Origin of the sequence: Fibrobacter sp. UWR2 (assembly GCF_002210285.1) — a bacterium.
Classification (GTDB): domain Bacteria; phylum Fibrobacterota; class Fibrobacteria; order Fibrobacterales; family Fibrobacteraceae; genus Fibrobacter.
In genome coordinates this window covers 57,672-115,342 of sequence record NZ_MWQE01000003.1, presented here as the reverse complement: position 1 = coordinate 115,342, position 57,671 = coordinate 57,672, and the positions used below count along the sequence as shown (strand labels likewise).

General features: G+C 53.5%; 51 protein-coding genes and 1 tRNA gene (1 of these 52 only partly in view). 8 read left to right on the top strand and 44 right to left on the bottom strand.

Annotation, left to right across the window (positions count from 1 at the left end; translation table 11 throughout):
• Positions 1 to 43: 43 nt before the first annotated feature.
• From rodA to tyrS, 19 genes are all read right to left on the bottom strand, one after another.
• Positions 44 to 1,297: a rod shape-determining protein RodA gene (rodA, locus tag B7994_RS06415; RefSeq protein WP_088637644.1), complete on the bottom strand. Its 1,254-nt coding sequence runs from the start codon at positions 1,295 to 1,297 to the stop codon at positions 44 to 46.
• Positions 1,294 to 3,141 carry a penicillin-binding protein 2 gene (mrdA, locus tag B7994_RS06410; RefSeq protein WP_088637643.1) on the bottom strand — a complete coding sequence of 616 codons (1,848 nt, stop codon included), beginning with the start codon at positions 3,139 to 3,141 and terminating at the stop codon, positions 1,294 to 1,296. The genes rodA and mrdA overlap by 4 nt, the downstream gene beginning before the upstream one ends.
• The gene (mreD, locus tag B7994_RS06405; RefSeq protein WP_088637642.1) at positions 3,134 to 3,625 is read right to left on the bottom strand and encodes a rod shape-determining protein MreD; all 492 of its coding nucleotides are present in this window, start codon (positions 3,623 to 3,625) and stop codon (positions 3,134 to 3,136) included. The genes mrdA and mreD overlap by 8 nt, the downstream gene beginning before the upstream one ends.
• Positions 3,615 to 4,445: a rod shape-determining protein MreC gene (gene mreC, locus B7994_RS06400; RefSeq protein ID WP_088637641.1), complete on the bottom strand. Its 831-nt coding sequence runs from the start codon at positions 4,443 to 4,445 to the stop codon at positions 3,615 to 3,617. The genes mreD and mreC overlap by 11 nt, the downstream gene beginning before the upstream one ends.
• Before the next feature lie 19 nt (positions 4,446 to 4,464).
• Complete coding sequence (locus B7994_RS06395) at positions 4,465 to 5,487, bottom strand: rod shape-determining protein (protein ID WP_088637640.1); 1,023 nt, start codon at positions 5,485 to 5,487, stop codon at positions 4,465 to 4,467.
• Positions 5,488 to 5,538: 51 nt separating this feature from the next.
• The gene (locus B7994_RS06390; protein WP_088637800.1) at positions 5,539 to 5,919 is read right to left on the bottom strand and encodes a hypothetical protein; all 381 of its coding nucleotides are present in this window, start codon (positions 5,917 to 5,919) and stop codon (positions 5,539 to 5,541) included.
• A gap of 85 nt (positions 5,920 to 6,004) precedes the next feature.
• Positions 6,005 to 7,297 carry a hypothetical protein gene (locus tag B7994_RS06385; protein WP_088637639.1) on the bottom strand — a complete coding sequence of 431 codons (1,293 nt, stop codon included), beginning with the start codon at positions 7,295 to 7,297 and terminating at the stop codon, positions 6,005 to 6,007.
• A gap of 122 nt (positions 7,298 to 7,419) precedes the next feature.
• The gene (locus B7994_RS06380; protein WP_088637638.1) at positions 7,420 to 8,355 is read right to left on the bottom strand and encodes an AgmX/PglI C-terminal domain-containing protein; all 936 of its coding nucleotides are present in this window, start codon (positions 8,353 to 8,355) and stop codon (positions 7,420 to 7,422) included.
• Positions 8,356 to 8,358: 3 nt separating this feature from the next.
• Positions 8,359 to 8,907 (bottom strand): biopolymer transporter ExbD, encoded by a 549-nt coding sequence (locus tag B7994_RS06375; protein ID WP_088637637.1) that lies wholly within the window; start codon positions 8,905 to 8,907, stop codon positions 8,359 to 8,361.
• A gap of 2 nt (positions 8,908 to 8,909) precedes the next feature.
• On the bottom strand, positions 8,910 to 9,803 hold the full coding sequence (locus tag B7994_RS06370) for a biopolymer transporter ExbD (RefSeq protein ID WP_088637636.1): 894 nt from the start codon (positions 9,801 to 9,803) through the stop codon (positions 8,910 to 8,912).
• Between the two features lie 39 nt (positions 9,804 to 9,842).
• Positions 9,843 to 10,463: a MotA/TolQ/ExbB proton channel family protein gene (locus B7994_RS06365; protein WP_088637635.1), complete on the bottom strand. Its 621-nt coding sequence runs from the start codon at positions 10,461 to 10,463 to the stop codon at positions 9,843 to 9,845.
• A 188-nt stretch (positions 10,464 to 10,651) separates the two neighbouring features.
• The gene (locus B7994_RS06360) at positions 10,652 to 14,494 is read right to left on the bottom strand and encodes a tetratricopeptide repeat protein (protein ID WP_088637634.1); all 3,843 of its coding nucleotides are present in this window, start codon (positions 14,492 to 14,494) and stop codon (positions 10,652 to 10,654) included.
• Between the two features lie 77 nt (positions 14,495 to 14,571).
• The gene (locus B7994_RS06355) at positions 14,572 to 16,809 is read right to left on the bottom strand and encodes a tetratricopeptide repeat protein (RefSeq protein ID WP_088637633.1); all 2,238 of its coding nucleotides are present in this window, start codon (positions 16,807 to 16,809) and stop codon (positions 14,572 to 14,574) included.
• An 11-nt stretch (positions 16,810 to 16,820) separates the two neighbouring features.
• Positions 16,821 to 18,278, bottom strand: a complete 1,458-nt coding sequence (locus tag B7994_RS06350) for an OmpA family protein (protein ID WP_233143085.1) — start codon at positions 18,276 to 18,278, stop codon at positions 16,821 to 16,823.
• A 243-nt stretch (positions 18,279 to 18,521) separates the two neighbouring features.
• Complete coding sequence (locus tag B7994_RS06345) at positions 18,522 to 18,722, bottom strand: hypothetical protein (RefSeq protein ID WP_088637631.1); 201 nt, start codon at positions 18,720 to 18,722, stop codon at positions 18,522 to 18,524.
• Positions 18,723 to 18,848: 126 nt separating this feature from the next.
• Positions 18,849 to 19,640 (bottom strand): 1,4-dihydroxy-6-naphthoate synthase, encoded by a 792-nt coding sequence (locus B7994_RS06340; protein ID WP_088637630.1) that lies wholly within the window; start codon positions 19,638 to 19,640, stop codon positions 18,849 to 18,851.
• Positions 19,641 to 19,741: 101 nt separating this feature from the next.
• A complete protein-coding gene (mqnB, locus tag B7994_RS06335) occupies positions 19,742 to 20,389 on the bottom strand; it encodes a futalosine hydrolase (protein ID WP_088637629.1) in 648 nt (215 codons plus the stop codon).
• Between the two features lie 12 nt (positions 20,390 to 20,401).
• A complete protein-coding gene (locus B7994_RS06330; RefSeq protein WP_088637628.1) occupies positions 20,402 to 21,358 on the bottom strand; it encodes a 1-phosphofructokinase family hexose kinase in 957 nt (318 codons plus the stop codon).
• Positions 21,359 to 21,366: 8 nt separating this feature from the next.
• Complete coding sequence (tyrS, locus tag B7994_RS06325; protein ID WP_088637799.1) at positions 21,367 to 22,584, bottom strand: tyrosine--tRNA ligase; 1,218 nt, start codon at positions 22,582 to 22,584, stop codon at positions 21,367 to 21,369.
• Between the two features lie 124 nt (positions 22,585 to 22,708).
• On the opposite strand from tyrS, the gene B7994_RS06320 reads away from it, so the two are divergent.
• The 3 genes from B7994_RS06320 to B7994_RS06310 are packed head-to-tail and all read left to right on the top strand — an operon-like array spanning position 22,709 to position 25,075.
• A complete protein-coding gene (locus B7994_RS06320; protein WP_088637627.1) occupies positions 22,709 to 23,413 on the top strand; it encodes a hypothetical protein in 705 nt (234 codons plus the stop codon).
• Between the two features lie 11 nt (positions 23,414 to 23,424).
• On the top strand, positions 23,425 to 24,501 hold the full coding sequence (locus B7994_RS06315; protein WP_088637626.1) for a TIGR04133 family radical SAM/SPASM protein: 1,077 nt from the start codon (positions 23,425 to 23,427) through the stop codon (positions 24,499 to 24,501).
• 1 nt (position 24,502) lies between these two features.
• Complete coding sequence (locus B7994_RS06310; RefSeq protein WP_088637625.1) at positions 24,503 to 25,075, top strand: hypothetical protein; 573 nt, start codon at positions 24,503 to 24,505, stop codon at positions 25,073 to 25,075.
• Between the two features lie 4 nt (positions 25,076 to 25,079).
• On the opposite strand, the gene B7994_RS06305 is transcribed toward B7994_RS06310, so the two are convergent.
• The 4 genes from B7994_RS06305 to rpsU form a co-directional block, all read right to left on the bottom strand.
• Positions 25,080 to 26,609, bottom strand: a complete 1,530-nt coding sequence (locus B7994_RS06305) for a sigma-54-dependent Fis family transcriptional regulator (protein ID WP_088637624.1) — start codon at positions 26,607 to 26,609, stop codon at positions 25,080 to 25,082.
• 47 nt (positions 26,610 to 26,656) lie between these two features.
• Positions 26,657 to 27,397, bottom strand: coding sequence for a hypothetical protein (locus tag B7994_RS06300; RefSeq protein ID WP_088637623.1), 741 nt, complete (start codon positions 27,395 to 27,397; stop codon positions 26,657 to 26,659).
• Positions 27,398 to 27,513: 116 nt separating this feature from the next.
• On the bottom strand, positions 27,514 to 27,984 hold the full coding sequence (locus B7994_RS06295; protein WP_088637622.1) for a GatB/YqeY domain-containing protein: 471 nt from the start codon (positions 27,982 to 27,984) through the stop codon (positions 27,514 to 27,516).
• Positions 27,985 to 28,132: 148 nt separating this feature from the next.
• The gene (gene rpsU, locus B7994_RS06290; protein WP_014546541.1) at positions 28,133 to 28,342 is read right to left on the bottom strand and encodes a 30S ribosomal protein S21; all 210 of its coding nucleotides are present in this window, start codon (positions 28,340 to 28,342) and stop codon (positions 28,133 to 28,135) included.
• Between the two features lie 217 nt (positions 28,343 to 28,559).
• Between rpsU and B7994_RS14165 the strand changes: the two genes are divergently transcribed.
• Complete coding sequence (locus B7994_RS14165) at positions 28,560 to 29,393, top strand: SPOR domain-containing protein (protein ID WP_198957831.1); 834 nt, start codon at positions 28,560 to 28,562, stop codon at positions 29,391 to 29,393.
• Between the two features lie 65 nt (positions 29,394 to 29,458).
• On the opposite strand, the gene B7994_RS06275 is transcribed toward B7994_RS14165, so the two are convergent.
• Positions 29,459 to 29,893, bottom strand: a complete 435-nt coding sequence (locus tag B7994_RS06275; protein ID WP_144063777.1) for a hypothetical protein — start codon at positions 29,891 to 29,893, stop codon at positions 29,459 to 29,461.
• A gap of 74 nt (positions 29,894 to 29,967) precedes the next feature.
• Here B7994_RS06275 and rimO point away from each other — a divergent pair, with 74 nt between their 5' ends.
• Together rimO and B7994_RS06265 are read left to right on the top strand one after the other, a co-directional pair.
• Positions 29,968 to 31,281, top strand: coding sequence for a 30S ribosomal protein S12 methylthiotransferase RimO (gene rimO / locus B7994_RS06270; protein WP_088637620.1), 1,314 nt, complete (start codon positions 29,968 to 29,970; stop codon positions 31,279 to 31,281).
• A gap of 123 nt (positions 31,282 to 31,404) precedes the next feature.
• Positions 31,405 to 31,476: transfer RNA gene (locus tag B7994_RS06265), tRNA-Arg, on the top strand.
• A 67-nt stretch (positions 31,477 to 31,543) separates the two neighbouring features.
• On the opposite strand, the gene B7994_RS06260 is transcribed toward B7994_RS06265, so the two are convergent.
• The 4 genes from B7994_RS06260 to B7994_RS06245 form a co-directional block, all read right to left on the bottom strand.
• Positions 31,544 to 31,864 carry an AzlD domain-containing protein gene (locus tag B7994_RS06260; RefSeq protein ID WP_088637619.1) on the bottom strand — a complete coding sequence of 107 codons (321 nt, stop codon included), beginning with the start codon at positions 31,862 to 31,864 and terminating at the stop codon, positions 31,544 to 31,546.
• A complete protein-coding gene (locus tag B7994_RS06255) occupies positions 31,861 to 32,565 on the bottom strand; it encodes an AzlC family ABC transporter permease (protein ID WP_088637798.1) in 705 nt (234 codons plus the stop codon). Before B7994_RS06255 ends, B7994_RS06260 begins: the two co-directional genes overlap by 4 nt.
• Positions 32,566 to 32,695: 130 nt before the next feature.
• Positions 32,696 to 35,227, bottom strand: a complete 2,532-nt coding sequence (locus B7994_RS06250; RefSeq protein ID WP_158213094.1) for a T9SS type A sorting domain-containing protein — start codon at positions 35,225 to 35,227, stop codon at positions 32,696 to 32,698.
• An 85-nt stretch (positions 35,228 to 35,312) separates the two neighbouring features.
• Positions 35,313 to 35,750, bottom strand: coding sequence for a hypothetical protein (locus tag B7994_RS06245; RefSeq protein WP_088637617.1), 438 nt, complete (start codon positions 35,748 to 35,750; stop codon positions 35,313 to 35,315).
• A 97-nt stretch (positions 35,751 to 35,847) separates the two neighbouring features.
• On the opposite strand from B7994_RS06245, the gene mltG reads away from it, so the two are divergent.
• The gene (gene mltG, locus B7994_RS06240) at positions 35,848 to 36,858 is read left to right on the top strand and encodes an endolytic transglycosylase MltG (protein ID WP_233143084.1); all 1,011 of its coding nucleotides are present in this window, start codon (positions 35,848 to 35,850) and stop codon (positions 36,856 to 36,858) included.
• A 2-nt stretch (positions 36,859 to 36,860) separates the two neighbouring features.
• Here the strand turns inward: mltG and B7994_RS06235 are convergent, their stop codons facing one another.
• From B7994_RS06235 to B7994_RS06160, 16 genes are all read right to left on the bottom strand, one after another.
• A complete protein-coding gene (locus tag B7994_RS06235) occupies positions 36,861 to 39,194 on the bottom strand; it encodes a patatin-like phospholipase family protein (protein WP_158213093.1) in 2,334 nt (777 codons plus the stop codon).
• On the bottom strand, positions 39,166 to 40,173 hold the full coding sequence (locus B7994_RS06230; RefSeq protein WP_088637614.1) for an ATPase, T2SS/T4P/T4SS family: 1,008 nt from the start codon (positions 40,171 to 40,173) through the stop codon (positions 39,166 to 39,168). The genes B7994_RS06235 and B7994_RS06230 overlap by 29 nt, the downstream gene beginning before the upstream one ends.
• Before the next feature lie 12 nt (positions 40,174 to 40,185).
• Positions 40,186 to 41,781: a type IV pilus twitching motility protein PilT gene (locus tag B7994_RS06225; RefSeq protein WP_144063775.1), complete on the bottom strand. Its 1,596-nt coding sequence runs from the start codon at positions 41,779 to 41,781 to the stop codon at positions 40,186 to 40,188.
• Positions 41,778 to 42,581 carry an ABC transporter permease gene (locus B7994_RS06220; RefSeq protein ID WP_088637797.1) on the bottom strand — a complete coding sequence of 268 codons (804 nt, stop codon included), beginning with the start codon at positions 42,579 to 42,581 and terminating at the stop codon, positions 41,778 to 41,780. Before B7994_RS06220 ends, B7994_RS06225 begins: the two co-directional genes overlap by 4 nt.
• Positions 42,568 to 43,479: an ABC transporter ATP-binding protein gene (locus tag B7994_RS06215; RefSeq protein WP_088637796.1), complete on the bottom strand. Its 912-nt coding sequence runs from the start codon at positions 43,477 to 43,479 to the stop codon at positions 42,568 to 42,570. Before B7994_RS06215 ends, B7994_RS06220 begins: the two co-directional genes overlap by 14 nt.
• A 19-nt stretch (positions 43,480 to 43,498) precedes the next feature.
• Complete coding sequence (locus B7994_RS06210) at positions 43,499 to 43,789, bottom strand: hypothetical protein (protein WP_088637612.1); 291 nt, start codon at positions 43,787 to 43,789, stop codon at positions 43,499 to 43,501.
• A gap of 112 nt (positions 43,790 to 43,901) precedes the next feature.
• Positions 43,902 to 44,423, bottom strand: coding sequence for a phospholipase D-like domain-containing protein (locus B7994_RS06205; RefSeq protein ID WP_088637611.1), 522 nt, complete (start codon positions 44,421 to 44,423; stop codon positions 43,902 to 43,904).
• A 10-nt stretch (positions 44,424 to 44,433) separates the two neighbouring features.
• Entirely contained in the window at positions 44,434 to 46,659 is a 2,226-nt protein-coding gene (locus B7994_RS06200; protein ID WP_088637610.1) for an FISUMP domain-containing protein, read from the bottom strand.
• 17 nt (positions 46,660 to 46,676) lie between these two features.
• Positions 46,677 to 47,126, bottom strand: coding sequence for a hypothetical protein (locus tag B7994_RS13905; protein WP_144063774.1), 450 nt, complete (start codon positions 47,124 to 47,126; stop codon positions 46,677 to 46,679).
• Positions 47,127 to 47,204: 78 nt separating this feature from the next.
• Positions 47,205 to 47,960, bottom strand: coding sequence for a geranylgeranylglyceryl/heptaprenylglyceryl phosphate synthase (locus B7994_RS06190; RefSeq protein WP_088637608.1), 756 nt, complete (start codon positions 47,958 to 47,960; stop codon positions 47,205 to 47,207).
• Between the two features lie 214 nt (positions 47,961 to 48,174).
• Positions 48,175 to 50,133: an FISUMP domain-containing protein gene (locus B7994_RS14160; protein WP_088637607.1), complete on the bottom strand. Its 1,959-nt coding sequence runs from the start codon at positions 50,131 to 50,133 to the stop codon at positions 48,175 to 48,177.
• Between the two features lie 9 nt (positions 50,134 to 50,142).
• Entirely contained in the window at positions 50,143 to 50,976 is an 834-nt protein-coding gene (locus B7994_RS06180; RefSeq protein WP_088637606.1) for a TIGR02147 family protein, read from the bottom strand.
• A gap of 288 nt (positions 50,977 to 51,264) precedes the next feature.
• A complete protein-coding gene (locus B7994_RS06175; RefSeq protein WP_088637605.1) occupies positions 51,265 to 53,145 on the bottom strand; it encodes an FISUMP domain-containing protein in 1,881 nt (626 codons plus the stop codon).
• A 9-nt stretch (positions 53,146 to 53,154) separates the two neighbouring features.
• Positions 53,155 to 53,985 carry a TIGR02147 family protein gene (locus B7994_RS06170; RefSeq protein WP_088637604.1) on the bottom strand — a complete coding sequence of 277 codons (831 nt, stop codon included), beginning with the start codon at positions 53,983 to 53,985 and terminating at the stop codon, positions 53,155 to 53,157.
• Positions 53,986 to 54,265: 280 nt separating this feature from the next.
• Positions 54,266 to 56,023 carry an FISUMP domain-containing protein gene (locus B7994_RS06165; RefSeq protein ID WP_088637603.1) on the bottom strand — a complete coding sequence of 586 codons (1,758 nt, stop codon included), beginning with the start codon at positions 56,021 to 56,023 and terminating at the stop codon, positions 54,266 to 54,268.
• A gap of 9 nt (positions 56,024 to 56,032) precedes the next feature.
• The gene (locus B7994_RS06160) at positions 56,033 to 56,866 is read right to left on the bottom strand and encodes a TIGR02147 family protein (RefSeq protein ID WP_088637602.1); all 834 of its coding nucleotides are present in this window, start codon (positions 56,864 to 56,866) and stop codon (positions 56,033 to 56,035) included.
• A 208-nt stretch (positions 56,867 to 57,074) separates the two neighbouring features.
• Here B7994_RS06160 and B7994_RS06155 point away from each other — a divergent pair, with 208 nt between their 5' ends.
• Positions 57,075 to 57,671 carry the 5' portion of a GSCFA domain-containing protein gene (locus B7994_RS06155; RefSeq protein ID WP_088637601.1) on the top strand. 393 nt of this gene lie beyond the right edge of the window, so the window shows 597 of its 990 coding nt (coding positions 1-597); the start codon lies at positions 57,075 to 57,077; its stop codon lies beyond the right edge, outside the window.

Below are 57,671 nucleotides of genomic sequence, written 5' to 3'. Positions count from 1 at the left end.
AAATACGGTTTCGCGCAGGATTTAAGCCAAATTGATACTTTTTTTATTGACGGCGGCCCTGGTAGCGCATGCAGAGAAGCCCGCCCACGAGAACCATGCAGGTAAGCGCGAACGAACCGCCATACGAAAGGAACGGGAGCGGAAGCCCGGTCACGGGCATGAGCCCGACCGTCATCGCGATATTCACGATAATGTGGAACAGGAATATCGTGCAGGCGCCCATGGTAATGAGCGTTATGAACGGGTCGGCAAAAAGCTTGCAGGTCGAGCTGGCACGCCACAGGAATAGCGCGTAGAGCACGAGGATAAAGAAGCACCCGACAAATCCGAACTGCTCGCCCAGCACGCTGAAAATGAAGTCCGTGTGTTCCTCGGGCAGGAACGCGAGATTCGTCTGCGAGCCCTGACCGAAACCCTTTCCGGTAAGGCCACCCGAGCCAATCGCAGTAAGCGACTGCAGCACCTGATAGCCATCGCCCAGCGGGTCACTCATCGGGTCAAGGAACGTATTCACGCGCTTCTGCTGGTGCGGTTCCAGCATGTTCCATACCATCGAGCTTGCGTAACCGGCAAGGATGTTCATCGCAAGGAAAAGGATGGTCAGCACCTTTGGCAGTCTGCGGCGCATCAGCGCCACCACCACCGCACAGATCAGGAGCCCCCACAGCACCTGGAATATCAGCGCCTGCGAATGCGAGAACAGGACCGAAAGCACCGGGCTTGCAAGCAAGAACATGTCGGTAAGCGTAAGGCCCGCAAAGAAGAACCCCACAAGCGTCACCGCGATGAACACGAGCGCCGTACTCAGGTCGGGCTGTTTCAGCACGAGCGCAAAAGGCACGATGAACAGGAGGAACGGCACGACAAATGTCTTCACCTTGTAAAGACTCACCGGATGGTTCGAAAGCCAGTACGATATCGTGAGCAGGTAGGCAATTTTTGCGAACTCTGACGGCTGCAACTTGAATATGCCGAGGTCAATCCACCGGCCGGCACCCTTCGTCACGTCACCCACAGAAGAAAGCACCACACAGAGAAGCACGAGCGACAAAATATACAGCGGGGCAGAGATGCGCTTGAGCCAGTCAATCTTCAGGAACACGATACCCACGGCAATCAGGCAGCCGCTCGCGAAATAGACAATCTGCTTGAACCAGAAGGACTCGTAGAAAACGCTTTCCGAGTTCGCCGTGGCCGAATACACAAGGCTCACGCCACAGACCATGAGCGCAAGCGTCACGGCCAAAAAGAGCCAGTCCACCTTCAGGGTCTTATCGAGGAATCTACCGGAAATCATTTCTTTTCCTCCTCTTCGAGCCCGAAATAAGCCATCAGGACCTTGCGCGCGATGGGGGCGGCTTTCGCACCACCGCCGCCCGCGGCCTCGAGAATCACGGCTACAGCAATTTCAGGTTCATAGAGGGGCGCCACAGCCGCATACCACGCATGCGTCTTCTCGCCCTTCTTCCATTCACCGGAACCCGTCTTCGCGCCCACACGTATCCCGGGCAATGCGCCGCGCTTCCCGGTTCCGCCCGGGTGGTTCACCACGGAATCCATCGCCGCAAGGAGCACCCTATGCGTCGAGGGTTTCATCGTTCCCTGGCGGACAATCTCCGGCTCATACCGGCGGACAACATTCCCCTGCTTGTCACGCAGTTCCTTCATAAAGTGCGGCCTGTAGACGCCCTTGTTTGTCGCAAGCGACCCGACAAATACCGCCTGCTGGAGCGGCGTCACCAGCTGGCCCTGACCGATGGAGAGGTTCAGGATAAGGCCTCTCGCCCAGCGCCACCCCAGGCGCTTGTTCCTCTGGTTGAACGACACGGAATCCGGAAGCCAGCCGCCCTTCTCGCCGGGAATGTCCACGCCGAGCGGCTGCTCGCCATAACCGAACCTGCGGGCAAACTCGTTAATGCGATTCATGTCGATCTCGAGGCCCGCCTGATAGAAGAAAACGTCACACGAAAGGCGAAGTGCATGCACCACGTTCAGGTTGCCGTGCACACCCCAGCATTTCTGGTAGCGCGCACCGTACTGGTAGCCACCCGTGCAGGGTTTGGGGTAATACTTCGTTTCCGAGAGGATTCCGCTTTCAAGCCCAGCGCCCGCAGTCGCAAGCTTGAATACCGAAGCAGGCGTGTACGTTCCGGAAATAGCACGGTTCGTAAGCGGGCGCATGGAGTCAAGCGCCACCTGCGCCCATCCCTTGTTACGCTCGCGCTTCTTGAGCGAGAAAATGTTCGGGTCGAGTCTCGGAGAACTCACCATCGCAAGGATCTCGCCGTTCCTCGGGTCAATCGCCACAAGCGCACCCTTCACGCTATCCGCAATCGCCTCCTCGGCGACCTTCTGCAACTTGAGGTCAATTGTCGATATCAAGTGGAGTCCCGGCTCGGGCGACATGCTCTCCACGCCCTTCACCTGCCCCACTTCGCGGCCCGACGCATTCACTTCCACGAGCTTCATGCCATTCTTGCCACGGAACTCGGTATCGTACCCTTGCTCGAGTCCCTTCTGGCCAATGCGGTCGCCCTGCGTATACGCAGCGAACTCGGGCTTCTTCAACTGCTCTTCCGAAATCTCGCTCGTATAGCCAAGCACATGCGACGCAAGCGTACCGTAAGGGTACTCGCGCCTAGACTCAATCAAGGTGACAACACCAGGTAGTTCCGAAGAATGCTCTTCGATAATCGAGACCTGTTCCGGCGATGCGTCTTCTAGAATGCGGATGGGGCGGTTCTTTATCCAACGCGTACGCTGGAACGCCGTATCGAGCGACAGGGAATCGAAAAGGCGACTGCCATCCTTGTCCTTGATGTTCAGGAGCCTGTCGAAAACAATCTTGCGCACGGAATCCTTGCGCGGCAGGTGCATCGCCTGCAGGGCAATCTGGTACGAGGGACGGTTGCGCACAAGGACTTCGCCATTGCGGTCATAGATAAAGCCACGTTCCGCCATCACCACCACACGGCGCAGGCGGTTGTTTTCCGAGCGCTGGAGGTTCTCGTCGTAATGCGTATACTGCAGGGAATAGAGGCGCACCAGGAGTATCGTGAAAAAGATAATCACGGCCGCCATGAAAACCAGCACATGCCAGTTTCTCGTCTGGACGCCTTCGTTATCGAAAACTTTAAACATGCTTCCTTTTCTTCCCGATGGACAAGTGGAATACGACAGCACCCACGACCATGGTATACGCACATTCCGGAAGCGTCTTGGAGAAGAACAGATTCGTCACCACATCCTTCTCGAGACCCGTGAGGAAGAAATAAAGCATATCGCAGAGGAAGAACCCAAATCCGAGAACGCCAACCTTCGCGGGCATGTTCAGCGTGAGGAATCTTTCTTCGAGCTGGCCCACAAGGAACCCGAGAACCGTATACGAAATCATGTTGGCGCCAAGCCATTCCACAGGGGCATAGATATCCTGCGTAAAGCCCGCAAGGAATCCCCACAGCACACCGGCCGCAGGCCCATACGTGATAGCGATGGAGACAATCATGATTACAACAAAATCAGGACCGGCACCAAAAATGGAAAGCCACTGCGCGACAGTCGTCTGCATCGCAAAGCAGAGGAGGAACAGCAACAGCATGCGAACCCATTTCCAATTATTGCTCATCGAGTAACTCCTGGATTATCCATTCGGGTTCTTTCTCCATCACGAACACTTCTTCGAGCGCCGTAAATTCCTGGAACGGGACAACGTCCATCTGGCGCATCACATCGAGATCCGACTTGCGCACCGCCTTCACCGTGCCTACCGGGATTCCCTTGGGGAATATGCCACCCAGGCCCGAAGTGATGAGTGTGTCACCCACTTCTACACCGGCATGCGAAGGAATCATCGCCGTAAGCAAATGGCCATCTACAGATTCAAGGAAGCCCACCACACGCGACTTACGTTCGAGCACAGACAACTTAAGATTCGGGTCGACTAGAAGTTGCACACGCGAATGCGTGCTTGTCGCCTTCGTGATCTTACCGACAAGCCCATTCATCGAGAACACGGGCATGTTCTCCTTCACACCCTGCATGGTACCGCGGTTGATAACCAGAGTCGTGAGGAACCTTCCAGGATTGTGACCCACCACGCGTGCTGTCACAATCGGGTAATCCCACTTGTCGTCAAACCGGACCAACGTGTGCAGTCGAGTCAGTTCCTGCAAGCCCTCGCTCGCGTAATACGTCTCCTGACGCAGGCGCGCATTCTCTTCCTTGAGGTGTTCGTTCTCAGCCGCCACAGAACGGAACGAGCTTACAGAAGCCACAACCAACTGTGCCGGATAGAACACCGTACCGAGCGCCGTAGAGACGATGCTATCGTGCACGGTCTGCGGTGCCTGGCGGATAAGAATGCCGAGCAACAGAAAGAAGACAAAGGCAACAATGCCATGTCTCTGGGTAAACAGGTCTACAATGAAACGGAAAGCCCTGAGCATCGGACCCTGTACGCACTCCTTAGTTAGAAGAAGCGATCAATACGGGGCGATACTTGTCCAAGTCTTCGAGAATGCGGGCAGCGCCCTTGCAAACGCACACCAGGGCCTCGTCGATGACGTTCACGGAAAGTCCCGTTTCCTTGCGGATACGTTCGTCGAACCCGCGCAGCTGGGAACCGCCGCCCGTCATGATAATGCCCTTGTCGTAGATGTCCGCAGAAAGTTCAGCAGGCGTGATGCTCAAGGCCTGCTTTACGGCCTCGATAATGGCGGTAACAGGCTCGTTCAGGGCCTCGCGGATTTCCGTGCTCGAAATCGTCATCGTGCGCGGCATGCCGGCGATAAAGTCGTGGCCCTTCACTTCCATCGAAAGTTCTTCTTCGAGCGGGCTTGCGGAACCAATCTGGATCTTGATTTGTTCGGCAGTGCTTTCGCCCACATGGAGGTTGTACATCGTGCGCAGGTAACGCACAATGGCTTCGTCCATCTCGTCGCCGCCCACGCGCACAGAGGCGTTACAGACGGTGCCGTTCAGGGCGATAACCGCGATATCCGACGTACCGCCGCCGATATCCACAATCATGTTACCCACAGGGTCTTCGACCGGGATGCCCATACCGACTGCAGCAGCCATCGGTTCATGCACCAGGTGCACTTCCTTGGCGCCAGCCTGGCGGGCAGCATCGATAACAGCACGCTTTTCCACTTCAGTAATGCCGCTCGGCACGCCCACGACCACGCGGGGCTTCACAATCCACAGCGGGTACTTCTGCACGCGCTTGATAAATGTCTGGAGCAGGGTTTCCACCAGTTCAAAATCAGCAATCACGCCATCGCGCATCGGGCGCACGGCACGGGTCTCGCCCGGAGTCCTACCGAGCATCTTCTTCGCTTCGAATCCGATTGCCGACACCCGGTTGTTCTTGCTGTCCACGGCGATCACCGTGGGTTCGTTAATGACAATGCCCTGGCCTGCCACGTGAACGAGCGTGTTCGCCGTACCCAGGTCGATACCGATATCACAGGAGAAAAGTCCGAACAAAATATTTCCTTTGAAAAGGTGAAATCTAACAGTGGAAAATATAAAACATTTTTATTTCGCTGTCGCTGTCCGCTCTAGCGAATCCTGCCCGTATTTCAGCGCCTTGTAGTAGCGGTCCCACTGGCGTGCATGAGCGTTGTAGCGGTACTTGCGCTTCTCGTGCATCTGGATGTCCTGGTAAATGAAGAAGTCCACCTCGGCGTATGCCGAATAGACGGCGGCCGTGTCACCCGCGAAAAGTCTGAAATCCTTTACCCGGTAGTAAGGGGTATCGAGGATTCCACTCCTGTCGCCGGAGGCATGTATCGTCTGGGCGACAATGAACTTAAGGTCTTCCTGGACATATGCATTTAGTTTATTCTCTATCCGTTCCGTTCTTTCAGAACAACCTAACAAAAAAAGAGCCAAGGTCAAAAGGATTGTGTATCTCATGCGGATAAAGATAGTTATCGCCACAACAAAAAAAAGAATGCCCTCCGGTTGGAGAGCATTCCTCAAGAGTCTTGTTCTAGCAGAACTAGAAGGAATAAGTCGCAGAGATTCTGGAGAACATGCGGCCTTCGCCCTGGAACGGGTTCCTGAAGAGGAGGTCTTCGGCAACCGTCACGTCGATCTTCAGCTTTTCTTCGATGTTGATGCCGAAGCCAAAGCCCACGTGGTCGTCGGCCGTGCCATCAGCAAGCGGGTTCGTGCTGAAGAAGTTGCCGTCGTCCGTGCAAATGCCGAACTTGCCCTTGTTCTTGTCGTTCTGATTACAATCGGTGTAGAGGATGGACTTCTGGCCACCCACGCGGATCACGAACCAGTCCCACCAGATATTGCGTTCGATACCGAAGCTGATCATGCCGCCGATGTCGCGACGCTTGTCCCATGCCGGATCGTCGTTATCCTGGGAGTTGTAGATGGTTTCGCCGGTCTTGTAGTTGACCGTCCAGTCGTGAGCCTTCGTCTGGTCCCAGATGAAGTCTGCGCCCAACCAGAAGAAGCCGCGGTCAAGGGCGACGTTGATGCCGACACCGACCTGGGCGTGCTTGTTATCGATGCCCGGGGCCTCGATGAACTTAGCGGACACCGCGGGTACCAGTTCGCCGTCGATGGCTTCGAGAGTGAAGAAGGCGCGGGACTTCGCGATGAAGCTGAAGTCGCCATCATCGAAGAAGTTCTTGTGGTCCGGGCCAAACTGGATACGGGCGAGGGCGAAAGAGAATTCGAAGTCGATGTTGCTGCCGAACTGCATGTTCAAGCCTGCATCAGCCTGCACGATAGAGGCGTAGGCGTTCTCGTCAACTTGGTACGTGCCACTCGGAGTCTCGTAGCCACCATCCTGGTGAGCGATGTAGATATGCAAGCCCCAGGCGTCACCGTTAGAAAGCGTACCACCGAGGAAGCCGTCGAAGTTCGTCACGGTCTCGGGAACCAGGGATGTGTCGCGGACGTTTTCGCCAACAACGCGGGTCGGCAGGAAGCGAGCGAGATCGGTATTGATACGGCCGAAGAGGCCACCGATGGAGAGACGCGGATCCGGATTATTTTCGTCGCCGAGCGAGATGGAGAAGATGCCGCCGAAGTTCGGGTGCATCGGATCCTGGTTCTCGCCAGTCTTAACATTCTGCGTGTAAGGTCCGAATTCACCGATGAGGTAGTTCGGATAGAGGTTGATGTTTGCGGCGTTGTCAAAAATGCTCACATCATCCATGATGTACGTGGTATTTTTGCCCATGGATTCGATACGGGCGAAGGTAGCAAATGCAGAACCTACCCCGAGAATGCCAAAAGCAGTGCCAACGGCAATTGCTGATCTCAACTTCATTTGAGGACTCCTATTAAAAATTCTGTTATAAAGTTAGATTAAAAAAAGCAAAAACGCAACAGAAAAATGAAAAAAAGGCCATGCTTTTGTAAGCATGACCTTTTTCAACAACAGAGCTACGATTATTCAGAGAAGGTGAACGGAATCGTAACGGTCGTGTTACCGGATTTCACCTTGCTGAACGTCCAGTTACCGACGGCGCTCTTGATCTGAGCATCAAACTCGCCGTAGCCGGTCGTGGAAGAAGCAATGGAAATACTGATAACTTCACCGCCCGGAGCGATCGTGAACTTCAGGGTAACCTTACCCTGGAATCCCGGTTTCTTCTTCAAGAACTTGTTGTAGATGTGACGGAGACCCGGAGTACGCTGACGGACAACCTTCATGATGTCCGCTGCGGAACGGGAACCACCACCTGCGCCCATGTCGATATCACGGGCAGACGGGGTCTTGATGTTACCCTTGGCCTTGGTAGAGATACCGCCACCGCCGCCACCGAAGAGGCCTGCGAGGCCGTCACCGATACCACCGGCACCGCCTTCGGCGTAACCTTCGTTGAAGCCACCATCAGCCTTACCGCGACGGCCACCGAGAACAGTCTTACCCGTCGTCTGGAGACCAGCCACGTCCTTGAGCACCTTATCGATGTCCTTGGTGAACTTCTGGTTCTTCATGAGGTCGTAAGCAGCAGCACTAGCAGTCTTGGTCTGTGCAGTGAGGAGCTTCAACACACCACGAGTCTGCGGAGCGTTGGGCTGCCCCTTACCGCGCGGCTTACCGCCACCACCAGCCTTCTTACGAGGCTTCTTGGGCTCTTCCTTCTTCTTCTCTTCTTTCTTTTCTTCCTTCTTCTCGTCCATAGACATCTGGGCGGTAAGGTCCGGGCCTTCAGAAGAATCGAAGATCACTTCGTCCACCACCATTTCGTAGGTGGAAGCCCAGAAGGAAAGAGCGAGAGCGACAAGGACGGATGCACCAGCGATGGTGGCCATCTTCTTGTCGGATTCAGGCATAAGAGCCGCAACTAACGGATCTACAGGAGTATTTTTCTTAGCCATAGATTATTCCTCCCCTCCGTTCTTTTCGAGAACGGCAAAGGAAACGTTAGTATAACCGCTCATCTTCTCGTAGCCAGTTTCGCCTTCGGAAGAAGTGCAGGACGGCACACCGGCGATACCGCAGGTAGCCATCACCTTATACATGGCGTCGTAAGGGATGCTCTTGTCGATCTGGACAACAACGCTACCGGCTTCGTCGGCAGGCTGGCCCTGGCGCAAGTGCTGGTCCACTTCGGCCTTACGTTTCCCATAAAGGGTAGTGAGAACAGGCTGAACACAGAGATCTTCCTGAGCAAGCACGTCCGGAGTCGGCACGACTTTCTCATTGTCGACCACCACGTATTCCTTATCGATCACGACCGTCAGAGAAACTTCTGTCGGCTGGACCTTGGACGTGGAGACCGGAAGAATCAGGTTTTCGGCCTGGGTCAAGAGCTGACCTTCAGCGTCCATGTTCTTGATCATGAACACCAGGATGATGGTCATCATGTCCATCATGGAGGTGATTGAGAACGGGACGTCGTCAGCGTATTTACGAGTTCTTCTAGCCATGATTAACCTCCCAACTTTGCAAGGTTGATCTTGCTGAAGCCCGCTTCCTTAGAACGGTCCATGAGCTGGATGATCTTGTCGAACTGGGTATCATCGTTAGCAACGATGATGATGTTGTCGACGTCTTCCAGGTCGATGAACTGCGTATGGATAGCGATCAAATCCTTTGCGATCAGATCGTATGCAGAAAGCGGGTAAATAAGGTTCTTCGCTGCCACGTCCGGTTTGAGCGTGCGAGCGGAGTTCGGGGTAAGGGTAGCGAGAGCCGTACCTGCAGCAGGCTTCTTGAGAGCCGGCGGCGGAGTGAGGCCCATGGCGCCTTCACCCGGGAGAGCGAGGAAGTTGTTGTTGCCGTCAACATAGGCACTGTCGGCGACAGGTTCTTCCGGGGTGCCCCCGTTCGAGTAGAGAGCCCAGATCACGCGACCCGGATCTTCTTCAGACTCTTTCTGGATAGCCCAGAGTTCGATAGCCTCGATTTCATAGAGATACTTCTCTTTATCCATCTCGGTACCGTCCTTGCACTTCGGGCCATGTCCACTTTCAACTGTAGCCTTGACATCCTCAACGGCATGAGTGATAAGCTTGGCATCGGACTTGCAGCGGAACGTCCACATTTCCTTGAAATAGACGTTCGGCTGGAAACCGCCACGCGCACCGATCACGAGGTATTCGCTAGTGATGGCGAGTGACAGGTTCAATGCCTGCTCATCCGGCGGAGGAGTTTCATCGTTCGGGTTGATCATACTGCGCTCGGGCAGGTTCACCTGAACAATTGCCAGCTTGGAGAAAGCAGCCATGGAGAGAAGCATAGGAATCAGAATAGTGAACAAGCCCATCGCCGGCAACAGGTCCGGTTCTTCAGGCTTTGCTGGTTTCTTGATTTCTTTTGCCATTTTTTAAAACTCCATTTAAAGACTAAACTCTCTGAGTTATTAGACGAGGGAGTTGATAATCTTGAGGCCCTTTTCTTCCATTTCCTGGATGAGGCGTTCGGAGTTCATGTTGAGGAAGCCCACAATGACCAGGAGAGGCACTGCGGAGAGAAGTCCTTCAAGCGTCGTACCCATAGCGATAGCGATACCGTCGGAAAGAGCCTTAGCACGTTCAGAAGCGGGTTTGTTAGCCACGGCGTCGAAGGTGTAGATCAGACCGTAAATCGTACCCATAAGTCCGAGCAACGTAGAGATGGAGGCCATCACGGAAATGAGGGAGATGTAACGAGTCAGACGCGGAGCTTCAGTCAGGAACACAGCATCGCAAGCCGCCTGCATGCCTTCGCGGCCACCGGCACGGTTGGAAACGATAGCAGACATCACGCGAGCAACCGGGAGGTTGGTAGCGTTGGCGAGGCTCAGAGCCTGGTCAAACTGCTGAGAAGAGATGAGCTTGCCGAAATCAGCGAGGAACTTGGCGCGGCCCTTGGAGCTCTTCACCAGGATGTAAATGATACGTTCGATAGAGATGCCCAGGCCGATGATGAACACGGCCAAGATGATCCACATGAACTGCCAACCATCGGATTCAGGGCTGAAGGATTGAAGCATTTTAGACATTAGAGTACTCCTTTAGAGTGTTGTTTTTGTGTTTGTTTTTGAAATCTTTGTTCATATTTATCTTTTTTTCGGCGTTTTTGGAGGGTTCTAGGGGTAAAACTTTATTTACTGCCACTAAAACCCGTCTAAAACCCCGAATAATAGAGGGGAACCCATGAACGAGGTTCCCCGTAAAATAGTTTTTACCGCTATTTCTTCTTACCTTTCTTCTTGCCAGCCTTCTTCTTGGCCGGGGCAGCCGGAGCGGCTTCCGGTTCAGGTTCGGACTCGGACATAGAAGGTTCGGGCTCGGAGGCTGCAGACACACCGGAAGCGAGCTGCTTCTGGAGGTCAGCAAGTTCGGCACGGAGCTTTTCAGCTTCAGCCTTAGCATCCTTGATGATTTCGCGGAACGTATTGATGCGTTCTTCCGGAGTCATGACTTCAGACTTCGAAATCTGTTCGATACGAGCCTTGGTCTTGAAGTAGGTCGGGTCAGAGAACAGCGTAGACGGGTCAAACTTTTCGATCTTCGTGGCGAGAGCTTCGTTGGCTTCGTCAAGAGACTTCAAGGTTTCGAACAGCTTCGTTGTCCACTGGTTGTCGATGCCGTAGTGAGCAGAGGCCTTGATACCGGTTGCACACTGCGGAACAGCGAGTTCCTTAGCAGCATTCGACTTGTTCTGGAGCTCTTCACGGTAGGCCTCGAGGTCTTCGTGAGCGGCTTCGACAGCGTCAGCCTTCACCATCTCTTCGTAGATGTATTCCTGGACGATGGCGGCAGAGTCCGGAAGCGGAGCATTCGCGAATGCGTCAGCCACTTCGACGAACACGGCGCAGCCCTGGTAGAACATTTCGATGTAGCCTTCTTCAGCCTCGATCACGTCCTTGTTGTAGAAACCCTGGTCGCGAGCAAGGTCGATGTTCTTCTGGAAGATCGGACGAGCCTGTTCGTAGTACGTCGGCAGCTGCTGCACGATGGTAATACGTTCGGCAAACTTCTCTTCTTCCTTCTTGGCGTTCATTTCCTGTTCACGGATCTTGGCAGCCATGGTCACGAAGAGCATACCCATCTTGTTGGTAGCACGGAAGGTCCACTTTTCAGATGCGTAGGCAGCAGACTTGGAGTAGTGACCCATAGCCTTCTGGAGGATGTCCACCAACTGCTTAACAATCTTGGCCTTGTCCTTTTCCTTACCCTTCAAGATAATCGGGTCCATCTTGTGGAATTCGTGTTCACCGATATAGAAGGCGGCTTCAGCCGGGATACCCGGGTCGGCGTTCTTAATCTGGAGACCGAACTTGTCGTAGTTCTTGAGGGTTGCTTCGTAATCAGCAATAGCCTTGTCTTCTTCCTTGAGTTCCATGTAGGCACGGGCTGCACCGATGTAGGCGGCAATCAGCTTTTCCTTGTCTTCCTGGTACATCTTGATGAAGTTGTGGTATTCGGAAGCGGCGAGATCCCACTTCTTGGCGTTTGCGTAGGCCATCGGGATGGAGAACGCAGCGTCGAGAGCGTAGGTGCTCTTCGGGTAGTCGCGGACGAGGTCCTTGGAGCAGCGGATAGCTTCGTCGGTCATCTTGGCTTCGTCGTAGCTCAAGCAGGCGCTGTACAGGAAGCTCGGGGTCTTCTCGTTCTTCGGGTAGCGCTTGTAGGCGAGTTCGTAAGTGACAGCGGCGTTCTTCTTATCCGGAATGGAGTCGTAAACGGAGGCAGCGAAGCCGATAGCCTGGAAGGCCATGGAATCCTGCGGGAAGTTGTTCGTGATGAAGAGGAACGTAGTAGCAGCGAGTTGCGGCTTGTTATCCTTCTTGTAGGCGGAAGCGGCACGGAGCACGCCCTTCACGGTAAGCGGAGAGCTAGCATACTGCTTCGGGAGGATCATGAACGTTTCGGCAGCCTTGGTGTACTGGTTAGCACTTTCGAAGGCGGCAGCGGCTTCGAAGATAGCCTTGTCGGCAATCTCGACCTTCGGGTAACGCTTCACGAGAGCGAGGTAGGCGGCGGCGCCCTTCTCGTACTGGCCATCCTTAACAGCCTTTTCAGCCATCTGGTAGAGCACGAATGCGATAGCCTTTTCGGTTTCCTTGGCCATCGAGTCGTTCTTGGTGGCCTTCACCTGCGTGTACTGCTTCAACAGCCATTCGAATTCGGCAAGGGCCTCATCGAGCTGGTTGGATTCGAGCAAGGACTTAGCAAGCATCTGGCTGATGAGCAAGATGTACTGGTGGTTCGGGTACTTCTGGCGGAGTTCGCGAAGAACCGTAACCGCAGTCTTGAACTGCTTGGCATTGTAATGCACGAGGGCAGCGTTGTAAGAAAGTTCGGCAGCTTCCTTGTTCTGGCCAAACTTCTGCATGTACTTGTCCACCTGGGCGAAGTATGCCTTCGTTTCGGGGAGGCTGTAGGCCTTGATCGTGTCGCCGTTGGCCTTGGTCTTCAAGGCGGCTTCGCGAGCCTGGTCCATCATGAGCACGGCGTTGTACGCAGCTTCTTCCTTCTTCAGGAGGGCAGCGGAACCGAGAGCACGGCGGCCATAGCGGGTCGTATCGGTATCGACGATCCAGTTGAACATCTTGGCGGCGTTCGCGTGCTGGCCCATTTCCTGGTAGGCGGCAGCGAGGTCGATATGAACGGTGTATTCATCCCAAGTCGGTTCGTTCTTGTAACGGTTAAGGAATGCCTCGTAAGCCTTGATAGCTTCGGCATAGCGCTTCTTACCGCCTTCGATATCACCTTCCTTAGTGATCTTGGCAGCCTGCTGGTGATGGTAGTGCGGAATTTCGAGCATAGCGCCGCGGATGGCCTTGTCGGCGTTCGCGACGGATTCCTTATACTTGGTGTTTTTCTTGCGCCAAGAGGAGTTCTTGTCGTAGCGCTTCACCACAACGTAGCGGTACTGCTGGGCTTCATCGAACTTCTGCTGAACGAGCAAGATTTCAATCATGGCAATGTCAGCAAGCGGAGCGTCGATGTAGTCCGGGTTGATCTGCATCAAGCGCTTGAAGGACTGGACAGCTTCTTCGTTACGGTCGTGGTCCTTGTTCTTCATACCGATGCGGTAGTACACGGAATCCTTGAACGGAACCTTCTTATCCTTCAAGAAGGCTTCAGCTTCGGCGACACCACCACCTTCCAAGTCAGAGAAGGAGGCCGCCATGAAGTCCATAGCTTCTGCGCGCAAGTCGTTAGGATATTTACCCTTGTCGGCGCCGATGATATATTCGTAGTACTTATAAGCTGCAGTTTCGTATTCAGCGATGTTGTAGTAGGATTCAGCCAAGTGGTACATGGCGAGAGCCGCTTCCTTACCGGTAAGGTTCTCGAAGCCAGTCACCTTCTTGTAGGCGTTGATAGCGTCGCGGAACTTACGGTTCATGAAGTGGTATTCGGCTATACGGAGCCAAGCCTTCGGAACGAGACCGTCGTTCGGGAAGTTCTTGACCAAGCGGTCACGGAGCTTGAACGCCTTCTCGTCTTCGCCACTAGCTTCCTGCACGGCAGCAGCCTGGTAGAGCACCGCCGGAATCTTCGGAGCCTTCGGATACTTGTCGATGTACTCGAGGAAGTAGCCCAGGGACTTCTGGTGGTCGGCCTTCGGGTACTGGCCGATGTTGGCGCACTTGGCCGGCTTGTTGTCGCGGTCGGCACACCATGCCACGTCTTCTTCGTACTGTCCCTGAATATCCAAGAAGCGCTTCTCTTCGAGCATGAACTGGTAGTGACCCAGCTGCTGGAGAGCACCGGCACAACGGTCGGACTTCTTGCCCTTACAGGTTTCGCCCTTGGCGAGTTTTTCCCACTGTTCGATGGCCTTCACCATGCCGTCTTCGTTGAGGCCGCCAGAGCGGCATGCCTGTTCGGCCTGGTTCTTGAGGACCTTCGCCTGACCCATGCACTGCTTCCTCTGTTCGGAATCCTTCGGCATGGATTTGCACTTTGTGGCCAGTTTCTTGACTTCTGCCGTCTTATCCTTACAAGGGTCAGAGGCAGCAAAGGAAGCTCCAACAAGAGAGCAAACAACTGCACCAATAAGCCAGAAATTTTTCATTTTTCTCTTTTCCACCTGTTTTTTTAATCGACAAAGACCCAAAATCCTTGGATTTCGGGTCTCATCCTATTTTTTCCTTATTCATCCAATTCCAAATCGTCCAAAGCGTCGAGTTCCTTCGCTGCTTCGGCGTTTCCGGCAGAGCCCTGACCCATCTTGGTCTTGACGGTTGCCAAAGTAAAGCCGGCGTCTTCGAGGATGCGCTTACGGTTGGATTCGAAGCGGTCGCTCTGGATAGCTCTCTGGGTGAATGCTGCGTAATCTTCAATAGCCTGGTTCGCCTTGTCGAAGGTCGGGCGCAGAGCCTCACGCTTGCTTTCCACACGCGGGGTGGGGAGCTGACGGGCAAGGTCAAGAGCCTTGACCTGAACAGAGTCGAATTCGTCCTGCATGGCGTCGAAGGCCTGACGGGCGCTATCGCGGGCGGCGACAGACACAGCCGGCTGTTCGGTCTTCTTTTCGGCCTGTTCCAAGGAAGCAGCTGCGTTCTTGTAATCCTTCTTCATGAAGTAGCAGTAACCCTGAACGAGGTAGGCTTCAGACACGAGGAAGGATTCCGGAAGGTTAGAAATGATCCACTTTGCAGGCTTCATGGCGTCGTCCGGCTTGTTCACCTTGAGGAACGACCATGCAATACCGAGCATAGCTTCGTCGTACACCGGAGAACCGGCCTGCACCTGGCCATACATCTGGGCGGCGGCGGCAATGTCAGCCTTCTCGCCGGAGAAGTAGATGTGACCGAGCTTCACGCGGGCGGCATCCTGGAGGTCCTGTTCGGACTGGTTGGAGTACTGCTGTTCGGTAATGTCGCGGAAGCAGTTTTCAGCTTCTTCGAACTTGCCGAGACGGCTGTAGGCGATACCCATGGTGTAACGGGCGTAGAAGTAGTTCGCGTTACCCGGAAGGATGGCGGCGAGCAGGTCGACAGATTCCTGGTAGAGGCCCTGTTCGAACTTGATCTGGCCGGCAACGTAGTCAGCGTCAGCCTTCACGTCGCTTTCACCGAACTTCTGGGCAATGTTCTGGTACTTGCTCATGGCTTCGGTGTACTTGCCTTCCTTATAGTCGATGTTCATCAACTGGAAGTGGTACTTGGCCTTCTGGTCACTCTGCGGATAGCGCTTGATAGCGTCTTCGTACACGGCCTTGGCAGCCTTGTGCATACGGAGGTTTTCGAAGGACTTTGCCTTATAGAAGGCGGCCTGGTCCACAAGGTGGAATGCGGGGTACTTGGTCTGGACCTTACCGAAGGCATAGGCGGCTTCGAGGAACTGACGGTTCAAGTACAGACGCATAGCGGCGCGGTAGTCGTTTTCAGGTTCGATCTTCAAACGACGGTAACGTTCTTCGCCGATCTTCTCTTCACGGGTGTCACCGAAGCGAGAAGTAATCTTCACGGCCCAGATGAATCCGCGGTTCTTCTTGGCGTAGAGGTCGTCGTGCGACATTTCGAGGTCAAGAGAGAGGTAACGGAAGATGCTCACGTCCTTGACGTTCACAGTCGCACCAGCAACGAAGTAACCTTCCTTGGTGAAGCGGCCACGCACACCCAAGTGCGGAGACAGGTAGTAAGTCAAGGTGAAGCTCGTTTCGAGGTTGAAACCTTCACCACCTTCGTCTTCATCGTGCATGATGTCGATGAGGGAGGCTTCGATCTTAGCTTCGAGGCTTCTGTTAAGACCACGGTAGAACAAGGAGATGTTCAGGTTGGTCGGAATCTTGTAAGCTTCGTCTTCAGTGAAGAGCACGAACATCGGGGCATCGTCGCCCGTAGCAACGGCCGGCGGGAGGATGTTCTGCAAGGCAACACCGACGAGGAGGTAGCCGAGCTTCGAAGAAGCGAGCGGGTTCCAGCTCAAGCCGATATCGGAGCCAACGGTCAGCTGGGTGACTTCATCGAACTGGTTGATGTAGAGCACCGAGATGTCCACACCGAGAGAAAGCAGCTGGAACAGGTTGTACGCATAACCGAACATGAATGCGTATTCACCGTAGGACTTGCCGCCGTCGATGGAAGCGCCGTTCTCGAAGAACGAGAAGCCGAGCGTGTGCTTGTAGTCCATCGGGAAAGTCAAGCTCAAGTATTCCTGGCTAGCTTCGCCGCTGATGGAACTGAAGAATGCAGCGCTGAATTCGAGCTGTTCCGTTTCGGAAATGCTCGCCGGGTTCACGTACATGGCGGTGTTGCCACCGAATTCGGCGAACCAGTCATTCTGCTGATATTTATGCGGAGCGTAGGTGGCTTCTGCAAAAAGAGAGCTCGCAGCCACAGTAAGTCCGAGGACTGACGTCTTGATGAAACTAGTATGCATCATCACCTACTCCTTTACTTGATATCCGTGCGGGTGAACTCGATACGACGGTTCTGCGCACGCCCTTCAGGGGTTTTGTTAGAGGCTACCGGCTTGGAGTCGCCCATACCGGAAGTCGTCATACGGCTTTCGTCAATGCCATTTTCAACAAGGAAGTTCTTCACGGCAGCAGCGCGGTCAGCGGAGAGCTGTTTGTTCTTGTCCTTAGAACCAACGTTGTCTGTATGGCCAACAATTTCGAACGTAGCTTCCTTGAAGGTTTCCATAATATCGACAACCTTCATGAGGGAGATGTAGGAATCCTGAGTAATCGTAGCCTTACCGGATTCGAAGTTCACACCCTCAAGCACGAACACCTTCTTAGGCGGCTGCGGGACTTCGTCCGGGCAACCATCGTCGTCCTTGTACCCGTTCTGGCTTTCGGCCTGTTCGGGGCAGCGGTCGACACCCTGGCACACGTGGGCAAAATTGGAGAGCATACCCTTAGCTTCAACCCACGGATCGCAGAGACCGTCACGGTCGTTGTCCGCATCCGGGCAGCCGTCGTCGTCCTGGTAGCCGTCGAAGTCTTCGGCTTCTTCGGGGCAGTTATCGATACCCGTGCAGACGCTTGCGTACTTGTCGGAAACGCCTTCTTCAGAGACCCACGGATCGCAGAGGCCATCGGCATCGCTATCGGGGTTGCGGGTTTCTTCGACAGCTTCCTCTTCCTTCACGACCTCGACAGTCGTAAGGCCGATATCGAGCTTGCCCTTACCACGCTTGAGCATCGGCGAGGTGGACTGGCAGTAGAAGTTCGGCTTCGAAAGGGAGTGGTTCATGAACTTCGGATCGAGGGAAACGTTGGTGCGGTTCACCTTGATGAAGTGGTTGAACGGGTAGTAGTTCTTGTAGATGTTGTTGTACTCCACCTTCGTCTGGCCGGCGGCCGGGTCGGCGAACACACCGTAGTAGTGGTTCTCCATGAAGATGTTGTTACGGGCGACCACGTTGGTCGGTCCCTTCAGCGCAAGGCCAGAGTAGCCGTTGCGGAGCACAACGTTGTGTTCGATGTAGGCGTCGAGGGACTTGGCACCCCAGGCAAGGATACCGGACCAGCGGTTGCCGTACACCACGTTGTTACGCAGATGCGGGAGCGAGATGAACGCACCAATACCCGTAGCATGGTTGTCCATCACGTAGCAGTGGTGGATGTAGGGCGCTGCGTTTTCGCAAAGGATACCTTCGAGACCGTTCCTCACAGTGAAGTGCGACATTTCGGCGCCCGAAGTACCCATGACGGTCGGGCCATTACGGCCACCGTCGATAATCGTTGTCAGCGGATCTTCACCTTTCAGGATCACGCCCATCACCAAGGTGATGTTCTCGTTATAGGTACCGCGCGCCACCTTGATAGTATCGCCGGCGTCGGCATTACCGAGAGCGTCGCCAATCTTCTGGAATTCGCCAGGCACGTTGATAATCCTTGCCATGGCGTTTCCTGAAAGAAGCAGAGCTCCGGCCGTTATTAAGACCAGTTTCTTTAGGGTCATACTGCTACGTTTCTCCAATCATAGAACACATATTCGTTAAACTTTTTCGTTTGCCAAATCGACAAATAAAAACCCACATGGGAATATACCTTCATAACGGGCATTAGTCAAACGTTTTTTTGCGTATTTAACCAAAAAAACGCAAAAAAATCGGCTAATCGTCCGATTAAAGGCACAAACTTGTCAATTAGCGGGGGGAAGGCTAGACTTTTCCTCCTCCTTCTTCGCCCCCTGGATCGACACGCGGATCTCCTGGCAGGTCTTCTTGATATCCTGTAGAACCTTGCGAGCACGCGTTCCGGCGGACTTGTTGCCGCGTTCGAACTTTTCGTACTCACGCTTGAAGTTTTCAACTTCGGTATCGAGGTCGTTGACTAAGCTCATAGGTAAACTCCCTAAAAAGATGCTTTTTGGAAAATAAATAAAGTTTTTCGCAAAAATTCGCTATTTTGTAAAAACAATTTTACGTTTACGGATTATTACACGATTTTTGGGAATATCAACAGGTTATCAACAGTCCAAAACGTCCCAAAGGCACTTTAGGGCCCGTTCACCCGCATCGCCCACGTTCTCCGAGAAATCGTTCACAAACATCCGGATATGCTTTTCGATGACCTCGTCGGTATCGATTTGGGCCTTTTCGCGAATGAACGGAGTCACGAGAGACGCGCGCGAACGTGCAAGCACAAGGCTACGCCGGATCTCGCTCTCGACCTGCGCGATCGCGGCAAAGCCGAGGCCACGCTTCGCAACGGCGATACCTAGCGGGATGGGCGAGCCGGTATGCTGTTCCCAGTAGGCGCCGAGGTCCTGCAGCAGGTGGAGACCGTCACGCTTCCAGGTGAATCGATGCTCGTGAATAGTGACTCCCTGCGCAAAGCGTTGTTCGAGGAGTCCTGAATAGACCTCGTTGAAGAGGGCATAGCGCACCTGCGGGGCCTTGCCGAACTCACGCCCGTACCAGAAGCGGAACAGGAGGGCGGCCGTAGTGTTTTCGCCTGGAAGGACGGTCTCCTGCGCAGGGTCGAAGGCGCCAGAACGCGAAGAAAGCAGCAGAGGACCGCAGCCGTACCCGATGGCGCCACCGCAGCCAAGGCACACGTAGTTCTCACGGAGTTTCGGATAGACGCGCGCACTCACCTTCGCCACGTCGAGTTCTCCGCGCAACACCATCTCGTTGAGCGTCTGCACGTCGGCAAAGTGAACGTCCCACTCGAAGAGGGATTTCTCGAGGCCGGCAACAAGCGCCTCGTAGATGTAGGTATCGTTAGGACAGGTGGAAATGCCGAGAGAAAGACGCATAACAAATGTGAGATGTGGGATGTGAGATGAGAGATGCTAAATGTGGGGTGTGTAATGTGAATTTCTTCATTTCACATTACACATTCCACATTGCACATTGTTTACAGATTGTCCAGCACCTCGCTTTTGAGTGCGGCCATGGCTTCGGGTATCTTCCACGTGGAGGTGTCGCGGTCGGTCGCGATGTTGCTCACGGCACGGAACTGGTAGGCGGGAACTCCGAATCGGGCACACACGGCAAAGCAGGCGGCGCCTTCCATAGTCTCGACATCGGCATCGAACAGGACGCTGCGACGGTTCGCGAGGTACGACGTCCCCGTACAGCAGTTTACCGAGACGCCCGTGGCAGAGCGCACCGATGCAAGCGACAGCGCAAGGAACCGCGGGGATGCCCCCCTGTAGAAGCAGTCCTTACCGGCAAGATCCTTCCAGGCGACGAAATGGCCCTCACGGGTCTGCACGCCCATATCGCCGACGATGTCGGTATCGACGCGCACCACGTCGCCTATCTCGAGCCCGCGATTCGGGTATGCTCCGCAAATCCCGACCTGGATTACGCGCTCGTAGCGGTTTTCGGCCAGGAACTTCGCCAGATTCACGGAGAACTCAAGCTGGCCTACCCCACACACGGCAATGTCGAAGCGGGTTCCGACCGGCTGGGGCATGGAAGAAGCCACTACGGCAGACACGCGCGGGTAGAGCGCGTTGAATTCCTGCTTGGAGGCAAAAGCAACCAGCGTCCCGTTCATGAGCGGAAGCTCCTATTCCTGCTTCTCGAGACCCGAGCGAATAGTCTCTTCCAGCTCGGCAACACGTTCCAGGCTTAACATCCAGGGTTTCTCGACTTCGCAGCGCGCAACAGCTACCGCGGTAGCCTTCACGAGGCATTCCTCGAAACTGAGACCCATGCTGTCGGCGTAGAGCCAGGCGGCAAAGAAGGAATCGCCCGCCCCCACGTTGTTCTGCACTTCGACTGCAGGCGGCTCGGCGGTAACGCTCTGGAACTTCTTCTCGACCAGACGGAACGCACGTACCGGCGATTCCTCGTCGGTCACCACGAGGTTCTTGATAGGAAGGCGCTCGAGCACAGCCGTGGCCGTCATCTTCCAGAACTGCGGGCTGGACTTGACCTGCGGGATTCCGAGGCGATCGAGCAGCTGGCTGTATTCCGGCATGTTGATCTTGAGGAGTTCCACGCCCTTCTCGAGCCAGGAGTCGATGTTCGATATGGCATCGACAAAAATTTTCTTGCCCGTAAAGTCGAGGTCCTCGATATTCTTCACGTTGAAGTTACCGGGGAACGACCCGCACAGGGCAACGCTCTGCGCCGAGTTCCAGTGTTCGTTCAAGGTCTGCACAAAATCGTCGTTCTCGAAATCGGTAATAACGGGCGACGGTTCGATAAGTTCGGTAGATTCGCCCTCGCTCACGATAGTCGTACAGATGCGGGTCTGTTCCTTGATCCACACCGGTGCCTGCTGGATACCGCACGCCGAGACCTCGTCGAATATGCGGGAGCCGTGGTCTGCCCCAAGGAAATGCATGAGAAGCGGGGTTCCGCCCAGGTTCTGCAGCACGCGGCAGCAGTTGATGCCCTTGCCCGAGGCATACTCCTCCACCTTCGAGATACGGTGGACCTCGCCAGGCGTAAACTTGTCCACGAAGAACAGGCGCTGCCAGGCGGGATTGAGACCGAGGATCAACGTTTCCTGAGGCATGGGACCTCCTAGAAATTCACCTTGTAGAACTTGCGCTTGCCCACCTGGATAACCAGCTGGTCGCCACCCTTGATTTCGATTTGGGACTGCGGGTCGGCAAGCTTTTCGCCGGCAATCTTGACGCCGCCGTTCTGGACCATGCGGCGGGCTTCGCCCTTGCTTGCAAACGCCTTGATTTCAACGAGCAGGTCCAGGGCACCGTAGGTGCCGGCCGCCACGCTGCACTCGGCAGCATCGCTCGGGATGGCGTTACCGCTGTGGATTTCGCGTTCCTTGGCAGCGGCGGCCTCGGCGGCTTCTGCGCCGTAGTACTGCGTCACGATGTCGATAGCGAGGCGGTGCTTGGCATCGTTCGGGTTCATCTTGCCCGCGGTGATGTCGGCCATCATCTGCTTGATTTCTGCAAGCGGTATGTTGGTTAAAAGTTCGAACCAGTTCTCGACGATGCTGTCGGCGAGGCTGTAAATCTTGTGGTACATCACGTCGGCCGGTTCGTTCAGGCCCACGTAGTTGCCGATGGACTTGGACATCTTGACCTTGCCGTCAGTACCGAGCAAAATCGGCATGAAGAGACCGATCTGCGGTTCCATGCCTTCGAAAAGCTGCAAGTCGCGGCCACGGAGCACGTTGAACTTCTGGTCGGTGCCGCCCAGTTCTACGTCGCTCCTGATGGCGACGGAATCGTAGCCCTGCATCATCGGGTACATGAACTCGTGCAGGCTGATGGGTGTGTTGGCCGTGTAGCGGTTGTGGAAGTCCTCGCGTTCGAGCATCTGGGCCACGGTGAACTGGCCCATGAGTTCGGTCACCTTGCTGAACGGGAGCTTGGAGAACCATTCGCCGTTGTAGTGGATTTCCACCTGGTCGCGGCGGACAACCTTGAAGAACTGTTCCTGGTATTCCTTCGCGTTCTCGAGCACCTGCTCGTGGCTAAGGCGCGGGCGCGCCTTGTTGCGGCCACTCGGGTCACCGATCTGTGCGGTGTAGTCACCCACAATGAGCACAACAGTGTGGCCGAGGTCCTGGAACTGGCGGAGCTTGCGCATCACGACCGTGTGGCCGAAGTGCACGTCCGGGGCAGTCGGGTCGACACCCATCTTGATACGGAGCGGGACTCCGGTATCGTAGGACTTCTGGAGTTTCTTTTCGAGTTCTTCCTGCGGCACGACATCGATAACGCCGCGCATCAAAATATCAAGCTGTTCCTTAACGGGACGAAATTGCATAATGAATCCTTGTTTCTTCGGAAGAAATATAGAATTATTTGCCATTCGGGCAGAGCGCATTTGTTGCATTTCCGATTTCTTTTATATATATTACCCGTATACAGCATTCCCCGAGGGACCCCAAATGTTATACAAGCACTGGAAAAAAATCTTGCTGGCTCTCACCGGTTTCTTCTGGGCCAGTTGTGACAGCGACCCGTCTTCGGCATCCGAAGACTCCCCATCCAGTTCCTCCATCGAGAAACCCTCCTCCAGTTCCGCAACGGGCGGGCAGGAATCCAGTTCCGCAACAGAGGAGGAAGGCAGTTCTTCCGGCGACAGCCCGAATGTCGCAAGTTCCAGTTCAAAAGCCAAGAGTTCCAGCAGTGAAATGATTGCGCCCAAGTACGGCGTACCAATGTCCAGCGGTACAATAATTGCCCCCAAGTACGGCGTGACAATGAGTTCCAGCAGCGAAATGATTGCCGCAAAGTATGGCGTCATCGCCCCCAGTTCCAGCAGCGAGTCGATTGCGCCCAAGTACGGAGTGATGTACACCTGCGAACGGAAGGGCAAAAAAATCACCTGCGAAGACGGTCTCAACTGTACGGAAGAGGTTACCGAAACCGCACAAACCCCGGAATGCACCGGCGACCAAGTTTGTGCCAAGTACGGAGTCGTCTACATCAAGGAGACAACCTACAAGTGCGATGACGGCAAGGTCTACAACTACGCAGAATTCCAGTCCAAGTACAACATCCTGGACGGAGCCGTGGACCTGTACGGGTGCCCGAGCGATATCTGCGGGCCGGTTGACACTGATGATGGCGCCACAAAGGACGAAACCTAGTACGGCGTCTGATGCATCTTGGACTCAAGAAAAGACTCGCGCTCGAAGCGCACCGCCTGTATCGCCATAACGAGATAAAGGCGCACCCGCTAACGTATTTCTTTTGGGAATGCACGTTGCGCTGCAACCTGCATTGCCAGCACTGCGGAAGCGACTGCGTCGCCGACGCTATCCCGGACATGCCCCGCGAAGACTTCATGAAGGTACTCGACGGGCTCGCTCCGCACATCGACCCCAGGAACTTTGCCGTGGTGATTACCGGCGGCGAACCCCTGATGCGCGCCGACCTCGAGGAATGCGGCAGGGAAATCAAGATGCGCGGCTACCCGTGGGGCATGGTCACTAACGGACTCGCGCTCACACCCGAGCGATTCACCAACCTGATGAATGCTGGGCTCCGCTCGCTTACCATCAGCCTTGACGGGCTGGAAGAGAACCATAACCTTTTCCGCGGAAACGCACACAGTTTCGAACGCGCCGTGCGCGCTATCCACATGGCGGCAAGTGTCGACGAACTCACCTTCGACGTGATGACGTGCGTAAACAAGAAGAACCTGGGCGAACTCCCCCGCATCCACAACCTGCTCGTTAACCTCGGAGTGAAGCGCTGGAGAGTCTCGAACGTGTTCCCGAAGGGCCGCGCGAAAGATAACCCGCTGTTCATGCTCACGAACGACGAATTCCGCCAGACATTCGAGTTCATTCGCGAAGCCAAGAAGCAGGGCATGATCAACGTGAACTACGACTGCGAAGGATTCCTCGGCAACTACGAGAAGATCGTGCGTGACCAGCCGTTCTTCTGCTGGGCGGGCGTGAACATCGCCTCCGTGCTCTGCGACGGCAGCATCTCGGCATGCCCGAGCCTGCGCGGCGACTACATACAGGGCAACATCTACAAGGACGACCTGTGGGACGTGTGGCAGAACCGCTACCAGGTGATGCGTGACCGCAGCTGGGCCCGGATTGGCGAATGCCGGAAATGCAAGTACTGGCGTTACTGCGAAGGTTCGAGCCTGCATTTGCGCGATGAGAAAACCAAGGAACTCGCCTACTGCCACGTGAAACGCCTTGAAAATGCCGGCGTCTAAAATGAAGAAATTCATTACAGCATTGTCCGCATTAACAGCACTAGCGGCAGCCGAGCCGCACACCCACGACGGGTTCTTTATGAACTATGCCGTTGGAGCCGGCTACCAGGATTATAAAATCAGGAGCGGCAACAGGGAAATGGAAATTGACGGAGTCGCTTCGGAATTTGACATGAAAATTGGGGCCGCGTTCAGCCCCGACATGATTGTTCATTTCACAGTTCTCAGCATCGAAAACGAAAATGAACTTTCTTACGAAGGCGACACCTATCCCATCGACGGCATCACTTCGATACTCTTCGGCGCCGGAGCCACACACTACACTCCCGCCAATGTCTTCTTCAGTTTTTCCGTCGGCTTCGTCCAGACAAGTTCAGCACTCGATGCCAATTTTGATTTCAAGGAAAAGAACAAGGGCATCGGATTGGAAGCGGAAGTCGGTAAGGAATGGTGGGTAGGCTACGAATGGGGACTTGGCGGAGCCATTGCATTCACCTATATAAAGAATTTCCAAAAGCAACACAGCTCGTCGGGTTACGGATTCAGTCTCATGCTTTCGTTGACTTACAACTAAGCAACTATTTTCCGAAGGCCGCCAAGTCTATCCCCAACTGCTTTATTTTGTATGTAAGAATGCGCGGAGTCGTGGAAAGACTGCGCGCAGCAGCGGCAACCTTGCCCTTACTGCTCTTGAGGGCATCGCAGATGATGTCCTTCTCGTAGGCTTCCACCATGCGCTTGAGGTTGCCGTTCACGGGAGTCCCGCTCGTCTCGGCCGTCTGGAGTGTGGTCGGGAAATGGTGCGGGTAGATGACGTCCTCGTCGGCCACGAGTACCGCACGCTCGATTCCGTTCTCGAGTTCACGCACATTTCCGGGCCACGGGTAACTCATGAGCATGTTGATGGTCGTGCGCGCAAGGCGGCGCACGTTCTTGCCTACGATGCGGCAGTAATGCTCCACAAAGTGGTCGGCCAAAAGTACAATGTCGGTTTTGCGGTTGCGCAGCGGCGGCACATATATCGGGAAGATGTGCAGTTGGTAGTAGAGGTCTTCGCGGAAGGCGCCTTCTTCGACCATCTGCTGCAAGTTCTTGGTGGTGGCCGCAATCACGCGGACGTTCACCTTCTTTGAGATGCGGGCACCAATACGTTCTATTTCGCCATGCTGCAACAGGCGCAAGAGTTTTACCTGAAGGTTCGGCGAGAGTTCGCCCACCTCGTCTAGGAACAGCGTGCCGCCTTCGGCCTGTTCTACGCGGCCGGGCGTTTCGGCAAACACGCCCACGAGGGCGCCACGCACACTGCCGAAAAGTTCACGGTCCAATACCGATTCCGGCATGGACGCGCAATGGACGCGGACGAACGGGCCCATGTTGCGGTCGGAACGGTAATGGATTGCTTCTGCAACGAGCCCCTTGCCCGTACCGACCTCGCCCACGATGAGCGCGGGGAGGGGGCTCTTCGAAACCTGGTCAATCTGCGCATACACGCGTTGCATCTCGCTGGAGCGCCCGATGATGTTGTCGGGCTGGAAGCGGTCCTTGAGTTCAAGCGTCAGGCGTTCGTTTTCCGCCTTCAGGAGTTCGTTCTCCTCGCGGGCCTCGCGCCGGAGTTTCACTGCAGCAGCAAGCATCTGCGCGATGATTTCAAGCAGGCGCAACTTTTCAGGAAGTTCGTCTTCCACCGGGTTCTGCACGTCGGCACTGAATGCGCCGATGACCTGGTGCTCCATGATGACGGGAACGCAGAGGAACGCCTTATCTTCTGACTTGCCGCGGCCAGTGCGGTCGAGGAAGTCCGGGTCCTTCGCGACCGAGGGAATGATAATCGGCTTGCCGGTCTCCACGACGCGGCCCGTGATGCCCTCGCCCACCTTGTAGCGGCCCTTGCGCGCCTGGCGGCTGCTCAAGCCCTCTGCGATTTCAATGGAAATTTCGCCAGTGTGGCGGTTGTAAAGAGTGAGGGTCGCATGCTCCACGCCCATCGTGGATTCCACCACTTCCAGAATCGGGTGCGCGACGCTCTCGAAATCGAGCGTCTGGTTCAGGATGGAACTGATCTTGTAGAGCAGTTCCAGTTCCTGGATTTTGGATTGCGAGGTGGGCATGTTGGCAACTAGTTGATTACAAAGTCAAATTTAGAAATTACTGTTCATTATATCTTTTGGTATTCTTCAGAAATCTTTTTAGCAATCCTACATATATTCTCGTAACCGCCCCCTTGCTTAGATTGCAAATAGACAGACCAACCTATCACATTACTTGAAGCATATTTTCCAAAATATACAGAAAAATTTGTCTTTCCGACAGTTACTTTTTTTTGATTATAGCCAATTTTTAAGCGCGAGACGACTTCTTCAAATACAGTTTTTCCATTCAAAAAAATAAAATCAAATTTTTTGTATTCAAGAATATCCTTTAAAAAAGGGATCCCTTTACTCAGCAATTCTGATCTAACGTATTCCGAAAGACTAGACCATTTAGGAGTAGTCGCCCATTGAGCCAAATCCAATGCAACAGCTGTTTTAGAGTAATAGGAATAAGTCGATTCGAATGACTTTAAAAAATAATCCATCTTATTAAACCACAAACGATACGGATTGTTTTCGAAATATTTTTCACAACCATCAACAACTTTTTTCGCATCAGCCTCTGTAAGAGATTCATCGTCTTCTTTTTTTAACAAATCTCTGTCATACAACCGTTTCTTATTCAACAGTGAACCCTTACTATCAAGAAATTCCCTATCACTTGGATTAAGAGAAATCGTGCAGACTTTCGCACTTTCAAGGTTACCAAAAAAAGGTATCGGGGTAGATTTTCGAGTTATTGACAAGCCACCTTGAATAGGCTCTTTTACTAAAGAATAAATTCTATTTGTTAAAGATTCTTCCATATAAATTCTTCTAAAAATTTTTTAAATATATAATTTGATTCCTACAACTACAGACTATTTGAAAAAAAGAAACCCCGCACTTGGTGCGGGGAGAGATTCACGATAAAGTCGAACAATTACTTCAACGCTTCCTGCACGAGGGCGGAAGCGCGCTTGGCGTCGAAACGGCCCTTGACCTTCGGGGAGAGTTCCTTCATGATCTTGCCCATGTCCTTCGGGCTTGCAGCGCCGGTCGCGGCCTTGATTTCAGCGATGAGGGCCTTGACTTCGTCTTCGGTCATTTCGGCCGGCATGTACTTGCGGTAGAGCGCGATGCAGGATTCCTCGGCAGGAATCTTGTCCATGAAACCGCCCTTCTTGAGGATTTCGATGGCTTCCTGCTTCTGCTTCACGCTGCGGGCAAGCACGTCGACGCACATTTCGTCAGTGATGCTCTCGGTAATCTGCGCGGGGGTGGCCCCCTGCTTCATGGCCTCGTTCTTGATGTCGGAATGGAGGGTACGGAGGGTGCCGAGCGTTTCGGCATCGTGTGCCTTCATGGCTGTCTTGATGTCATCAAGGATCTTTGTAAGGAGTGCACAGCTCATTTTTTTACCCTTTGCGGAACAGTCCGCGGTTGAAAACCTCTAGAAACACGCAATGAGCCACCGGCCATGGACCGACGACTCACGGATTCAGTTGACGCTTATCGTAAACGAACGACGACCAATACTGCCCGGCTAGCCGGGAGCGGTATTAGTAGAGGCGCTTGCGGTTCTGGTCAGCGATTTCCTTAAGACGCTTGCGACGGGCAGCAGTCTCGATGCGCTTCTTTTCTTCGGAAGGCTTTTCAAAGCGCTGGCGCTTCTTGACATCGGAAATGATGCCGTTCTTTTCGCAAGACTTGGTGAAACGCTTGAGAGCGCGTTCGAAAGGTTCGTTGGACTTAACAATAACGCCGATCACGATTATCCTTTGGTTAAATTAGAAATTCGTTTTTTGGATAGCCAAATATATTTATTTGAATAGTTTTCGTCAAGGGGCAGGCAGAACGACGCAAAACCGGCCATTTTCACGACATTTTTTTTATTATAACTTGCTTAACTTCAAATACTTATATATATTTTTACATGTAAAAACCACCTTTTTTCGGCAAAAAACGTTCATTTTTCCGGAGATTTGAATGAAAAAGACATGGTCGCTCACCCTTTGCGTCGCATCTCTTGCAGGAACGCTCCTCTGCAGCTGCGGTGAAAAGGAAGAAATCGTTCCCGAAATGCAAAACAACACGACGGCCCCCGTCGAAAAGAAGGCTGAGCAGGCCCCTGCGTCCGAAGAGCCCGAGCTGGTACCCATCCAGTCGCTTTCCCAGGACACCAAGCAAGAAGAAAAGGCCGAACCCGCCAAGGCCGAAAGCGCCCCCGCGGCAACCGGCAGCATCCAGCAGCAAAGCGAAGGCGCCTTCGTAATCCAGGTGAGCATCCAGCCCTCGAAGAAGGGTGCTGACGCCATCGTGAAGAAACTTGCCGAACAGAACATCAAGGCCTACGTCGCCGAGGTCGAGAACCCGGGCGAACTCGAAGGCACCTACTACCGCGTGCGCGTCGGATTCTTCCCGACCTACGCCGTAGCCCAGGAATACGGAAAGCAGGTCCTCTCGGCACTCAATTTCCAGTGGTGGGTGGACAACAGCAAGAATGACGAAGTGGGTAACCCCGCCGGTGAAGGTGGCGAATCCAGTTCGTACTATGCTCCTCCGCAGGACAATCAGCCCGAACCGGCCCCGGCTCCCGAACCGGAACCCGAGCCAGCACCCGCTCCCGCCCCTGCCCCTGAACCGGAACCCGCTCCGGCTCCGGCTCCAGCACCAGCACCGGCACCTGAACCCGAACCTGCTCCGGCTCCCGCTCCGGCACCAGAGCCCGAACCTGCTCCGGCACCCGCGCCCGCACCTGCTCCGGCTCCTGCCGCACCTCCGGCCCCGCCTGCAGAAGACTTCGTGGACGACTGGGAATAGGCTATTACAGTATAACGAAAGAACTCCGCCAGTGGCGGAGTTCTTTTTTTGACTAAAGACAGAAACTAGAGTTGCAGATCACCGCTTTCGTACCTGCGGTAGGCTTCTTCACACTGTCTATTAAAATCGCGTTCATAATCATCCAAAGAACCTTCGTCGTATTCATAGATATTGATATAGTTCCCGGAGCAAGTGACGTCCACGGAACCATCTTTCCAACCCCGTGCATTATCTTTCTGTTCGCTGCATTCCTCACTCGCATAAGCGCTATTGGCATACCACAATTCCGTCTCAACGCTCACGTAGTCGTAGCCATAGTCATCAACCTGCGCCGTAACCTTCGAGATATAGCTCGCAGAGCCAGAAAGACGTTCGTCCAGAATCACCGTCGAGCCAGAACGCGTCACATCGCACGAAAAGTCTCCGGTTGATTCCGTAGTTTCACAGGCAACCAGGCCGAAAGTCATAGCCAACAGCGCCAAAGCACTTTTACTTTTCATAATTCTTTCTCCTTAGAATTTGATTTTGAAAAAATAGCCTTTTTTCGAAATAGATGTTTTTCTAAATTTGGATTATGCCCACAAAAAAGCCCAAAGTTTTTGTTGTCCACTTAGGATGCGCCAAGAACCAGGTCGACGCGGAGAACCTCGTCGGCGAAATGCTGCACGCAGGCTTTGCGACTTGCGACAGCGCTGCCAAGGCGGACTACATCCTGGTGAACACCTGCGGGTTCATCGAGGCCGCGAAGGAAGAATCCATCAACGCGATTCTCGCACAAATTAACGGCAAGAAGCCCAAGCAGAAACTGATCGTCTCCGGTTGCCTCTCGGGCCGCTATGGTGACGAGCTTATCAAGGAACTGCCCGAGGTGGACTACTGGGTAGGCACGTACAAGCCGGGCGAACTTCTGAAGAAGATGGGAATCGTCGCACCGCAGACCTGCGATGCGGAGAACCTCCCGCGCATGAACCTCGGCGGGTTCAAGCATCACGCCTACCTGAAGATTGCGGAAGGATGCAACCGGCGCTGCGCCTACTGCGCGATTCCACTCATCCGTGGCAAGCAGGTGTCGCGCAGCATCGACGAAATCGTCGAGGAGGCCAAGGGCCTCGAGGCGCAGGGCGTGAAGGAAATTACCCTCATCGCGCAGGACACGACCTACTTCGGGCGCGAGAAGGGCAAGAAGGGCGGCACGCTTGCACAACTTCTGAAGGCGATTCTCGACAACACGAACATCCCGTGGATACGCACGCTCTACTGGTACCCGATGTTCGTGGACGACGAACTTTTAGACCTGATGGCAAGTGAACCGCGCCTCGTGAAGTACGTGGACATGCCTATCCAGCACGCAAGCGACAACGTGCTCAAGAACATGAAGCGCAACTACCGCAAAAAAGAACTTGTCGACATCCTGCACAAGATTCGCGAACGCATTCCAGGAGTTACACTGCGCACGACCGTGCTTGTCGGGTTCCCCGGCGAGACGCACGAAGATTTCGAAGAACTGATGGAACTTTTAGAAGACATCCAGTTCGACCACCTGGGCGGATTCGTGTTCAGCCCCGAAGAGGGCACGCCCGTGATGGAGATGAACCTGCCAGCCGTTGACGAGAGCGAAGCACGCGCAAGGCTTGACGCGGTGACAGGCCTGCAGGAAGAACTCGACGCGGAACGCGCCGAAGCGATGATCGGGAAAAAGGTCCGCGTTATCATCGACCAGATCGCCGAAGAAAGCGAATACCACTTCTACGGGCGCACCGAAGGCAACTCGATGGAGAACGACGACATCGTGAAGGTGCTGGAAGGCGACGCCGACGTGGGTGAATTCTACGATGCGCTGGTGGTGGACGCCGAACCGCACGAACTGATAGTCAAGATAGTCGACTAGTCACTGGACGATACTCCAATGCAGTGAGATGGCGAATCAAGTTCGCCATGACGATGCGGTTTTACTATATTTGCAGGCACAAAACCGGATGGATTCCGCGCACTGCGGGATTGCATTGGCCGGGCCCGTGTATCACAATGGATAGTGTCCCTCCCTCCGAAGGAGGTTATTCCGGTTCGATTCCGGACATGGGTATTAGAGCGCTCCGCACGGAGCGCTTTTCTTGTGCGCTGTTTATCGTTTATCGCGAGCCGTTTATGGTTTACAGCAACAGCATGATGCCATCGACGCCCAGCACCGTAATGCAGGCAACTACGGCAACACCCACGAGGCCACGCCCGAGGAGCGACGCGATAACCGCAGCGATGAGTGCGCACGCACCCGAAAGCATGCTATTCGTGGAATAGAAGATGGCCGGCACCGTCATCGCGGCAAGAACCGTATAGGGCACATACGCGAGGAACGAACGCCAGAAGCGGCTCTTGATCTTGCCCTTCAAAAGGACAAACGGCACCGCGCGCAGCAGGTAGGTGACACCCGCCATCACGAGAAGGAAGAGGCAATAATCATGAACCGTAATCATGCCGATTCCTCCTCATCATCCTTCACCGGGAAGAATGCCGCACCGATGAGCGATGCGACAAGCGCACAGATGATAATCGCAAACCCGACGGTGACACCGCTGAGCGCGGGTACGTACTTGAACGCGAAACTGCAGGCGATAGCAATCAATACGGCGATAAGCGTGGGGCGGTGCGCCTTCATCTGCGGAACGACGATGGCGACAAACATGCCGTACAGCGCCACCCCGAGGGCGTTCGTCACGATGGACGGGAGGATTTCGCCGCAGATGGCGCCGCAGAGCGTACCCGAGGACCACCCGATGTAAGGGAGCACCATGAGGCCCGCAAAATAGCGCGCCGTGACAGGCTCCGTCTGGCTTACCGCAAGCGCATAGATTTCGTCGGTGATGCCCGTAGCGAGAAGCAGGCGCTTGCCCGTACCGAAACTGGGCGCCACCTTCTGCGACAAGGAAATCGCCATCAGGCTATAACGCAGGTTGATAAAGAAAGTCGCGATGGCCATCTCGATAAAGGTACCTGCGGCATCCGCCATAATCTGGAGGCCCGCGAACTGCCCTGCCGAAGTGAGGTTCGTCATCGAGATGAACGTGACCAGCGGCCAGCTCAAAAGTTTCGAGCCCGCAATGCCGAACGAGAACGAGACCGCGAAGTACCCGAGCCCTATCGGCAGTCCGCCTTTTACACCATCTGAAAAAGTCATGCGCAAAATATAGAAAAAATCTATCACCAAATTATGCAAATATGCAAATTTACGCATTTTTATAGAAGGGGCCTGAAAAATCCCCGCCGGGCCATACCGCGACGGGGAAATTTCCGGAGACACCACTCTTTTATTTCACGGTAATCCTCGCCGTGCGCATCTGGCTACGACTTACGACCCGCACCATGTAGGCGCCCTGCGTCAGGTGAGCGAGACTGAAGATCCTGGAGCCATCGAACTGTTCGTCGAAGGTTTCCACCAGGTGGCCAACCATGTCAAACACCTGCACACGAACCATCGAGAAGCCCGGCTGCACAACCGTGAGTTCGTTGGCTGCAAACCCGAACTTGAAACCATTCTGCGCCGTAGCGGCAATCGCCTCGGACTTCGACTCTTTCTTCTTCGCCTTGAACTTGGCCGTATAGGTCACATCCTTCGTCACGTCGGCAATCTTGGCGCTCCAGCCTTCGAAAGTAAACGTAGAGTCCTTGGTATCCTTCTTGCTCGCTTTCGGGACCTTGATGTCGCTGGCCTTGGTGCCATACTCATAGTAGGCAGAATCCAACATCTTGCCTTCGGACACAAACTTTACAAGATACTTGTTTACCGTGCTGTCGAACAAGGCCGTGTAAGTCGCCTCTCCCGTCACGTCGGCCAACTTCTTGTCCCAGGCCTTGAACGTGTAGGTGTACTTGTCGGTAGCGGCCTTCGTGGTTTCGGGAACCTTTAGGCTATCGGCCTTCGTGCCGTAGGCGTACTCTGCAGAGTCAGCCTTGCCAGCAACAACAAACTTCACAATGTACTTGTTCAACGTGCTATCGAACAGAGCCGTGTACGCTGCAGGTCCCGTCACCTCGACGAATTCATTGTCCCAGGCCTTGAAGGTGTAGGTATACTGGGCCGTGACAGCCTTGGCCGGTGTACCTTCGTAACTGGGCATCGAGCCATATTCCCATTCCGCCGTAGCCAGGGTATCAAAGCCGTCAAGGAAGGTCACCGTGTACGCGCGGAGCGTGCTATCCCACACCACCTGGTAAGACACATCTTCTGTCGCAGCGACAACCTCCGGAGTAAACATACCCGTAAAGGTATAGCGATGCGATACAGTAGGCTCTATCTTTTTCGCATAGCTATCGCAGAGATGGCACTTCGGCATGTCGCCTTCAGAAACAAGCAGTTCTTCAATTACGTTTTCACCGTCGACAAAGGTGATGTTGTAGACCGGGAGATTCACGCAACGGACGTTGTCTATTTCGAGCGAGCCTTCCTTTCCGCTTTCGTCCTGGATATCCCAGTCAAACGCCTCAACACGCTTCATCGCATCCATGAGGTTCACCGCCTTCCCCCAGCCGCTCTGCTGCTTCAACTGCGTTGCGACAGGAACCAGTTCGGTCTTCCACACTTCACTTTCCGCCACGCTCTTCATGTGATAGTTGCCGCCAACATCATAGCTGGAGCGAACCCTGAAATTGTGCGCAGCGCCCTTGTAATCGTACTTGATGACTTCGCAAGTCGAAAGGTCACGGGCACTCACGTCGTTCACATTCATCACGGCACGTGCAAACGGAGTTTCAGCCGAATCCTGATTCAGCAGGTACGTCAACTTCGCTGCATTAGACGAATCGTCCGCAAAGGCGCCATACGCAACATTGAACTTGCCGCCATTACCCGCATCGCCGTCAAGCCAGAACTTGCCGTTCCACTCGTTGACACATTCCTCACCATCCTTGCAATTTTCAAAATCTTCAATAACGACGGTTTCGCCTTCCTCCATCTTGTAGATGAGGGAACTGTCGAACACGGCATGGTATGATGTATCTGCAGTCGCTGCAGCAAAGGTCCGATCCCAGCCCTTGAAGTAGTAGGCGAAGTTCTCGCTTTGTTCCCTTGCCGGGGTTCTTCCGGTATACGTAGGCATTTCCCCTTCGGGGAGAATCTGAGTCTTCACGAGCAGTTCGTCACTATAGAACGCAATGACATATCCATCCGGCCTAATGCACTTCAGGTTGTCGATGTAGAGGTATTCTCCCGGAAATTTGGTCTCGAGATTCCAGCGGACACGTACAACCGTACTTGCGTCCAGGTGGTTGGAGCCCCAGCCATAACGGTCCTTCAAATCGCCCGGTTTCACGTGGGCCACGGTAAGTGTATCGCTTGCCGGAATCAACTTATCCTTATCGGTATAGTGCATGTCGTCGTTGCCATCTCCGTCGGAGATCAACACGAACTGGTGGGCGGCACCCTTATATTCGTAGGTATACTCCGTACACGCACCGACGACCCCTACGGGGTAGAGTACTGTAATACCGATATTGTTCGTGCGGCCAAAGAAGCCGATACCGTAATTTGCGCCTTCTTCAGCATTGGCGGAGTCTATAGAGACATATCTGGTAACAGGAACCGTGCTTTCCACCGTGACAATGCTGTCACCTACAATCGTAGTGTCTACTTTGACGATGCTATCCGTCACTTCGAGCAGGTAGATGCTACTGTTTTCGTTACCAACCGTACCCGTCACCTTATCCCAGTCATGGAGGTAATAGCCTAACCCTATTCTCGACGTGTACACCGTATTGAAATCGCCGAGCAGGACTTCTTTTGCAATGCCGACTGAGGCTGCAAGCCCTATGGCCAAGGCCGAGTATACGAGTTTATGCGCCATATAGAACATCTCCCAAGTTGAGTATTAAAAAAAAAGATAACGCCCCTTACAGAGCGTCATCCCATAATTCTTTGTGAAGCACGAACTAGTTTTCGTTGTTGTGCATTTCCATGGTTTCGCGGTCCATCGTGTGCTGCAGGTATTCCTTGAAGTCACGGTCGATGTTCACACCGTCGAAGTCCATATCGTTGTCTTCCAACACGAACACGGCGCTCGGGTTATCGAGCCAGCCAACCACGTCCACGCCATCGAGTTTCATGGACTTGTCACCAGCGAGAGCGGCAACGTATTCGACCTTGGATTTCGGCACCCAGCCCTGGCCGCAGCTACCCTTGACCAGCACATCGGTATCACCGTCCTTAACGATCGTAAGTTCGTCATTGAACCCGGCGGTGCAGACCACGTTTCCACCACCCTTTTCCTTGGTAAGTTCAATGTCACCCAGCTTGGATTTGACCTTGTTCGGAGCGGCAAAGGCGGCTGCGACCATCAAAGCAAGCGTAATAGCGAAAAGCTTTTTCATATAGTTCCTCAAAAGCAAGGTAAAATATTCAACAATGCTATACGAATATACCTTTTATTTTTGCAATCCGTCACAATTTCTTTTAAATTTTTACATCATGAAGAAGATTTTCGCGCTTTTTTTCCTTTTTTTGGCCTTTTCGGCCGCTTTTTGCTATTTCCAGGCTAAAAATCGCATCAATGCGACATCCGAAAACGACAAAATTGTCCTTGTCGAGATACCCAGCGGGCTCCCTTCTTCAAAGCTCGGCAGCCTCCTGAAAGAGAAGGGTATCTGGACCGACGAACTCGCCTACAAGGTATGGAACAAGCTCAAACAGCCCTCCATCCAGAAGGGCTGGTACGAGATCCCGCCGCACCAGACCCTCGACGAAATCGCCGCAATCCTCGGCAGCGGCAAAACCGCCACCCGCAAGGTGACCATACCCGAAGGCCGGGCCTCGTGGGAAATGCCCGCCTACCTGAAAAAGGCCTTCCCCAACATCGACGAAAAGCGCTGGAACGACCTCGTCCAGGACCCGAAGTTCGCCCGCAGTTTGGGCGTCGACGCCAACTCGCTTGAAGGGTACCTGCTCCCCGACACCTATCCGTTCGCCATCGATGCCGACGAGAAGGCCATACTCAGGCAGATGGTCGAGGCCAACCTGAAACTCCGTGACCAGCTGGAGGCCGACCCGAGGCCCTCCAAGTGGAAGACCCTCGGCAGCTGGCACAAGGTGCTCACGCTCGCAAGTGTCGTCGAGGAAGAGACCGGCATCCCAGAAGAACGCCCGCTGATTGCCGGCGTGTTCCATAACAGGCTCGAGATCGGCATGCCGCTCGGAGCAGACCCGACAGTACGCTTTATCTTCAAGAACCTGACCGGCCCCATCTACAAGAGCCAGCTCAACAGCAACAGCCCCTACAACACGCGCAAGTTCAAGGGACTCATGCCCGGCCCGATATCGAACCCGGGGCGAAAGGCAATCGAGGCGACGCTCCACCCCGCCACGACGAAAGCGCTTTACTTTGTTGCAAAGGATGACGGAAGCATGACGCACTTCTTCAGCAACACGCTTGCCGACCACAACAAGTACAAGGATGTCGCCGCTAAGAATCGGGGCGAGTAAAGCTAAAACAGGTCGTAGTTGCCGACGCGGATAAAGAAGTCGTAATCACTGAACTTCTTGAGGTCACCGAAAGTATCGTCGTCCACTATGCGCGATAGCCCAGCATAGACATTGATGGACTTATAGGACAGCCGGAGCGCAGGTTCGAACACGAACTTGTGCTTACCCAGTTGCGAAGCCGGGTTTTCCTCGAAATCGTGCATGTAGGCCGAGAAGAGCCACAGGCCGGTCCCATGGTAGTGCAGCCCACCCGAAAGGCGCAGCAGGCCGTACTGGTGTGACGACAAATCCGCATCGATCCATTCCGTGCGCCACGGGGTCGCCCGGACTCTCGGGCGAATCGCATTGTCGAGTGCAGATATCTCGAAGGATTCCGGGTACACATAGCCGAATCCGTCCTTGTGGTACCTGTCCATCGCGAACGCGGCAGAGGCGGTCAACGCGACAAACGGTTTCGGCGAAAGCGAATACTGCACGTCGGCATACATCGTTATGAACGTCGGGATGATTTCATCGAAGCCGAAATCGAACCCGATGGAGGTAAGCCCGAGTTCCATGTGCGCAGAGACGCCATCACGGGAGAACCACGGATCGCCATCACCCGAGAGGAATTCGGCTCGCACCTTCTGCGATGCGGGATACACGTCGTACGCGTCTTTCTGGTAGATGCGGCCCTCCACCTCGTATGTCCTGTCGGCAAAGAGGAATTCCGCAGAGACATTCAGGTGAGCGTCCAGCTTGTAGTAGAGCGAGATAGAGATATCGCTCTTCTGTTCCTCGTAAATTCGCAGGTAGGCAGGGATCTCATCCATATACGATTTCAGCGGACGCAGGTGCATCCAGTCGAAGGCAACGGCAAGTCCCCAATTCTTGCTCCAGAGTCGGTCAATCGAAAGGCGCGGAGTGAAGCCGAAAGAGTTCCCGCCGTAAAAGCCCGCAAGCGTCAGCGCGATCTCCATTTGGTCGATATAGTAGAACGAGAGTTCGGCATAGGCGTTCGGGCCCAGCACATTCGAGCCGAAGCCACCCGCGGCGATATCGAATGTCGGTTCGATATTTGCGTCCACGAGCACGTCGCCATCGTGGAGCATGTTGAACGAGACCGAATCGCACGAAGGGAACTGCGACAGGCCGTAAGCAAAATTGGCGGGAGCAACCAGCCCCGTATCGGAGGCGTTCCAGTAGGACTTTACCGGATTGTGGGATTCCGAAGGGAGGCTGTCATATGTCGGCTTGAACTTGAACCAAGGAACAGAAGGCACGCGGCCCGACACGTAGTCAACATCGCGCTTGCCAAGGGACGTCATCTGCGAGACCTTCGATTCCAGCGCCGAGAAGCCGGCCTGTATCCAACCGTTACGCGAAGAGTCCGCAACCGTATGCGGGCGCACAATAAGGCCGGGTTGAGACCCGAGATGTTTGAGGACCCCTTCCCGAATGACGCGTTTCCATGCAGGCCCGCGGTATTCGCCGCGCAGCGGATCAGAGACTACGATGATGGCAAGTTCGTCCGGAGAATCTTCGGCAGGAAGCGCAAGGTTCGGGCAGAGTTCACCCGAGGCACGCTCCCCCGAAGGAGCGTTCGAAACGGGAATGTTCGACATGACGTTTTCGTAGGAACTGCCTACCACGCCATCGCAGCCTAGAACCGAGAAGGGAATGCGGAATTTTTCCTTGTGGCGCAAGAGCGATTCCTGCAGACGCAAGAACGCAAGGGACGATTCTATGGATGCCGTATCCGGAGAAAGCTTCTTTAGACGACGGTGCAGCGAGCCCGAGGAATCCACGTGGATAGAAAAGCGCTGGCGAAGGCTCGGGACACCTGTCTCCGAAACCGGAACCGCAAAGCGGGAATCATCCACGGGTTTATCCCCGTCAGCGGCCAGTACCGCATCCATATCGGAATTGAGAAGGATACGCTGGATATCGTCGGGAGAAACGCCCCTCGCCCACAGCGAACCGATGTAGGCTCCCCACGATGTTCCGACGACAGAATCGACGGGTACGGAATACGTCTCGATGGCATAGAGGACACCCAGATGGAACCACAGGGAATTCTCGCCGCCGCCAAGATACAGCACCGACTTTTTCGTAGACGGCAACGAAACCGAAGCTACAGCAGAATCAAGTGCGGAAGGGGACTGCACGACACTATCGGAAGGGGCTTGCACAGAATCCTGGACGACAGCAGAATCCGGCACGGCAGAAAGACTCTGCAACATGTCCAAGGCATTTTCCTGCGCAGGCTCCGCATGCAACACCGAAAAGGCCGCCAGGACGGCAGCCAAAAAGAACAAGCGCGAAGGGCTAGTCAAAGCGAACCGTACTAGAAACATACCTCTCCGCTTCTTCACGGGCCACATAGCCGGACTTCACAAGTTCCACAAGGCAATCATCCATGAGCATCATGCCTTCCGAGGCCGACGCCGCAATGATGGACGCGAGCTTGAAGAACTCTCCACTACGGATAAGCGTAGACGCATTCTGCGTGTTGAACAAAACTTCCCATGCGGGAACGGCACCACTGCCTTCGGCAGCACCAGGCAACAGGCGCTGCACCACGACCGACTTGAGGTAGGCGGCAAGCATGGTGCGGCAAAGATCGCGGTCCTGAGCAGGGACAGACGAAAGGAGAGAATCCAGTACGCCCGCAGAATTGCCCGCGGTAACGCAGCAAACCACCAGGGCGCCCGCCTCGGCGGCACGCAACATCGGGAGGAGAGCATCACCCTTGAAATCGCCCAGCCAGATAAGGTCGCAGCCACTGCGAAGCGCCTGCGACATGCGGGCTTCCACCGACCCAACAGAATCCTTGAGCACGAGGCTGTTCCCGACCGTAATCGGGATTTCCGCATTTGCATCAAGAAGGCTCACGCGCATAACCCGTGATTCGCACAGGGCCTTGACATATGCCGACGCCGTCGTCGTCTTGCCGGAGCACGCGGGGCCAGCAAAGACGACAAGGCCGGAACTCAGCCCCTGAAGACCCATGACAGAAGCGGGAGCGCCAAGGGAATCAAATGACGGACATTCCGCAATCAGCGGGCGGAACACGGCAGCATTGCCAAGCGCCTCGCGAAAATAGCGGACGCGCCACTTGACGCCAGCCCAAGGGCCGCAAAGCATGGAACCGTCGTCGCCCTCCATCGAGCCGAGGAACTCACGCAGCGCACCAAATTCAACAGCGGGAGCATCCGGCACGGCACACACCTTGCCGGCAAGGCGAACAGCGGACGGGGCTCCCTCGGTGACAATCAGTTCGCTGCCACCGACGTTCATCACATATTCCAAAAGGGATTCTATTTCTGTAGCCATCGAAACACCTCCTTATGCCGGCCTGTATGCCGCAAAGCGACGGCTGTCGTACGCGCGCTTCCAGGCTTCCGCGCCATCGATATAACCGGATTCCACGCACTTCTGCAGGGAATCGTCAAGTGTCACGCCCTGGTCCTTCTGGCTGCTAATCGCGGCCACCAGCTGCGAGATATCGCAACGACGGATCATGTTCGCAACAGTCGACGTCACGCGCATGGCCTCGACAGCAAGCACCAGGCCCTGGTTCTGCACCACGGGAATCAGGTGCTGCACGATGACGCCCTTCAGCTGGTCGGCAAGCGTGCAGGCAAAAGCACTGCGGTTAGTCTCGGGCACGGACATCAGCAGTTTGGAAATGAGCGCATGGATATTGTTGCCGCCGGTTACCGCAAACACGAGCGCGCCGGCATTTGCCGCCTGCAAGAGCAGGTTCAGTTCTTCCATGGATTCCAGGTGGTCAAAGCAGATTACGTCGGCACCGTCACGGATGGCAAGTTCGATGCCCGCAATTCCGCTCTTCACGTGAAGGCCGACTTCCTTCTGCGCAATCGCACCGTTCGGGTTCTTGAGCAAGCGCTCGATAGGGCGCTCGATAGTATGGATATAGCACGGACGGCTTGCCGCAATCATCTCGGCAAATGTCGTGACGGTCGTAGAGCGGCCGCTCGTCGAGGGGCCCGCAACAAGCACAAGGCCACTCGGCAGGTTCGCAAACGACTGGCAGAACTGCGGTAGGAACAAATTGTCAAACGAGACGGACTCGTTCTGGATAACGCGTATCGAGACACTCGGGTTGACATCGTCCCACGTGACAGAAATGCGCGCGCGGCCCACGCCGGGAAGGCCGAAGGTCTTGCTGAAATTCTTGCCCGCAACAACCTTGTACCCATCGGCAAAACCCTCGGCGGCTTCTGCCAGAAGTTCCGCGACACGCGTCTTGTCGAGCGCCTGCTCGGTCGCCGGGAATATCGCACCGGACTGGCGCATCATTATCTGGCGGTCGGCAAAAAGATAGATGTCCGTAGCCCCGAACTTGCGGGCGAACGCGATGACCTTCTTCAGGTTCATTGTCGGCAACAGCGTCTCGGGCGCCATGACTTCGGAGCCTTCGCCCGATACAATCGCAAAGCGCGAAGGCAGTTCGCCGTTTTCAACATCGGCCTCTTCCGCATCGCTTTCCGTAGAGATGCCGATGCTCGAGATGCTTGTCGTCTCGAGGCCCGAAACCTTCTCGACAACCATGTTCGAGGAGGAGGATTCGCCATAGATGTTGTTGCCCTCGATCTGGAGCGCGGGCTCCGATTCCGGTTCGGGAGCCGGCGCGGCGGGTTTCGCCTGCACGGCGGGCTTTGCCGGAGCTACAGGAGCCGCAGCGGGCGCAGCCGGCTGGGCAGCGGGCCTTGCAGGAGCAGCTGCTGCATTTTTAGCCTCGAGGTTTTTAACGAAGGCAAGTACCTTCTCGTACATCGCCTGCTGTAGCAGGCCGGCCCTCACGAGCACCAGGCCAATATCAACCTGGTCATTCGCCTCGGCCCAATGCGCATCAATCTGGTCCTGCGACACCACCTTGTTGTGGACCAGGACCTTCGCCATATACTGGTTTCTCATAGGAAATCCCTCCGGCTAAACCACCAGCTAGCAATCGCGAGGAAAACTCCCACATAACCGACTGCATAGACGGTGTTCCAGAACAAGTACATATCCGGGAGCGCGACACCGTGCACCACATAGCTTGTCACGTTGTAACGGTAGAGTCCCGGGAAAATCGCATGGATCACAACCGCAGCCTTCTCGAACAGCGCGGTTGAAGTACCGCCCATCTCGCCCATACGGCTTGCGAACCGCACCTGTTCCAAAAGCTGGTTACTCAGGTGGCCCGCAAAGTAGACTCCGAGCGTAAACAGAGCCGAGAGCACCGTGCTACTGAAACTGCTGAACAGGAGCGCCACCGCGATAATTACGGCCATCTCGCAGAAGATGAGGTAAATGGCGGTGAGCAAGTTCGCCGTCGGGTCGGCGTTGATGATGAACAGCATCGCATAGAAAATGCACGTGAGGATGGTAAGGTGGACCGCCACCACGGCCAGAAGGCCGAAATACTTACCCACGATAAACGTCACACGGCTAATCGGCTTCGAGAGCAGTGTGAGCACGGTACGGCGCTGGATTTCCTTCTGCACTAGGCTGATACCCACGAAGATGGAAATCAGGAGGCCCGAAAGGCTCATCACCGAAAGTGTTGTCGACTTGATCACGTAGGCGCGGTCGAATACCGACCATTCACCAAGCACGATACTGAAAAGCGTAAGCGCAATCGCGAGGAACACGATGTTGTAGAGGATCTTGTCACGGATCGATTCGCGGAACGTATTGTGCGCAATAATTGCAATATGCTTAAGCGTCTGCACGGGCAATTTCCTCCGTCAAAATGTCTTCAAGGCTCGGACGCTTGTGGTCCATCTTCTCGACAGCGATTCCATTAGAGAGGCAGTAGCCGAGCAACCTGTCGCGGGCGGCATCGTCTTCGCATACGAATTCCATCGGATGCCCTGCAAGCGAAATTCCCTGAGGCAGGTCGCTCTCGAGAATCGCCTTGCGCGTACGCACGTGGTACTCTACGCCGCAGGATTCCGTTATCTCGTCGACCGTCCCTTCGCGAACAATCTTGCCATCCACGATCATCGCGACCTTGTGGCTAATGCTTTCCACGTCGCTGAGCAGGTGGCTTGAATAGAAAATGGTCACGCCATCGCGGTTGAGTTCCATGATGGCTTCGCGCACGTCGCGGCGTCCCATCGGGTCGAGTCCGCTCATCGGTTCGTCGAGAATCAGCAGTTTCGGCTTGGAGAGAATCGCCTGCGCAATCCCCACACGCTGCATCATGCCCTTGGAGTACGAACGCAGGCGGCGATCGATCCAGTCCTTGTTCGCATGCAGCAGGTCGAGCGCCCAGCCGATACGTTTGTCCAGTTCCGCACCGTCGAGCCCGACGAGCTTGCCGTAAAAACGCAGCAGTTCGCGGCCAGTGAGGTAATCGTAAAAATACGGCTGCTCCGGAGAATAGCCTATGAAGCGGCGGCTCTTCACGTCGCGCGGGCTGATGCCGTTCACCAACACCGTGCCCGATTCATAGTTCAACAGGCCCGTCAGCACCTTGATGGTCGTAGACTTGCCCGCACCATTGGGGCCGATAAAACCATACACCTGGCCCGGTTCCACACTGAAACTCACATCCTTGAGCGCAAGCTTCGGCTTCATCAAGAAACCGCTGCGGTAAGTCTTGTGCAGATGTTCAATCTTTATCATCAGATCACTCATAATTCACCTATGCGTCCTTGCCATCTTCCTTGGCAGAACTCTGGAAGGCACGTTCCTCAGCCTCTTCAATCTCTTCGCGGCGGCGATCGGCGCGACGTTTCTTGTTCACAAAGAAATAGATGAGTGCGCCAGCAACATAAATCACGATGCCCGCGTAACAGACCGGATTGAGGGAATAGCCTTCGAGTCCGGGGAATGTATTGTAAATCAGGTTGTGCCCGAAGCCCGAAAGGCCAAGGACAATCAGGGCGAGGCCCAGCACGCGGAGCACGAAAGTCGTAATAATCAGTTTTTGCATATATACCTCAAAAACCGCACCTCGCGGTGCAGCGTCTTTTTTATGAAAAATACACAATTACGGGCGAAAAAGAACGCCCGCCTTGCAGGAAAAATGCAAAAAAGGTGGGTATCTACTTGATGCGGTCGCCGCAGAATTCCTGACGGCCGCATTTTTTGCAGTGCGAGCCCATCCAGAGCGTATCGAACTGCTCGATGGCAGGCTCGACAAGTGCAGGATCGTTCGTGAGGATACCCGCCTCGAAATTGCGGCGCAGGGAACTCTTCATGCCGATGCCCGCACCCGTGAGGTTCGCAGACCCGATGTAGGCCGTCTCCAGGTCGAAAATCATCATCTTGAAATGCACCCGCGGGCACATCACGCGTTCCAGGTCGGTTGCGAGAATCTTGAACCGGTCAAAATCTTCACGGAAGTTCGGGCCAGGTTCCTTCGCATGAATTAAGCGCACGCCCACCCCGCGTTTCAAGAGGCCGGCAATTTGCCCCAGCAGGGGAATCGCGTCGCCATCCTGCTTCACATAGACATCCTTGATATCGGCGGTACCGATCCACAGCGTATTGCGGACCTTCGCGATGCGCGAAATCACCTCGGAGTAGTGTTCCTCGTTCTGGATGTACTTCGTGAATGTGGACATAGAGGGAAATCTATTCCTTGTTCTTTAGGCAACGAACGGAAACAGGAGTCTTCTTGTTAATATCTTCAGCGATGTAGGGACCTGCATTTTCCGTCAGTTCCCATTGAAAAACGCCATTTTGATAAACTTCCGATTCGGTTGTAGACCAGAAGCGGGTGTAATAATCACCACTTCCAGCCGAGGTTCCGGCAGGAACGACTGAAAAACCGAACTCATCTGTAATTTGCTCGTTATAGCCAAAATTCCATGCGCCCTTGGCCTTTAAAGCCTCCGCGACCGTGCTAGCCTTCTTGTTCTGCTCAACATAGGTGTTTAGAGTTTCCCAATCTTTTTTACTGGGAATTCTCCATCCCTCGGGGCAGATGCCCTGTACGGGATCATTCAATAATCCCCTAGCCTTTTCATTCTGGTATTTCTGCGGCAAGGCAACTGCGGTCGTCCATAGATACAGCGTTCCACCCTTTTCACAATTTATGGGTTCAAGCCCCTTGCACGATGCACCTGTAATAGAATCCGTATCGTAAGACAGATTTTGGGCGAACCAGGTTTGCGTTCCGATATCTACAATCTTGTACGTCTTCCCGTTCCGATCATCCGTAAAGGTCTTGTAGTCAATATCTGGATTTGTATAATCGATAGTTTCTTCATCGTAAATCGATGCCAGACGCCAGTCCACCCCGCATATGTATTTTAATCCTTTTTCGTCTATAACGACCTCATCCTGGTTTTTAGCTGTACAAGACTTCTTTAAACGGATCTCGATATCAGAGGCTTCATTCCATGTATGGAAATAGCATACGTAGTAAAGCATCGCTTTGTACTCGTCAACATACATGGAATCCATTTTTCCGAGATTGTCGTCGTTGCATTCTTCTAAGGCTGAACTCGAACTGCTTTCTACTGTCTTGGAGCTGGAACTGTACTTCGGCAATTCACAGGGGCCCGGAGGGTCTCTTTCCCACGCGAAAGCGGACATCCATGTATGCGGATCCATTCCATCGTGCTTGGAAAACAGTTTCGCGAGAGTCGTGTCGAGATCCGTTTTAACATCTTCTGTTTCGGGGCACCATTTACCGTCCAGACAGCTTAGGGCGTATTTCCAAAAGAGATAATCCCACACTTGGAACGATTCCGGAGAGGCCAGCACATAGGGCAATGTATAAGCGTGGATGGAATCTATGTCAACCGGACAGCCGACGGAATCTTGCGGAAGGAACCAGCTTGGACCAACATGAAGGGTGTCCTGGATATAATCGTAATATATCTTGTGCACAACCTCGTCGGTTCCCCTCTTGTGGACGCGCATTATTACAAGATAAGACAACATGTCGTCTTCGCGTAAAATATCAATTCTTCCGTTGCGTTCGCCAATGTAGGGCGCTTCGATGGTCTTCTTGAAAGAAACGGGGAATGCCTGGAAGTATTGTACCGAATCGACCTTGGCCGGGACTTTCCATGACTGGAAATACAGGGCGCAGGCAAGCGAAAAGTCCTTATGTGCATCCGTAAACGAAGTGAGCGTGACACTGTCCGCGTTTATGTGAGCGAGAGTTCCTAGACGTTTCTTGTACTTATCGAATGACATGGGAATGATGAGGCTGTCTTCACCGCTCATCAGCTTGCACCGGGAAAGCGTCGTGTCGCCTTCGAAGTATTGCGGTGCCACGCTGGGCGTTATGGTGAGGAACAGGGAACCGTTCTTGTAAGGATAAGAGTCTATTCTCGGGGAAAAGCTCAGGTAAAAACGGTCAGTATGCTTGAATATTTTTCCGGGCTTTTCGGAAGGGACGATATCGAACATGACCGTCGTCTGGTTACAGGTCGACACTGCCGAGATTTCGACGGTGTGCTTTTTTTCGTCGGGCAGGGGAAGCGCCTGCCGTCCCCATTTCGATTCGACCGTCTCGACCTTTTTACCGTCAATCTTGTATGTCAAGGAACTTGAATCCTTACATTGGTGGAATCTTGGCGAAACATCAAAAACGACGGTGTCGATATAGAAGTTTCGTTCAATGGTATAATGGTCGCCATCGCCAAGTTCTCCGTTGAAGAGATAGGAATCCTGATACGCGGCGAGTTCGTAAATAGCGTCCGTCCCGTTATAATGGAGAATCCTCACGGAAAGCGAATCGGAGTATTCTATAGGCTGCTCGGGTTCCTTCGGGCCGTCCGAAGGGGAGTCGCTACACCCGACAATCCATGCACATAAAGAAATCAAAAAAAGAATCTTCTTCATAGGTCAAGCCAATTCCGTTACTGGTACTGATAATAGCCGTCGTTATAGGAATACAGGATAATCGAGCCCGGGTTCAGGTTTGCGTTTCCCTTGGCGCTCGGGATAATCTTGATGGAGTTCGTGTTCTCGCAAAGTCCGAATACGGTCTGGTTGTCAAAAGTAAAATTGCCCTCGTCGTCGACATCGACTTCGGCGCCGGCATTCACCTGCAGGTGGCGCAGTGAAATTCTCTTTTCAAAATAGGCGGTGTCGAAGCCGTTGATATGGAGCGTCGAGGAATCCGTACGCTTTACCATCCGCGGCAGTTCCGTGTCGGCACTTACGGAATCGACCGTAGCGTTACCGAAGGTACCCGAAAGCGACCAACTGACCGTAACAGGTTCCTGTACGGGAGCCTCGGACGGATCGTCCGAAGAACATCCACAAAAAACGAATAGTGCTATAATAAAGAAAAATAATGATTTCATCTGACTTCTCCTTCTATAAAAAAATTCAGATAACAATAAAAAGAACTAACCCTATCGCCTTGTTCCTAGGCGACGGATCTATCCCTTGATATGAATTGCCGAAGCAAACTCCTTCAAGAGAGCCGGGTCTTCCACCTTTTCCCACAGCGTGCCGGTCACGATGATGTTCGCGCCTGCAGCCACGCGGATGGCGGCCGTCTGCGGGTCCTTGATTCCACCGCCGGTAATGATGGTCATCTCGGTCGCCTTGCGGGTGTAGGCGATGTGTTCCACGGGTACGGGCTCTTCGGCGCCACTGCCCGCTTCCAGGTACACATAGCGCATGCCCATGAGTTCTGCCGCGATGGAGTTCACCATGCTGAGCTTGGGCTTGTTCGCGGGTACGGGCATGGTACCGCTGATGTATTCCACCGTCGTTCGCTTGCCGCTGTTGATGAGCTGGTAGGCCGTCGGGATGGCTTCCATATTGAGCGCACGAACGAGCGCGCCACCGCGCACCTGCTCGTCAATCAGGTAGTTCGGATTGCGGCCACTTACGAGAGTCATGAAGAGCATCGCATCGAAACCGGGAACCACCTGCGAGGCACCACCCGGGAAAAGGACCACGGGCAGGTCTACCGCCGCCTTGAGGGCAGCCACCTGCTTGGGGAGCGTGAAGTTCCCAAGGTACGAACCGCCAACGAGCAAGAGGTCGGCGCCGTTCTCGGCGGCCATCGAACCCGCCTTAACGAATGCGGCCTCGTCCGAAGTATCGGGGTCGAGCAGCACCGCAAAAAGGGCACCGCGCTTTTCGATTTCAGCATTCAAGCGGAGTTCGGTCTTACCTGGTTTCATAATAAATCCTTCGTTCCTAAACGGAACATGTACTATAAAGATACAATATTTCGGCGCAGCAACCACCTGACCACCAGGCGAGTCAACGCTTTTCGCCCGATATCCACCCCCTTCTGCTTCACAAAAACGCAAAAAGAAGGCGGGCCTCAGCCCGCCTTCCTGCTCCCCCCCGTTTGTGGGTCCTCTCCTTTCCCCCTAACAGATCTACAGCATATCAGTTCTTCACGCAGCGGACAGGCATGTTCATAAAAAGCCATTCGTAATCGAAACCCGATCGAATATACATGGTTTCATATCTCGCCCAACCATCAAGAATACCATACCCCGTAACATCCACAAACCATCGATTATCATACCCATACGGGGGTTCATACTTAGAGTCGTAATCTTCAGGAGTTTCCAAATCCCCATCCGCCCAATCTTCCTTATAGAAGGGGACCGCATAAATTGGAGCGTATACATTAAGGAAGCGATTTCCAGCCTGTTCCCATTCTATTTGAAGACTGGTATGGTGCCCCTCCCAAGTCGGCAACAACCGCAGACCAAAACCAACAGGTCCATCCGTATATTCGGACTGCAAAAGGTACATCACGACTTCCTTTTTCCCTACATTGAATGCATCCCCTACATACTTGTACAGACCGTTCCAATCGTCCGCCGTCGCAACATGCCAACCATCGGGGCAAACCCCCTGGTGATTCACCGAATCAATCATTTCCATCGCCATTTGGTATTTATACTTGGCTTTGCGCTCATCCACTGTTGCTTCTTCACATGTCGCAGACAAGTCCCAGGGGCTGCCACAGCGATAATCAAGCGTTGCAGAATCAACATTAGGCCAATCCTGATATTTCGCCACACATGCTTCATATTCCTCAAAGCCCGGACGGTAGTATTCCTCGCATTCTTCCTTGGTCCAAACGATTGACGAATCGAGAGCAAGTGCATCTCGCCACGTATAGAGCCTGCCGTATACTTCGCAGCGGCGATCTTTGTCATCAAGGCAACGGGATTTTCCATACTCGTATTTGAGGTTTTCTGCCATCCATGTCTGCATCTTTCCGTCGATATTGTAAGTCACCGTCCGGTACGTCCTACCATCGCGAGAATCCGTCATCGTTCCGTTTTCCGGATGTACTTTTCCGGCCTCACCCATCTCGATTCTCCAGCCTTCCGATCGGCAGACCAGGTACATACTTGTATCGGCAAGCTTTACCGCATCCCCTTCGCGACTTTTCGTGCAGAAGCCTTCACCCGCAACCCTCATATACACGCCTGCCAAAACCTTCGAATAAGCAAACTCTTCTTTATAGACTGATAAAACTTCTTCCTCTAATTCCGAAGAATCCAGCACATCATGGTTCATGCGGGAAATCCACCATTTCCAAGAAAGTTCCTTGGAAAGCCGCGACATAAAGCGTTTCCTTGTTGCTGAATCCAATTCATCCAGGCTTCCGTTCCGTTCAAGGACACTCTTAACCGAATCAACGGAATTCCATTCTGTCTCCCCCAGCCTGTAAAACATCGTCGAGACAGCAGCTTCTGTCATGATATATTTTTTATTTTCTAGGATTTCGCCGCTTTCAAATCCATTGAACCCATCGGTAATGCCAAGCGCCTCCAAAGCCGCACTTTCCGAAAGAAGATCAAGACTATCGTGAGCAACGCCTTCCTTTGCCAGATAACGCCAAAGCGCCGTCTTGAAAGTCGTCAACAGATTCAGGGTCACTTTTTTTGTTTTCCTGACATCGGCAATAGCCACGAGATTGTCCCAAGAATCATCATCATTCCGGCCAAGGACTCGTACCAAAACATACGGGCTCTCAAGAGCAACATTCTTGAAGCTGAAATTGTCGCCATCTTGCCGGAGTGTATCAGAATACGAAACTCCCGTTTCAGCAAAGCTGGTCGAATCCAGTTCGTAAAGCCACGCAATAGAACCAGGCCGGAACCCTTCTATGGTAAACGCGCTATCCTGTAGGGGATCCGAATTCGCCAAAACGCGGTACGCAGCAGCCCTTAAGGTAATATCCTTGATATCCGCATACACACCTGTCTCTTCGGCAGAGCCTCCCGCTATCGGCTTGTCGTCGGTAGAGCACGCCGCAAACATCAAGGCGAGCGGCATCACCACACTGCAAATAAATTTGCTACTCATTTCAAAGTAATTCATGATCTCCTCCTAACCCTTCTTGTTTCCGTTCTTGTTCGTCATCGGGAAGAACTGGATGTTCATACGGTAGACTTCATCCGTTTCGTCTTCACGCGTGGCAATCGCGACAACCCTCTTGCGGAATTCTGCGATTTCCTTGACAATTTCTTCGTAGGCGTTGCGCGTAATACCAAGCGTAAGGCCCGAAAAGTTGCGTTCATCCTGCGGCACGTTCTCAATGGCCTCGAGAGCAATTTCGCCCATCTGGCGATGAAGCCCGCGCACGGCCACCGGGGTCACACCCATCGGGCCCGTCGTCACGGACTTTTCAGTCTGCTTGTAATTACCGGCTTCGTCTTTCTTGAGCAGTTCCGCACTCACGAGGAACTTGAGCGTTTCACTCACCTCGGCAGCACTCACCTTCGGGCGGCAAGCATGCGCGAGCGCCAGCGGCTTTGCCCCCGGCATGGCAGGAGCAAGCTCACGAATCACCGGATTCTTCCAGTCACTAAAGAACCGGAAGGAATCCCCTTCCAGGATTTTCACCTTGTGTGCATCGGCAATCGCGAGCATCCTGCTGAACGCAGCCTTCTTCTCGGCATCCTTCTTCGCATGGTCGAACTTGACCATCTCGCAGAAATATTCCTGTTCAAAGCCCGCAAGTTTCATCGCCTGCGCAACGCGAACAGCCGCCTCGCCACTCAGGTTGTAACGCCCCTCGCTTACGTACTTCAGGTAGACCGGCGAAGTGAACCCCGCCGCATTCGCAAATTCCGGCCAAGTGAACGCAGATTTTGCCTTTCTCTCGGCATAATAGTCCGCGATATACTGGCGGTAGCCCGTGTATTCAAGTATATCCTTCATTTTTCCTCCAAACAACGACCGCACCGATTGCTCCCCTCCTGATTTATCTCAGGTTTATGGCCATGCGGGCCGTTCCGAGATTAAATATAAACACTATTTTTCCAAAAGTCAATAGTTTTACAATAAAAAATCAAAATTTTTGTTTAAATTTCACAATTTTACAAACCTATTTTAAAATTTGCCATATTTACACGATAAATTTAGAATATAAAAGAAGGCGGGCATAAGCCCGCCTTCCTGCTCCCCCTATTTGGGCTCCCCCTTTCCTCCTAACAGAATCACAACATATCAGTCCTTCACGCAGCGGACAGAATGTCCATACTCAAAGCCTGTAATTTGAGTAACATTTCCATACTCATCAGCAGGGTTTACACAATAGGGAAGATGATTCTTGCCATTTTCTTTACTCCTTATTTTAAACGGAGACTTATGACCGTCGCCCCACGCAGAAAAACAGCCATACGCCCCTAAGCCAAAATCTCCTGCTACATGCTGCGGATTAGTGCCGTCAACGTATTCTGTACTGTAGTACCATTCCGGAAGATCCCGACGGTCGACACGGCCAGCCGGCAACATATTGAACCCAAAGGCATCTTTTCCATCAGATCCCGCCGTCCATGTCGTTGTTTTAAAGGCCGCAGACACATCATCGGCATAGCCGATTTCATCAAACGCGTAATCAATCAAATTCGCCCAATCATCCGGAGTTGCAACATGCCAACCCTCCGGGCAAACACCTTGAACATCCGCCGAATCGAAAGCATCAAACACACGATCTCTCGCTTCTTCATAGCCTTTGCAAAGTTCATCCTCATTACCAGCCTCCGAGGGAGCCGGATAGAAGCACGCCCATTCCTTCGCAACAAACGCCGTATCCCTAGGAACCTTGAACGTTGTCCACATCGAATACAGGCGCCCGTAAGTTTCGCAATTGGACGGGTCATCATCGTAACACCAAGAGCCGTCAACAGCATAATTCAAATTTTCCGCAAACCAAGTCCATGTCGTATCCTTGTATGTAAACGAAAATGTCTTGTACTCCTTACCATCACGATCGTCCGTCATCGTTCCAAGATTTTTCTGCAATTCCTTTTCACGAACCCTCCAATAATCGTCTTCACATACTACATAGACATAATAACCATGATCAAATGATTCTCCCTGACGACTCTCGGTGCAATCGCCCTTTCTGTACGCAATCTTTATTACAACATTAAAGAAGTACTTTTCTGCCAATTCCGCAACAAGGGTATCCGTTGAATCAAGCCCCAAAAGCACAAGGAATTCCGGCTCACGTAGCAAATGGAACATCATCTCCGCATGTTTCTGGTCAAAATAACGCTCGTAAGTAAGTGCTCTCCAATTGCCATCCTCAGCAATGTCGGCAGCCGCAAGGTCTACCGCCGCAAGGGAACCTTCAAACAGATAACTGGTCATAATGAACACAGGGAAAATGGAACTCGTTTTTTTTGAGTAATCCACCTTGTCGAACGCGTCTAAAGTTTCGCGTATTCCAAGCGCATGTAACACATCCGTTTCAGCCTGGGTCTTCGCTTCTGCAAAGGTTAGCCCCGATTTTGCGAGGTTAAACACGCGGCCTGTCGCCAAGGTCGTCAGTATATTAACCTTCACATCTTTTGTCTTGCGCAAATCCACAACGGTCCTATAAGTAGTCTCGGCCAGCGAATCGTCCGGATAATACGACAACATACCGCCAGGATTCTTCACATTCAAAGCAATATTTCCAGTAACCTCGACAACAGCGAACGGGCTCTCGGGAGAAACATCCTTCACTTCGAAATTACCGTCATTATCCGATTGCGCCTGTGCAAACGGTTCTTCGGAAATTTCAAATGTCGCCGTATCGACTCCGAAAAACTTTACCCGGGCTCCCTCGGCATAAGCAGATCCCGAGATAACCGCAACCGATTCTTCATCGTCGGATTCCACCTCCTGCGCCTTCACATACAAGTTCAATGCACGACCGGCAACCGTGATGTTTTCAAGCGAAGCGGTTTCTTCAGTGTAGCCACCTTCGTGCACCAACGGCGATTTACCGTCATCTCCAGAACAACCCGAGAAGATCACGAGAGGAACAACCGTCATCATCAGGCAGAATGCAGGCCCAACAAAATCATGCAGCAGCGTGTTTTGTTTTGAAATTTTCATGATATCCTCCTAATCCTTTTTTACACACTTTTTTGTCATCGGAAAGAACTGAACATTCAAACGATATACTTCGTCCGTATCATTCGTTCTCGTTGCAATCGCAATAATTCTTTTGCGGAATTCTGCAATTTCTTGAACAATTTCATCGTAGGCATCATGTGTGACGCCAAGCGTCAAGCCCGAAAAATGGCGTTCATTTTGCGGTACACCTTCTATGGCCCCGAGAGCAAATTCACCCATCTGGCGATGCATTTCGCGAACCGCTACCGGAGTCGCATCCATGGGACCCGTAGACACGCCTATTTCGGTCTGTGCATATTTCCCGTCTTTGTCCTTTTGGAGCAGGTTCGCCTTGACAAGAAAGTTGAGAGTTTCGCTCACTTCGGCTGCGGTAATTTTAGGGCGGCACGCATGCGCGAGAGCTAGCGGCTTTGCGCCCGGCATAGCGGGAGCAAGTTCGCGAATGACAGGATTTTTCCAGCTGTCGAAATAGCGGAACGAGTCCCCTTCCAGAATTTTCGCCTTGTGCGATTCCGCGATAGAGAGCATCTTCTTGAAGATTGCCTTTTTCTCGGCATCCGTCTTTGCGCGGTCAAACCGGACCATCTCATAGAAGTATTCCTGTTCGAATTCCGTCAGATTCATGGCCGCGGCCACGCGTTTCGTGGCGGCATCGCTCAGGTTGAAATATCCGTCGCTCACATACTTAAGGTAGACAGTCGACGTGAATCCTGCCGCCTTTGTGAAGTCCTGCCAGGTGAAAGCCGACTTGGCCTTTTTTTCGGCGTAGTAGTCGGCAATATACCGGCGGTAGCTCGTGTATTCAAGTATTCCCTTCATTGTTCCTCCTAGCATTCTAAATATAACCTCCGAAATAAGAAAAATCACTTTTTTCTACAATGTAAAATTAGCGATTTTATTAAAATTTCGCCATTTTTAAATAAATTTCTAAAAAATCATCATATTTTCCCAATGTAAACTTCCAAAAAAAAGCGAAGCAACTCGAAAACTGAATTTAGCGCAAAAAAAAGAAGATAGGCGCAAGCCTATCTTCCTTCCCCTCCTAGCCCTATTCCTCCTTTTTAGGGCATTCCCCTCCTATTTTTGCAATTTAAGGTGTTTAATCCATGACGCAACGGACGAAACCCGTTGTTGCCGGTCCATAATAATGTTCAATTACAAAATGAGAGTGGCTACCAAGACGTTCCCCCGAATAACTATAACTAACAATCGTTCCGAACACACCAGCCCACGACATGCTAACCTCCGGCTTAAGAGCACTTTCAGGCAAGAACGTCGGAGCGAACAGGTACTTCATCGGATAGAATTGTATCTTGAACCAACCATTAGCCCCTCGCACACGAGCCACCATATCCATGCCGAATCCCGTCGGATTGCCAAAGGACTGCATCAACCAGTTTGTTTCCTTGCCCAACTCGGCACCAAAGTTATTCCTCAGGTACGAGAACAGAGTTTCCCATTCTTCGTATCGAGCCACATGCCAACCTTCGGGGCACATGTTAAAATTCAGGACATCCAACGAATCGGCAATCATATCCCACTTCACACTATCGTAATCGACATAGCCATCTTCGTCTTCCCAGGCTCCCTTAAAGTACGCAGAATCCAGCATAGACACGAACGAATACATGCGACCAATGGAACTATTCGATGACACGCCCTCGAAACATTCGTCATCAAAACAGAATGACCCCTCTGCCTCGTACTTCAGGTTTTCCGCCATCCATGTCTGCGACATTCCATCCAGATCGAGAGTCACAGTCTTGTACACCTTGCCGTCGCGGGCGTCCGTCATCGTTCCGAACGTGTGATTGATGCGGGCGCCGTTCCTCTCGCGAAGAGCAATATCCCAGGAACCGGACGCGCACATCAGTTCAAACAGATTGCCCGAAATATCGGCAAATGTTCCCTCCTTCTCGGCCGAGCATGTTCCATGCTCAAACACAGACGCAAGCAGGTTCGCATAATAAGTTTTCTTCTGCAGGCATTCTTGGTAATACTGGGCAGAGCCCTCACCGCGCCTTTCAAAGCTCCAAGGAGAAAATTGCACAACCGTGAAAATATTCAGGCCCTCTATCGACGTTTCAAGCGCTCTCCTTGTCGAATCCGACAATCCTGCAACCGAACCCGCCGCGCCAAACTCTTCTCCAACTTTTTCCAGAAGATCATACGGGACACCTTCACTCAAGGCAGCCTGCCGTATGGCTGGTGACTCGCCGAATGCAAAGGCACTCATGAGTTCTGATTCAGCCTGCGTTTTCGCTGCGGCAAACGACGAACCGGACGCGACAAGATTCGCGATTCGGTAATACGCCAAATGCGACATAGCGTCAATAGCAAAAGAACCCGAATCTCGCACGTCCACAATCGCCTTGAGTGACACCTCCCCTGCAACAGCCTCTATCAGGACTACGGGACTTTTCAACGTGATGTCCTTAAACTTGAACGATCCGGTAGCTGTTCCCTCGTCACAGGGATTAGTTACTTCGCCGGTCAAGGTATCCGGTTCTGTTGTACAGATATTGGCCGTAATGGCCACACTGTCCAGCGGTTCCAAGGTTACCGTATCCAGTTCCGATAAACGGGCTTCGCCCCCATACAGGAAAAGATTCGACGGAGCAGACACCGCAATTTCACCGGAACCGCCATCGCTTTCAAGGGTGCGTGCATAATAAGCCCGCGCCGCTACCGTGATATCTTTCAGGGCGTAAACGCTCGGCTCTTCCGAAGCACCGCCCGAGACGGACTTGTCATCGGAACACGCCACAAGTGCGCTCGTCTGGAAAGCCGCGAACATCATGGCGAGCGGCATCGCCATACTGCAGATAAACTTTCTGCTCATTTTAACATTATTCATGATTTCCTCCTACCCTTTTTTAAAACCTTTCTTGTTCGTCATCGGGAAAAACTGCATGTTCAGGCGATACACCTCGTCTGTCGCGTCATCCCGAGTAGCGATCTCAATAATTTTCTTGCGGCAATCATTAATCACTGCGACAATCTCGTCGTAAGCGCTGCGGGTGATACCCAAGGTCACGCCCGAAAAATGACGTTCATTTTGCGGCACGCCCTCAATGGCGTCAAGCGCGATTTCACCCATCTGGCGGTGCAGCCCGCGGACAGCGACGGACGCTGCCGCCATCGGCCCAGCCGTCACAATCTTATCGGACTGTTTGTAATTGCCGGCGGCATCTTTCTTGAGCAGGTTTGCCTTGACCAAAAAATTCAGAGATTCACTGACTTCGGCGGCAGTGACCTTCGGGCGGCATGCTTTTGCCAGAGCAAGCGGTTTTGCCCCGGGCATAGCGGGAGCAAGTTCGCGAAGCACCGGATTCCTCCAGCTGTCGAAATAGCGGAACGCGTCGCCCTCGATAACCTTGGCATTGCTCTGCTTTGCAATGGAGAGCATCCTGTCAAAGATTTCCTTCTTTATGTTGTCCGTAATAGCATGGTCGAACTCTACCATCGCGCGGAAATACTCCAGCCGGTTCCCGTCAAGCCCCATGGCCTTGGCCACGCGCTCTACGGCTTCTTCTCCCAGGTTGAATCTCCCCTCACTTACGTATTTCAAATGGACCGACGAGGAGAACCCCGCCATCCTCGCAAACTCGCGCCAGGTAAATGCGGATTTCACTTTCCTTTCGGCGTAAAAATCCGCGATGTACTGACGGTAGCCCGTGTATTCAAAGATATCTTTCATTTTTCCTCCTAACCGATTCCCTGTTTCTGGGTGGGTTACGCTCTAAATATACCTCTTATCCTGCAAAAGTCAACTTATTTTACAATACAAAAATATCGTTTTTATTAAAATTTCAGCAATTATAATAAAAATCATAAAAAAGTTGTCATTTTCAGCAACACAAGAACAAATAATCCGCCAAGGGAACTCCATTACCTATATTTATGGCATGGAACTTTTCACCAGGGTAGACACCTCCGCGGCCGACTTCAGGATCGACTACACGAGCCGCATCGCATTTTTCGGGTCGTGTTTTGCAGACAACATATCGGCGCAGTTTAGCGCGCGCAAGTTCAATGTTCTCGCGAACCCGTTCGGGACGGTGTACAACCCGGTATCTATCGCAGGGCAAATCAGGGCGATTGCCGACGGGAAAGTTTTCGGGGAGGGAGACGTCTTTCAGGATGCGCGAACGGAACAAGATGCCCGCGGGCCCTGGCACAGCTGGGATGCGCACAGTTCGCTCTCGGCCGCAACGCGCGAGGAATGTATCTCGAAACTGAACGCTGCCGCAGATAGCGCGAGAACTTTTTTGCAGCAGGCCGACACCGCATTCATTACGCTCGGGACATCGTTCGTGTACTTCCTCAAGGATGGCCGCGTAGTCGCAAACTGCCACCGGCAAAATCCCGCACTTTTTGAACGCAGGATGATTACGGTCGAGGAAGCGGCACGGGCGCTTCGGGAGATCGAGCGCGATCTGCAAAAAATCCGCACCGACATCCGCATCGTGTTTACCGTATCGCCGCTTAGGCACATGGCCGAC

Coding starts and splice junctions, on each gene's coding strand:
- B7994_RS06210 (WP_088637612.1), bottom strand. CDS start 43,789: ATGCAAAAACTGATTATTACGACTTTCGTGCTCCGCGTGCTGGGCCTC.
- B7994_RS06300 (WP_088637623.1), bottom strand. CDS start 27,397: ATGGAAGAATCTTTAACAAATAGAATTTATTCTTTAGTAAAAGAGCCT.
- B7994_RS06190 (WP_088637608.1), bottom strand. CDS start 47,960: ATGAAACCAGGTAAGACCGAACTCCGCTTGAATGCTGAAATCGAAAAG.
- mreD (WP_088637642.1), bottom strand. CDS start 3,625: ATGAGCAATAATTGGAAATGGGTTCGCATGCTGTTGCTGTTCCTCCTC.
- B7994_RS06315 (WP_088637626.1), top strand. CDS start 23,425: ATGCATCTTGGACTCAAGAAAAGACTCGCGCTCGAAGCGCACCGCCTG.
- mqnB (WP_088637629.1), bottom strand. CDS start 20,389: ATGAACGGGACGCTGGTTGCTTTTGCCTCCAAGCAGGAATTCAACGCG.
- B7994_RS06160 (WP_088637602.1), bottom strand. CDS start 56,866: ATGAAAGATATCTTTGAATACACGGGCTACCGTCAGTACATCGCGGAT.
- B7994_RS14165 (WP_198957831.1), top strand. CDS start 28,560: ATGAAAAAGACATGGTCGCTCACCCTTTGCGTCGCATCTCTTGCAGGA.
- B7994_RS06235 (WP_158213093.1), bottom strand. CDS start 39,194: ATGTTTCTAGTACGGTTCGCTTTGACTAGCCCTTCGCGCTTGTTCTTT.
- B7994_RS06345 (WP_088637631.1), bottom strand. CDS start 18,722: ATGAGCTTAGTCAACGACCTCGATACCGAAGTTGAAAACTTCAAGCGT.
- B7994_RS06380 (WP_088637638.1), bottom strand. CDS start 8,355: ATGGCTAAGAAAAATACTCCTGTAGATCCGTTAGTTGCGGCTCTTATG.
- B7994_RS13905 (WP_144063774.1), bottom strand. CDS start 47,126: ATGAAATCATTATTTTTCTTTATTATAGCACTATTCGTTTTTTGTGGA.
- B7994_RS06175 (WP_088637605.1), bottom strand. CDS start 53,145: ATGAAAATTTCAAAACAAAACACGCTGCTGCATGATTTTGTTGGGCCT.
- B7994_RS06390 (WP_088637800.1), bottom strand. CDS start 5,919: ATGAGATACACAATCCTTTTGACCTTGGCTCTTTTTTTGTTAGGTTGT.
- B7994_RS06355 (WP_088637633.1), bottom strand. CDS start 16,809: ATGATGCATACTAGTTTCATCAAGACGTCAGTCCTCGGACTTACTGTG.
- B7994_RS06340 (WP_088637630.1), bottom strand. CDS start 19,640: ATGCGTCTTTCTCTCGGCATTTCCACCTGTCCTAACGATACCTACATC.
- B7994_RS06260 (WP_088637619.1), bottom strand. CDS start 31,864: ATGATTACGGTTCATGATTATTGCCTCTTCCTTCTCGTGATGGCGGGT.
- rodA (WP_088637644.1), bottom strand. CDS start 1,297: ATGATTTCCGGTAGATTCCTCGATAAGACCCTGAAGGTGGACTGGCTC.
- B7994_RS06310 (WP_088637625.1), top strand. CDS start 24,503: ATGAAGAAATTCATTACAGCATTGTCCGCATTAACAGCACTAGCGGCA.
- B7994_RS06205 (WP_088637611.1), bottom strand. CDS start 44,423: ATGTCCACATTCACGAAGTACATCCAGAACGAGGAACACTACTCCGAG.
- B7994_RS06230 (WP_088637614.1), bottom strand. CDS start 40,173: ATGGCTACAGAAATAGAATCCCTTTTGGAATATGTGATGAACGTCGGT.
- mltG (WP_233143084.1), top strand. CDS start 35,848: ATGAAGAAGATTTTCGCGCTTTTTTTCCTTTTTTTGGCCTTTTCGGCC.
- B7994_RS06305 (WP_088637624.1), bottom strand. CDS start 26,609: ATGCCCACCTCGCAATCCAAAATCCAGGAACTGGAACTGCTCTACAAG.
- B7994_RS06245 (WP_088637617.1), bottom strand. CDS start 35,750: ATGAAAAAGCTTTTCGCTATTACGCTTGCTTTGATGGTCGCAGCCGCC.
- B7994_RS06170 (WP_088637604.1), bottom strand. CDS start 53,985: ATGAAGGGAATACTTGAATACACGAGCTACCGCCGGTATATTGCCGAC.
- B7994_RS06225 (WP_144063775.1), bottom strand. CDS start 41,781: ATGAGAAACCAGTATATGGCGAAGGTCCTGGTCCACAACAAGGTGGTG.
- B7994_RS06215 (WP_088637796.1), bottom strand. CDS start 43,479: ATGATAAAGATTGAACATCTGCACAAGACTTACCGCAGCGGTTTCTTG.
- mreC (WP_088637641.1), bottom strand. CDS start 4,445: ATGCTCAGGGCTTTCCGTTTCATTGTAGACCTGTTTACCCAGAGACAT.
- B7994_RS06375 (WP_088637637.1), bottom strand. CDS start 8,907: ATGGCTAGAAGAACTCGTAAATACGCTGACGACGTCCCGTTCTCAATC.
- B7994_RS06295 (WP_088637622.1), bottom strand. CDS start 27,984: ATGAGCTGTGCACTCCTTACAAAGATCCTTGATGACATCAAGACAGCC.
- B7994_RS06370 (WP_088637636.1), bottom strand. CDS start 9,803: ATGGCAAAAGAAATCAAGAAACCAGCAAAGCCTGAAGAACCGGACCTG.
- B7994_RS14160 (WP_088637607.1), bottom strand. CDS start 50,133: ATGAATTACTTTGAAATGAGTAGCAAATTTATTTGCAGTGTGGTGATG.
- B7994_RS06360 (WP_088637634.1), bottom strand. CDS start 14,494: ATGAAAAATTTCTGGCTTATTGGTGCAGTTGTTTGCTCTCTTGTTGGA.
- B7994_RS06165 (WP_088637603.1), bottom strand. CDS start 56,023: ATGAATAATGTTAAAATGAGCAGAAAGTTTATCTGCAGTATGGCGATG.
- B7994_RS06350 (WP_233143085.1), bottom strand. CDS start 18,278: ATGGCAAGGATTATCAACGTGCCTGGCGAATTCCAGAAGATTGGCGAC.
- mrdA (WP_088637643.1), bottom strand. CDS start 3,141: ATGTTTAAAGTTTTCGATAACGAAGGCGTCCAGACGAGAAACTGGCAT.
- B7994_RS06255 (WP_088637798.1), bottom strand. CDS start 32,565: ATGACTTTTTCAGATGGTGTAAAAGGCGGACTGCCGATAGGGCTCGGG.
- B7994_RS06330 (WP_088637628.1), bottom strand. CDS start 21,358: ATGCCTCAGGAAACGTTGATCCTCGGTCTCAATCCCGCCTGGCAGCGC.
- B7994_RS06180 (WP_088637606.1), bottom strand. CDS start 50,976: ATGAAGGATATACTTGAATACACGGGCTACCGCCAGTATATCGCGGAC.
- B7994_RS06320 (WP_088637627.1), top strand. CDS start 22,709: ATGTTATACAAGCACTGGAAAAAAATCTTGCTGGCTCTCACCGGTTTC.
- B7994_RS06250 (WP_158213094.1), bottom strand. CDS start 35,227: ATGGCGCATAAACTCGTATACTCGGCCTTGGCCATAGGGCTTGCAGCC.
- B7994_RS06365 (WP_088637635.1), bottom strand. CDS start 10,463: ATGTCTAAAATGCTTCAATCCTTCAGCCCTGAATCCGATGGTTGGCAG.
- rimO (WP_088637620.1), top strand. CDS start 29,968: ATGCCCACAAAAAAGCCCAAAGTTTTTGTTGTCCACTTAGGATGCGCC.
- B7994_RS06275 (WP_144063777.1), bottom strand. CDS start 29,893: ATGAAAAGTAAAAGTGCTTTGGCGCTGTTGGCTATGACTTTCGGCCTG.
- B7994_RS06385 (WP_088637639.1), bottom strand. CDS start 7,297: ATGAAGTTGAGATCAGCAATTGCCGTTGGCACTGCTTTTGGCATTCTC.
- B7994_RS06200 (WP_088637610.1), bottom strand. CDS start 46,659: ATGAAGAAGATTCTTTTTTTGATTTCTTTATGTGCATGGATTGTCGGG.
- tyrS (WP_088637799.1), bottom strand. CDS start 22,584: ATGCAATTTCGTCCCGTTAAGGAACAGCTTGATATTTTGATGCGCGGC.